Origin of the sequence: Thiohalocapsa sp. ML1 (assembly GCF_001469165.1) — a bacterium.
Classification (GTDB): domain Bacteria; phylum Pseudomonadota; class Gammaproteobacteria; order Chromatiales; family Chromatiaceae; genus Thiohalocapsa.
Map to the genome: position 1 here is coordinate 57,672 of NZ_JABX01000018.1, position 56,698 is coordinate 114,369.

At 68.0% G+C, this 56,698-nt stretch carries 47 protein-coding genes, 1 pseudogene and 1 CRISPR repeat array; of the genes and pseudogenes, 8 read left to right on the forward strand and 40 right to left on the reverse strand.

Annotation, left to right across the window (positions count from 1 at the left end):
• Positions 1-90 precede the first annotated feature (90 nt).
• On the forward strand, positions 91-732 hold the full coding sequence (locus ML01_RS13125) for a tetratricopeptide repeat protein (protein WP_156427704.1): 642 nt from the start codon (positions 91-93) through the stop codon (positions 730-732).
• 131 nt (positions 733-863) lie between these two features.
• On the opposite strand, the gene ML01_RS13130 is transcribed toward ML01_RS13125, so the two are convergent.
• Complete coding sequence (locus ML01_RS13130; RefSeq protein ID WP_058555853.1) at positions 864-1,361, reverse strand: DUF302 domain-containing protein; 498 nt, start codon at positions 1,359-1,361, stop codon at positions 864-866.
• A gap of 332 nt (positions 1,362-1,693) precedes the next feature.
• On the opposite strand from ML01_RS13130, the gene larE reads away from it, so the two are divergent.
• A complete protein-coding gene (larE, locus tag ML01_RS13135; protein ID WP_058555854.1) occupies positions 1,694-2,485 on the forward strand; it encodes an ATP-dependent sacrificial sulfur transferase LarE in 792 nt (263 codons plus the stop codon).
• A 671-nt stretch (positions 2,486-3,156) separates the two neighbouring features.
• On the opposite strand, the gene ML01_RS13140 is transcribed toward larE, so the two are convergent.
• The 7 genes from ML01_RS13140 to ML01_RS29970 all read right to left on the reverse strand — a co-directional run bounded on the left by ML01_RS13140 (position 3,157) and on the right by ML01_RS29970 (position 7,767).
• Positions 3,157-3,438 (reverse strand): cupin domain-containing protein, encoded by a 282-nt coding sequence (locus tag ML01_RS13140; protein WP_058555855.1) that lies wholly within the window; start codon positions 3,436-3,438, stop codon positions 3,157-3,159.
• Between the two features lie 81 nt (positions 3,439-3,519).
• Positions 3,520-4,530 carry a transketolase family protein gene (locus ML01_RS13145; protein WP_058555856.1) on the reverse strand — a complete coding sequence of 337 codons (1,011 nt, stop codon included), beginning with the start codon at positions 4,528-4,530 and terminating at the stop codon, positions 3,520-3,522.
• On the reverse strand, positions 4,527-5,495 hold the full coding sequence (locus tag ML01_RS13150; protein WP_058555857.1) for a transketolase: 969 nt from the start codon (positions 5,493-5,495) through the stop codon (positions 4,527-4,529). The genes ML01_RS13145 and ML01_RS13150 overlap by 4 nt, the downstream gene beginning before the upstream one ends.
• 75 nt (positions 5,496-5,570) lie before the next feature.
• Positions 5,571-6,191 (reverse strand): hypothetical protein, encoded by a 621-nt coding sequence (locus tag ML01_RS13155; RefSeq protein ID WP_058555858.1) that lies wholly within the window; start codon positions 6,189-6,191, stop codon positions 5,571-5,573.
• A 13-nt stretch (positions 6,192-6,204) separates the two neighbouring features.
• Complete coding sequence (locus ML01_RS13160; RefSeq protein WP_058555859.1) at positions 6,205-6,951, reverse strand: YciK family oxidoreductase; 747 nt, start codon at positions 6,949-6,951, stop codon at positions 6,205-6,207.
• A gap of 122 nt (positions 6,952-7,073) precedes the next feature.
• Positions 7,074-7,556 (reverse strand): peptidylprolyl isomerase, encoded by a 483-nt coding sequence (locus tag ML01_RS13165; RefSeq protein WP_058555860.1) that lies wholly within the window; start codon positions 7,554-7,556, stop codon positions 7,074-7,076.
• Positions 7,557-7,626: 70 nt separating this feature from the next.
• The gene (locus ML01_RS29970; protein ID WP_173865171.1) at positions 7,627-7,767 is read right to left on the reverse strand and encodes a hypothetical protein; all 141 of its coding nucleotides are present in this window, start codon (positions 7,765-7,767) and stop codon (positions 7,627-7,629) included.
• A 345-nt stretch (positions 7,768-8,112) separates the two neighbouring features.
• Between ML01_RS29970 and rimO the strand changes: the two genes are divergently transcribed.
• A complete protein-coding gene (rimO, locus tag ML01_RS13170; RefSeq protein ID WP_058555861.1) occupies positions 8,113-9,486 on the forward strand; it encodes a 30S ribosomal protein S12 methylthiotransferase RimO in 1,374 nt (457 codons plus the stop codon).
• 145 nt (positions 9,487-9,631) lie between these two features.
• Here rimO and ML01_RS13175 read toward each other — a convergent pair whose 3' ends face one another.
• The 6 genes from ML01_RS13175 to ML01_RS30600 form a co-directional block, all read right to left on the reverse strand.
• Complete coding sequence (locus tag ML01_RS13175; RefSeq protein WP_254045245.1) at positions 9,632-10,645, reverse strand: alcohol dehydrogenase catalytic domain-containing protein; 1,014 nt, start codon at positions 10,643-10,645, stop codon at positions 9,632-9,634.
• A gap of 17 nt (positions 10,646-10,662) precedes the next feature.
• Complete coding sequence (locus ML01_RS13180) at positions 10,663-11,457, reverse strand: META domain-containing protein (protein WP_058555862.1); 795 nt, start codon at positions 11,455-11,457, stop codon at positions 10,663-10,665.
• Positions 11,458-11,738: 281 nt separating this feature from the next.
• Positions 11,739-12,992: a PEGA domain-containing protein gene (locus ML01_RS31195; protein WP_058555863.1), complete on the reverse strand. Its 1,254-nt coding sequence runs from the start codon at positions 12,990-12,992 to the stop codon at positions 11,739-11,741.
• A 637-nt stretch (positions 12,993-13,629) separates the two neighbouring features.
• A complete protein-coding gene (locus ML01_RS13190; RefSeq protein ID WP_082674244.1) occupies positions 13,630-15,111 on the reverse strand; it encodes an ImmA/IrrE family metallo-endopeptidase in 1,482 nt (493 codons plus the stop codon).
• Between the two features lie 504 nt (positions 15,112-15,615).
• A complete protein-coding gene (locus ML01_RS31360) occupies positions 15,616-15,852 on the reverse strand; it encodes a hypothetical protein (protein ID WP_371258215.1) in 237 nt (78 codons plus the stop codon).
• Positions 15,750-16,268, reverse strand: a complete 519-nt coding sequence (locus ML01_RS30600; protein WP_058555865.1) for a hypothetical protein — start codon at positions 16,266-16,268, stop codon at positions 15,750-15,752. The genes ML01_RS31360 and ML01_RS30600 overlap by 103 nt, the downstream gene beginning before the upstream one ends.
• 673 nt (positions 16,269-16,941) lie before the next feature.
• Between ML01_RS30600 and ML01_RS13200 the strand changes: the two genes are divergently transcribed.
• Positions 16,942-17,490 carry a Uma2 family endonuclease gene (locus ML01_RS13200; protein WP_058555866.1) on the forward strand — a complete coding sequence of 183 codons (549 nt, stop codon included), beginning with the start codon at positions 16,942-16,944 and terminating at the stop codon, positions 17,488-17,490.
• 308 nt (positions 17,491-17,798) lie between these two features.
• Positions 17,799-18,347 (forward strand): Uma2 family endonuclease, encoded by a 549-nt coding sequence (locus tag ML01_RS13205; protein ID WP_058555867.1) that lies wholly within the window; start codon positions 17,799-17,801, stop codon positions 18,345-18,347.
• A 30-nt stretch (positions 18,348-18,377) separates the two neighbouring features.
• Here ML01_RS13205 and ML01_RS13210 read toward each other — a convergent pair whose 3' ends face one another.
• The 4 genes from ML01_RS13210 to ML01_RS13225 all read right to left on the reverse strand — a co-directional run bounded on the left by ML01_RS13210 (position 18,378) and on the right by ML01_RS13225 (position 22,202).
• On the reverse strand, positions 18,378-19,169 hold the full coding sequence (locus ML01_RS13210) for a Uma2 family endonuclease (RefSeq protein ID WP_058555868.1): 792 nt from the start codon (positions 19,167-19,169) through the stop codon (positions 18,378-18,380).
• A gap of 114 nt (positions 19,170-19,283) precedes the next feature.
• On the reverse strand, positions 19,284-20,246 hold the full coding sequence (locus tag ML01_RS13215) for a hypothetical protein (protein ID WP_058555869.1): 963 nt from the start codon (positions 20,244-20,246) through the stop codon (positions 19,284-19,286).
• A gap of 94 nt (positions 20,247-20,340) precedes the next feature.
• On the reverse strand, positions 20,341-21,822 hold the full coding sequence (locus tag ML01_RS13220) for an ImmA/IrrE family metallo-endopeptidase (RefSeq protein ID WP_082674245.1): 1,482 nt from the start codon (positions 21,820-21,822) through the stop codon (positions 20,341-20,343).
• Positions 21,795-22,202, reverse strand: coding sequence for a hypothetical protein (locus ML01_RS13225; protein WP_058555871.1), 408 nt, complete (start codon positions 22,200-22,202; stop codon positions 21,795-21,797). Before ML01_RS13225 ends, ML01_RS13220 begins: the two co-directional genes overlap by 28 nt.
• A 639-nt stretch (positions 22,203-22,841) precedes the next feature.
• Between ML01_RS13225 and ML01_RS31365 the strand changes: the two are divergent.
• Positions 22,842-23,033: pseudogene (locus ML01_RS31365) on the forward strand (dynamin family protein); the annotation flags it as partial.
• 476 nt (positions 23,034-23,509) lie between these two features.
• A CRISPR array of direct repeats spans positions 23,510-30,750; the repeat unit is 36 nt; unit sequence GCTTCAATGAGGCCGCGGCGAATTCGCCGCGGAGAT.
• Between the two features lie 268 nt (positions 30,751-31,018).
• On the opposite strand, the gene cas2 reads toward ML01_RS31365, so the two are convergent.
• The 9 genes from cas2 to ML01_RS13270 form a co-directional block, all read right to left on the reverse strand.
• A complete protein-coding gene (gene cas2, locus ML01_RS13235) occupies positions 31,019-31,312 on the reverse strand; it encodes a CRISPR-associated endonuclease Cas2 (RefSeq protein ID WP_058555873.1) in 294 nt (97 codons plus the stop codon).
• A 36-nt stretch (positions 31,313-31,348) separates the two neighbouring features.
• A complete protein-coding gene (locus ML01_RS13240; protein ID WP_058555874.1) occupies positions 31,349-33,088 on the reverse strand; it encodes a CRISPR-associated endonuclease Cas4/Cas1 in 1,740 nt (579 codons plus the stop codon).
• 171 nt (positions 33,089-33,259) lie between these two features.
• Complete coding sequence (locus ML01_RS13245; RefSeq protein ID WP_058555875.1) at positions 33,260-34,168, reverse strand: hypothetical protein; 909 nt, start codon at positions 34,166-34,168, stop codon at positions 33,260-33,262.
• Entirely contained in the window at positions 34,149-37,160 is a 3,012-nt protein-coding gene (gene cas3u, locus ML01_RS13250) for a type I-U CRISPR-associated helicase/endonuclease Cas3 (protein ID WP_058555876.1), read from the reverse strand. Before cas3u ends, ML01_RS13245 begins: the two co-directional genes overlap by 20 nt.
• Complete coding sequence (csb2, locus tag ML01_RS27285; RefSeq protein WP_082674246.1) at positions 37,157-38,977, reverse strand: type I-U CRISPR-associated protein Csb2; 1,821 nt, start codon at positions 38,975-38,977, stop codon at positions 37,157-37,159. Before csb2 ends, cas3u begins: the two co-directional genes overlap by 4 nt.
• Entirely contained in the window at positions 38,977-40,242 is a 1,266-nt protein-coding gene (cas7u, locus tag ML01_RS13260) for a type I-U CRISPR-associated RAMP protein Csb1/Cas7u (protein WP_058555878.1), read from the reverse strand. The genes csb2 and cas7u overlap by 1 nt, the downstream gene beginning before the upstream one ends.
• A 93-nt stretch (positions 40,243-40,335) precedes the next feature.
• Positions 40,336-40,479, reverse strand: a complete 144-nt coding sequence (locus ML01_RS28745) for a hypothetical protein (RefSeq protein ID WP_156427709.1) — start codon at positions 40,477-40,479, stop codon at positions 40,336-40,338.
• A 513-nt stretch (positions 40,480-40,992) separates the two neighbouring features.
• Positions 40,993-41,208, reverse strand: a complete 216-nt coding sequence (locus tag ML01_RS13265) for a hypothetical protein (RefSeq protein ID WP_058555879.1) — start codon at positions 41,206-41,208, stop codon at positions 40,993-40,995.
• A 38-nt stretch (positions 41,209-41,246) separates the two neighbouring features.
• On the reverse strand, positions 41,247-42,242 hold the full coding sequence (locus ML01_RS13270; RefSeq protein ID WP_162268020.1) for a YafY family protein: 996 nt from the start codon (positions 42,240-42,242) through the stop codon (positions 41,247-41,249).
• 611 nt (positions 42,243-42,853) lie between these two features.
• On the opposite strand from ML01_RS13270, the gene cysC reads away from it, so the two are divergent.
• Positions 42,854-43,519 carry an adenylyl-sulfate kinase gene (gene cysC, locus ML01_RS13275; RefSeq protein ID WP_058555881.1) on the forward strand — a complete coding sequence of 222 codons (666 nt, stop codon included), beginning with the start codon at positions 42,854-42,856 and terminating at the stop codon, positions 43,517-43,519.
• Between the two features lie 31 nt (positions 43,520-43,550).
• Here the strand turns inward: cysC and ML01_RS13280 are convergent, their stop codons facing one another.
• The 10 genes from ML01_RS13280 to ccmA all read right to left on the reverse strand — a co-directional run bounded on the left by ML01_RS13280 (position 43,551) and on the right by ccmA (position 52,999).
• The gene (locus ML01_RS13280) at positions 43,551-44,666 is read right to left on the reverse strand and encodes a hypothetical protein (RefSeq protein WP_058555882.1); all 1,116 of its coding nucleotides are present in this window, start codon (positions 44,664-44,666) and stop codon (positions 43,551-43,553) included.
• Positions 44,667-44,875: 209 nt separating this feature from the next.
• Positions 44,876-46,306 carry a c-type cytochrome biogenesis protein CcmI gene (gene ccmI, locus ML01_RS13285; RefSeq protein ID WP_058555883.1) on the reverse strand — a complete coding sequence of 477 codons (1,431 nt, stop codon included), beginning with the start codon at positions 46,304-46,306 and terminating at the stop codon, positions 44,876-44,878.
• Positions 46,307-46,340: 34 nt separating this feature from the next.
• Complete coding sequence (locus tag ML01_RS13290; RefSeq protein ID WP_058555884.1) at positions 46,341-46,835, reverse strand: cytochrome c-type biogenesis protein; 495 nt, start codon at positions 46,833-46,835, stop codon at positions 46,341-46,343.
• A 661-nt stretch (positions 46,836-47,496) separates the two neighbouring features.
• Positions 47,497-48,036, reverse strand: a complete 540-nt coding sequence (locus ML01_RS13295) for a DsbE family thiol:disulfide interchange protein (protein WP_058555900.1) — start codon at positions 48,034-48,036, stop codon at positions 47,497-47,499.
• A 22-nt stretch (positions 48,037-48,058) separates the two neighbouring features.
• Positions 48,059-50,059 carry a heme lyase CcmF/NrfE family subunit gene (locus ML01_RS13300; protein ID WP_058555885.1) on the reverse strand — a complete coding sequence of 667 codons (2,001 nt, stop codon included), beginning with the start codon at positions 50,057-50,059 and terminating at the stop codon, positions 48,059-48,061.
• A gap of 13 nt (positions 50,060-50,072) precedes the next feature.
• Positions 50,073-50,558, reverse strand: a complete 486-nt coding sequence (gene ccmE, locus ML01_RS13305; protein ID WP_058555886.1) for a cytochrome c maturation protein CcmE — start codon at positions 50,556-50,558, stop codon at positions 50,073-50,075.
• Complete coding sequence (ccmD, locus tag ML01_RS13310) at positions 50,555-50,737, reverse strand: heme exporter protein CcmD (RefSeq protein WP_058555887.1); 183 nt, start codon at positions 50,735-50,737, stop codon at positions 50,555-50,557. Before ccmD ends, ccmE begins: the two co-directional genes overlap by 4 nt.
• Positions 50,737-51,555 carry a cytochrome c biogenesis protein CcsA gene (gene ccsA, locus ML01_RS13315; protein WP_082674247.1) on the reverse strand — a complete coding sequence of 273 codons (819 nt, stop codon included), beginning with the start codon at positions 51,553-51,555 and terminating at the stop codon, positions 50,737-50,739. The genes ccmD and ccsA overlap by 1 nt, the downstream gene beginning before the upstream one ends.
• Before the next feature lie 112 nt (positions 51,556-51,667).
• The gene (ccmB, locus tag ML01_RS13320) at positions 51,668-52,339 is read right to left on the reverse strand and encodes a heme exporter protein CcmB (RefSeq protein ID WP_058555888.1); all 672 of its coding nucleotides are present in this window, start codon (positions 52,337-52,339) and stop codon (positions 51,668-51,670) included.
• Between the two features lie 30 nt (positions 52,340-52,369).
• Positions 52,370-52,999, reverse strand: a complete 630-nt coding sequence (gene ccmA, locus ML01_RS13325) for a cytochrome c biogenesis heme-transporting ATPase CcmA (RefSeq protein ID WP_058555889.1) — start codon at positions 52,997-52,999, stop codon at positions 52,370-52,372.
• Positions 53,000-53,707: 708 nt separating this feature from the next.
• Here ccmA and ML01_RS13330 point away from each other — a divergent pair.
• Positions 53,708-54,337 carry a DUF2726 domain-containing protein gene (locus tag ML01_RS13330; protein WP_058555890.1) on the forward strand — a complete coding sequence of 210 codons (630 nt, stop codon included), beginning with the start codon at positions 53,708-53,710 and terminating at the stop codon, positions 54,335-54,337.
• Between the two features lie 303 nt (positions 54,338-54,640).
• Here the strand turns inward: ML01_RS13330 and ML01_RS13335 are convergent, their stop codons facing one another.
• The 3 genes from ML01_RS13335 to ML01_RS28750 all read right to left on the reverse strand — a co-directional run bounded on the left by ML01_RS13335 (position 54,641) and on the right by ML01_RS28750 (position 56,392).
• A complete protein-coding gene (locus ML01_RS13335; protein WP_058555901.1) occupies positions 54,641-54,961 on the reverse strand; it encodes a non-heme iron oxygenase ferredoxin subunit in 321 nt (106 codons plus the stop codon).
• Between the two features lie 10 nt (positions 54,962-54,971).
• Positions 54,972-56,072, reverse strand: coding sequence for an anthranilate phosphoribosyltransferase (locus ML01_RS13340; RefSeq protein WP_058555891.1), 1,101 nt, complete (start codon positions 56,070-56,072; stop codon positions 54,972-54,974).
• Between the two features lie 80 nt (positions 56,073-56,152).
• Positions 56,153-56,392 (reverse strand): hypothetical protein, encoded by a 240-nt coding sequence (locus ML01_RS28750; protein ID WP_156427710.1) that lies wholly within the window; start codon positions 56,390-56,392, stop codon positions 56,153-56,155.
• Positions 56,393-56,698 lie beyond the last annotated feature (306 nt).

Consider the following 56,698-nt stretch of genomic DNA (forward strand, 5'->3'; position numbering starts at 1 on the left):
TGCCTTTTCACCTGGCAGAGCGTTTTCGCCTTCGGTTGGGTCCCATCCCCGAAGGAGTACTTTCTCTTGCCGGATTACTGCAAGGCCAAAATGAGTGATTTCATCAGAGGCTTTCTTGCTGGCAAGATCGGCAGCACCTCCGAGTGGCGGCGAGAAGCGGCGTCGATGTTGGTGCCCGAGTCGCAGATTCCGCAGTGGAAGAAAAGGGTAGGACCGGATTTTCTTCACGTCCATCATTATTGTTTTGGGCTTTCGTGGCTTAGCAAGGCAGAGGATCCAGAGAATCGCTCCCGCGCCGCGTGGGCGTATAGACAGGCGGTTGGCGAGATTGACTATACCAGGTCGAAATCTCGGCCCGGAGCGCCGCTGTGGGAGGTCATGTCCATCGACTACGCGCGTGCGCTCGCCGGCAATGGACAATGGGGGGAATCCCAGGCTGTGTTCCAAGACCTGCTGGCCGATAATCCGAGCAACTCGGATATTTGGGTGGCATATGCCAAACAGTTGAAAAGAAGACGCAAGCTCAACGATGCCATCGCGCTGTTGGAGCAAGGGTTGGAGAAAGCAAACAAGAAAGGCCCGCTGCTCTATTGGCTGGCCATCTATCAGTTCGACCTTGGTGATCTGACCCGTGCCGCGGAAACCACGGCGCGTGCGGAAGCGGCAGGTATGAAAGTGGATTCCCTCAAACGGCGGCTTGGGCGAACAGCGGTTCCGGCTGCCGCAGACTGAGGCGATGTGCGGGCACCCGCGAGGTGGCCCGCGTAGTCAAAGCTTCCAGCCTTGATGGCGTCAGGCCAGGATGGCCTGACGACGCAGTCGGCGGTGTGGCCGCGGTGACGATGAAGGCCGCGTCGGCGCGCTTACAGATCGCCGCTCGCACCCGCTTCCATGATGGACTCAATGTTGTCGCGCACCAGCTCGGCCTTTTCCAGCAGCTCGGGCGGCAGATTTGCGCTCGGGATGATCTTGCCGAGGTCCAGGGTCACGAGCCAGGCCTTGCCATCGGCGTCTTCGATGAGCGTGATGCGGCACGGCAGATAGGCCGAGAAGTCCGGGTTGAAGATGACCATCTCGTTGGCGATGGCCGCGTCGCAGAACTGGAAGATCTCGATGCGGTTGCTGTCCACGCCCATCGCCTCAAGCTCTTTGTAGAGGGGCAGGTGGGCGACGAGCTTGAAGTTGAGCCCGTTGGCGCGGAGCTTCATGGATTCCACCGCATCGTCCATCGACACGTCTTCGGCAAGCGGCATCTTCAAGACCGTGTCCGAGATGGAAATGCCCTCGGTGGCGCCGGCGGCGAAAGGGACGCCGACAAGCGCGGCCAACAGCACGAGGGTGAGCATAACTTGATGACGCATTGGAATCGGTCTCCTCTGGCAGCCGCGGCGTCGGGTGTGACCCGTCGGAGGCGCGGCTAGCTTCTTGATGTTCTGCGTGCGGCGACCTGGCCTGACGCAGCCTGATGTCTTCGGCGTCGGCGACGAACCGACGCCGAGACATTGTGACGAGTTGTCGCCCCGCTGCCAATCGCCGGCACTGATGCGGCGCAAAGGTATCGGGAAACGGCAGCGTTGTGCGTGGGTGCCGCACGCCCATGCGCCCGTTGTCGGCCTATACTTCTGCCGGGCCATCGCCCGTGGCGACGGCGCTACGCGCCGGTCGCAACAACAGGCCGCGGAGGGGAAGGCGTTTGGATCCCAGATATGAAGCCGTCGTCGAATCGCTGCGCGGTGCGGAGGCAATCTCCGTTGCCTTCTCAGGCGGCGTCGACAGCACGCTGCTGCTCGCCTGCGCGCAGCTCGCCGTGGGCGCGGAGAGGGTGCTCGCGCTCACAGCGGTCACGCCGTACATGGTCCGACAGGAGATCGGCGATGCCCTCGCGCTGGCGGCAGAGCTCGGCGTTCGCCACGAGCTGGTCGAGATGGACATGCCGAGCGCCATTGAGGACAACCCGCACGACCGCTGCTACCACTGTAAGCACCGCATGTACGAGCTGCTGACGGAGCATGCGCGGCTGCTCGGTTATCCGCGCCTCGTCGATGCCAGCAACCTCAATGACGCCGACGGCAGCAGGCCGGCGCTGCGGGCGGTGCGCGAGGTCGGCGTAGGCACGCCCTTCATCGCCCACGGCATCGACAAGGACGCCGTGCGGGCCATCTCTCGCGAGCTGAATCTGTCGACCTGGCAGAAGCCGAGCAACGCCTGCCTGCTGACTCGGCTGCGCCACAACCAGCCCGTGTCCATGCGGGAGCTGCAGCGCATCGAAGAGGCCGAGCGCCACCTTGAGGGCCTTGGCTTCGAGTCCGTGCGGGTGCGAAGCCACGGCAACCTGGCCCGCATTGAGGTCGCGGCCTGTCAGCGCGAGCGCCTGATGGCGCAGGCGGACGCCATCGGCGCCGCGCTGCGCGAGCTTGGCTTCCGCCATATCACCGTGGACCTGTTCGGCTATCACCACGACAGCATGGCGGAGCCTGGTGATTGATCTGGGGAAGTACGGAGTACGGAGTACGGAGTACGGAGTACGGGCACCCGCGCCTGCACTTCCGTTCGGACTCCGTACTCCGCGTCCCACCCGTACTCCGTACTTCGTACTCTCGGCCTCGATCATCGTGCCGGCCACATCGCCTGCCGCACGCAAGCGGTTCGCACAGCGGACACTACTGCGCTGGGATCGCCGGCTTTCCAGCCGGCTCGCCGCCGGCGCGGCTCGATGCCGCGTCGGCGGCGTTCGGGCCGATCAGAGAGCACATGCGCGCTCGTCCGGCCGGCCGCGCAGCATGGGCAACCGCCCCGCTCCCGCGCCGCAGATCGCGCGCCGGGGGCATCGAGCCCCCGGCACGCGAAGCCGGCTGAAAGCCGGCGCTCCCAGTCGGCGCCGGCGCGGTCTCGAGCCCGCTTGTCGGGCATACCTCAGTTTGAGAGTTTGCAGATGAGTCAAGTGTACGACCACACCTGGGGGAAGGGCCGAGGGCCGCGGGCCGAGGGCCGCGGGCCGAGGGAGCCATCCTCGGCCCTCGGCCCTCGGCCCTACAGCCGCCGCGCTCCGTAGCAGCCCCCGCGCGCTGGTCGGAGTGATGATCAAGGCCGTACTCTCCGTACTTCCTACTCCCCGTACTCCGTACTTCCTACTCCGTACTTCCTACTCCGTACTTCCTACTCAAAATCGTAGTGCTTCTCCACGGCCGCCGTGATCTCCCAGGTGCAGGAGAGGCCCGCCGGAAAGGTGATGAGGTCGCCGCGGCCGAATTGCTGCGGCTCGCCGCCGTCGGGCGTCACCGTGAACTTGCCGCGGACGATGTAGCAGGTCTCGGTCTGGTCATAGGTCCATGGGAAGGTCGACGGCTCTTTCTTCCAGACGGGCCAGTGCTCGACGCCGAGCACCTCCAGTTTGGCGGGGGAGGGCTTGCGCTCGCAGAGGATATCGAGATCGGACATGGGTCTTGTCTCCAAGGGTTGAACGGGCGGCTGAGGCTGCGCCCGCTGCTTGCGCGCTCGCGTGCCGGGTCGGCGTCCGCGTCAGAGGTCCTCGGTCTTCTCCGCCGCGCTCAGCGTGCCGAGGCGCACGGCCGCTAGGCCCGCGTCGTCGATGTCCAGCCGCGCGCCGGCGAGATCCTCTGCCGCGCGCACCAAGGCCATGGCGTCGAGCCCGTACTCGCGCAGCAGATACGGCTTGCTCGCGCCGTGGGCGTAGGTGTCCTTGAGCCCGAGCCGCACCAGCCGGCGGCCGACGCCGTGCTCCGCCATCAGCTCCGCCACCGCGGCGCCCAAGCCGCCGATGATGCTGTGGTTCTCCATGCTGACGACGCCGAGCCGCACGTCGGACACCGCCGCCAACACCGCCGGGTCGTCGAAGGGCTTCAGCGTCGAGACGTGCAGGTGCCGGACGCCGAGCCCGCGTGCGCGCAGCGCCGCGGTGGCGCGCATGGCCTCCTCGGTGCAGATGCCGGACGAGATCACGCACAGATCCGCGCCGTCGGCGAGCTGCCGGGCGCGCCCGAGCTGCATCGGCGCATCGGCCGGGAACAACCGCGGCACCTCGCCGCGGAGCTGGCGGATGTACACCGGCCCGTCGATGGCCTGGGCGACGTCGAGCACGGAGGTTGCCTCGGTGGCGTCGCCCGCCTCCAGCACCGTCATGTTGGGCAGGAGCCGCATCAGGCCCACGTCGTCGATGGCCTGGTGCGTGACGCCGCCGGGCGTCGTGATGCCGGGCAGGAAGCCCACGAGGCGCACCGGCAGGTTCGGGTAGGCGATGGACATGGCCACCTGGTCGAAGGGCCGGCGCGTCACGAACACCGCAAAGGTGTGGATGTACGGGAAGAAGCCCTCGCGCGCGAGTCCGGCCGCAAAGCCCATCATGTTCTGCTCGGCCATGCCGAGCGAGAAGAACCGCTCCGGGTAGGCATCGCGAAAGGCGTCCGCCTCGCAGGAGGACGTGAGGTCCGCGGACAGCACCAGCACCTCGGGCCGGTGCTCGGCCCAGCGCACGAAGTGCTCGCGATGCGGGCGGGTGACGATCTCGATCATGCCCGGTCCTCCGCGGCGGCGGCGTCCATGGCCGCGAGCTGCGCCTCGTAGGCGCGGATCTCGGCCTCCGACTTAAAGCGCAGATAGTGCAGCTTCGGCGTGCGCTCGCGCATCAGCTCCATGCCGCGGCAGGGGTCCGTGCGGGCGATGACGGCGAGCGGCCGGTCGCCGCTGCCGAAGCCCTGCGCAGGCGCCGCCAGCGCATCGCTGTCGTGCCCGTCCACCTCGTGCACGTCGGCGCCGAAGGCCCGCAGCCGCGCCGCCAGCGGCTCGATGGTCATCACGTCGGTCATCGCGCCGTCGCACTGCTGCGCATTGGCATCGATGTAGACGCCGAGATTGCCGATGCGATGGTGCGCCAGCGCCGCGACGGCCTCCCAAGTCTGGCCTTCCTGAAACTCGCCGTCGGACATGAACACCCAGACGCGGCCGGTCTCGCCCTTGAGCTTGCGCGCCAGCGCGATGCCGCCGGCCTGGCTCAGCGCCTGCGCGAGGGAGCCCGCCGTCACCTCGTGCCCAGGCGAGTGCTCGGCGCCGATGAGCTCGACGGTGCTGCCGTCCTGGTTGAAGGCATCGAGGCCGTTCGGCCCGAGCCGGCCGAGCGCAATCAGCACCGAATACAGCACCAGCGCGTAGTGCACCGGCGAGAAGATGAAGCGGTCCAGGTCCGGCGCCCGCGGGCCGTTGTAGTCGGCACCGGTAAAGGCGTGCGGGTTGTTCGGCCCCGGCACGCCGGCGAAGGGCCGCGGCACCAGCGGGGCGGTGCTCTCGCCCAAGCGCATCACCCGCAGATACAGCGTTGCCAGCGTCTCCGCCGACGAGCAGGCCTGGCTCAGGTAGCCGCCGTTGTTCTTCAGCGTGTAGGCGAGCACGCGCCGGCGCACGGCGTCGGCCACGCGGGCGACCTCCGCGGCGGCGTCGCGGCCTGGGGCGACGGGCATGGATGTGGCAACGGCTTGGTTCATCAGTCGGTTCCGCGGTGGCGGTTGAAGGTGTCGATGGGGCGGATTGTAGCCGCGCGGCCCCGCCCGCGGCCCGCCTCAGCGGGGCAGGCTGCCGCGGCTGGCCAGGTACAGGAGCGGCCCGACGAGCGGCAACTGCTGCCAAGCGGGCGCCGGCGGCAATCCCCGGCGGCGGCGGTCCGTTGCGGCGGCCAGGTGCAGCGCCGCGCTCAGCGCAACCAGGTCCGCTGACATCACGGCGATGAACTGGGAGCTTGCGAGCTGCGCCGCGAAGGCCTGCGGGCTGCCCGCGACCAGCGCAAAGCCGACCAGGGCCAGCGTAATGGCGAGCAGCGTCCAGCCCGCCACGCGCGAGCCGATGGCCCGCACGAAGTGCCCCGGTGAGGCGTCGAGCGGCGCGCGCGCGTCCCGCAGCACCAGATAGGGCAGTAGCATGATCCCACCGAGAAAATAGCCGCCGATGGCGAATGGCCAGGCGCGCGGGCGGCCCGTGTCGAACAGCACAATCGCCAGGAACGCCGTGGGCAGCACGCCGAGCAGGTTGAAAATCGCGATGGCGATGGGGTCGACGCGACTCGTGTCCGCCAGGGCCAGGGCCGTCAGCTCGCCGAGCAAATCCTGTGGTGGCGGCGGCGACAGCAGCCAGTAGCCGACGAGGCCGAGCCACAGCGCCCCGTACAGGAGCCGGTGGGTGCGCATGCCGACCGGCCCGTCAGTCGGCCTGCGCCGAGAGCGCCTGCCCAGTAGTGCCGGCGCTGTCGCGGCCGAGCAGCCACAGGTAGGTGGGCACCGCGATGTCCGGCGGCGGCACGGTGTTCGGGTCCTCGCCGGGGTAGAGCTGCCGGCGCTGGGCGGTGCGCAGCGCCCCCGGGTCAACGCTGTTGACGCGTACGCGGGTGCCGCCGCGCAGTTCCTCGGCCAGCACCTGCATCAACCCCTCGGTGCCGAACTTGGCCGCGGCAAAGCCCCCCCAGTAGGCGAGCCCGCGGCGCCCGACGCGGTCGGACGTGAACACCACGGACGCGTCATCGGCGGCCCGCAGCAGCGGCAGGCACGCCTGGGTCAGCAGGAAGGGCGACGTGAGATTGATGCGCAGCACGCGCTCCCACTCCTTCGCGTCGTAATCGTCTACGCGGCTCAGGAAGGGCACATAGGTGGCGCAATGCACCAGGCCGTCCAGGCGGCCGAATTCGTCCCCCAAGGTGGTGGCGACGCCGAGAAAGAGCTGCTCGTCCGCGTGCTCCAGATCCAGCGGCAGGCTCGCGGGCTCGGGGCTGCCGTCCGCTTCGATCTCGTCGTAGACCTGCTCCAACTGCGCCTCATGCTGGGCACAGAGCACCACGGTGGCGCCATGCCGGGCGGCGGCGCGGGCCAGCGCGCGGCCGATGCCCTCCACGGCGCCGGTGACGAGAATGATCCGGTCCCGGAGCAGATCCGGGCTGGGCTGGTAGTCCTGCATGGCGGCGTCGTGGGGTCGTGAGCGCGAGCACGCAAGGCTAGCACTTCGGCAACGGCTTGCCCCAGGGAAAAGCGCAATGGCCCGACGCGCCGGGGCGTTCTCGACGCGCTCAGTTGACGCGCTCAGCCGATGCCGAGCACCTGCACCCTGAGCTTGAGCCAGCGCCGCGCCAGGGGGTGGTTGAAGTCGACGCGCACGGTGTCGGCCGCCGCCGCGAGCACCGTGCCCGGCGTTTCCTGCCCGCCCGGCGTGCTGAAGCCGATGACCTGTCCGGGCTCGGGGGCAAAGTCCGCCGGCAGATCGCTCCGCGGCAGCTCGTGCACCAGGCCGGGATCATGCGCGCCGAAGACGGCCTCCCCTTCGGCGAGCAGCCAGGTGTCGGTGCCGACGGTCAGCCCCAGCAACAGCGGCTCCAACCCGGGCGCGAGGGTGCCGTCGCCGATGGTGAAGCTGAGCGGATCGGCGCCGACGGTGGACAGCACCTCGGTGCCGTCGTCCAGGGTCAGGGCCAGGTGCAGCGTCACGCGTGAGCCGTGCTCGATGCGCGCGGGTCCGTCGGGGGCGGCTGCGGCGGGCTGCTGCGGGTCTTCGGGCAGGTCCGGCATGGTCACCCGGCAACGGCCTCCGGCTGGGATGGCGGCATCGCAGGCGCCGTGCCCCGGTTGTGGCAGGTACTCAGACCAGCAACTCTTGCGTGACGAACAGATAGCCGACGGTCACTGCCACCACCGCAACGGCCAGGTACGGCATCAGGATGCAGACGCCGGGCAGGTCATTGCAGACACGACTCAGACGACAAAGCTTGCAGGATTTCATGGCGCCGCTCCTCCGGGTATGGACACAATCCGGTTGCTGATGCCGTGATTGTGCGGCAGCTTATGGAAATTACCTATAACGGCGCTAAGTTTCGCCTGCTGACCTGCGCAAAGCAAGGAATCATTCTGGAGGGGTGAGGGCCGAGGGCCGAGGGCCGAGGGGCGAGGGCCGAGGGGCGAGGGCCGAGGAGGAGGGCCGAGGAGGGCGGCCGAGGATGGGTACGTCCATATGCTCCCCGAGCGCGTTGTTGCAGTTGCTTTCCGCCGCTGCGGCTTCCATCAACAGCACCCGCGTCCGAGTGCCTCCAAGGCAGGCGGCCGATTCCAACGCACAGCAGACATCACCATGTCCAAGCCAACCGAGACCCGCCTCCCGCCGCCCGGCGCCGGCACCGACGCGCCGCAGGTGGGCTTCGTCAGCCTCGGCTGCCCGAAGGCCACCGTCGACTCCGAGCGCATCCTGACCCAGCTCCGGGCCGAGGGCTACGGCATCGCGCCGAGCTACGACGGCGCCGATCTGGTCGTCGTCAACACCTGCGGCTTCATCGACGCCGCGGTGGATGAGTCCCTCGCCGCCATCGGCGAGGCGCTCGATCAGCACGGGCGCGTCATCGTCACCGGCTGCCTTGGCGCGCGCGCCGAGCTGATCCACACGACCCATCCGCGCGTGCTCGCGGTCACCGGCCCGCATGCCTACGATGAGGTCATGGCCGCCGTGCACACGCACCTGCCACGGCCTGTCTCGGACCCCGCGCACCCGTTTACCAGCCTGCTGCCGGAGACCGGCGTCAAGCTGACCCCGGCGCACTATGCCTATGTGAAGATCTCCGAGGGCTGCAACCATCGTTGCAGCTTCTGCATCATCCCGAGCCTGCGCGGGGATCTGGTCAGCCGCCCCATCGGCGCCGTCATGGCCGAGGCCGCGCGACTGGTGGACGGCGGCGTGCGCGAGCTGCTGATCATCTCGCAGGACACGAGCGCCTACGGGCTCGACATCAAGTACCGCACCGACTTCTGGCAGGGGCGCCCGCTGCGCTCCGACATCGAGACCCTGGCCCGCAGCCTGGGCGAGCTGACCGCCTGGGTGCGGCTCCACTACGTTTACCCTTATCCGCACGTGGACCGGCTGGTGCCGCTGATGGCGGACGGGCTCATCCTGCCGTACCTCGACATGCCGCTGCAGCACGGGAGCCCCGGCGTGCTCAAGGCCATGCGCCGCCCCGCGGCGGCCGAGAAGGTGCTGGAGCGGCTCGCCGACTGGCGGCGCATCTGCCCGGAGCTGGTGCTGCGCAGCACCTTCATCGTCGGTTTTCCGGGCGAGACCGAAGACGACTTCGAGTCGCTGTTGGACTTTCTGGAAGAGGCCCAGCTCGACCGCGTCGGCTGCTTCGCCTATTCGCCCGTCGCCGGCGCCGCCGCCAACGACTTGCCCGACCCGGTGCCCGAGCCCGTGAAACAGGAGCGACTGGAGCGCTTCATGGCCGTCCAGGCCGACATCAGCCGCGCCAAGCTCGCCGCTCGCGTCGGCCAGCGCCTGACGGTGCTGGTGGACGAGGTGCTGGACGACCAGATCATCGCCCGCAGCCACGCCGACGCCCCGGAGATCGACGGCAGCGTCCTCATCGACGGCGCCTGGGACCTGTCACCCGGCGACTTCATCGAGGTAGACATCACCGACAGCCTGGAGCACGACCTGATCGGCGAGCCCGTCTGCGATTGACCGCCGGCGCACCCACGGCGCTCCGTGGGAGCGGCTTTAGCCGCGACTCTTCGTGGGAGCGGCTTCAGCCGCGACCGGAACGAGCCATGTCGGAGCTGCCCCGTCGCGGCTAAAGCCGCTCCCACGGCCCTGCATCGATCGCGCTTCAGCCGCGATGAAAATCGCCACAGTCGATCAGCACCTTGAGCACGCCGGGCTCGGCGGCGCGGCGCAGCGCCGCCTCGGCGTCGGCCAGCGCAAAGCGATCGTCAATCAGCGGGGTCGGGTCCACAAGGTCTCCGGCCAGGAGCCGCAGCGCCGGTGCAAACGGCCCGCAGCGCGAGCCGACGACGGTGATCTCGTCCACCACGCAGCGGGCCAGGTCCATGGCCACCTCGCCCGCGTAGGTGCTCTTCAGCACCAGGGTGCCGAGCGGGCGCAGCGCGCGGCGGGCCAGCGCCAGGCCGCCCGGCGCGCCGCTCGCCTCGATGACGATATCAAAGCCCGCCGTCGGCACGTCGCCCTCGCTGCGCCACGGAATATCCGCAGCGGCCAGCAGCGCGCGCTGGGGCTCGCGACGCGCCACCACGGCCAGCTCGCAGCCCGTGAGCCGGAGCACCCGGGCAATGAGTTGCCCGAGCCGCCCGGCCCCCACCACCAGCACGCGCTGATCCGGGCCCACCGGCACCTGCCGAAGGATCTGCAACGCCGCCGCCAGGGGCTCCGTGAACACGGCCGCCTCGTCCGGCACCGCATTCGGCACCCGGTGCAGATTGGCCAGCGGCAGCGTCACGTACTCGGCGAATACGCCGTTGCGCCCGCGCAGCCCGACCACCTCCCGCCGCTCGCAGTGGCTGCTGCGCCCGGCACGGCAGGCCGCGCAGTCGCCGCAGACCACGTTGATCTCGCCCACCACGCGCTCGCCGACGCGCCCCGGCGCAGCGGTTGCCGCCGCAATCTCGCCGACGAACTCGTGCCCCATGACACCGCAGAAGGGCACATAGCCCTTGAGCACGGCGAGATCCGTGCCGCAGACGCCCGCCAGCCGCACGCGCACCAGGGCCTCGCCCGCGGCCGGGGTCGGCACGGGCAGGTCCGTGACCAGCCGCGGCTCATCGTCGAGCCAAAGCCCCTGCATGTGCGGCCCGGGCCCCGACGGCCCGTTCGTGTCAGCGCCCATGGTTGCCGTCGGCGCGCTCACCGTGGCGGACTCGGGGCCGGCAGCGGGGCAGGGCGCTCGCGCGCCGCGCTGTCGGCCACGCTCGGCGTGGGTGCCTGCACGGGCGGCTGCGGCTCCAGCGCGGCAAAGCGTGCGAGCATGCGCCCATCCACATCTCGCAGCAGCAGGGACTCCGCATCCACGCGATAACTGTCCACCCTCCGCAGCGCGCGCAGGTAGTCCTCCGCCTGGCGCGAGGCGTCCGGCGCGTCGGGGCAGCCGAGCTTGGTGCCGGTGAGTGGCCCTTCCAGCCGCAAGAAGCGCGCGTCCCGCACGAAGGCGCCGCGATACTCGTCGCAGGCCTCGCCGCTCAGGCGCACGGCATCCTCGAAGCGCAGCGTGAAGTGCGGCGTCGGCAGCGCGGTCACCACCACGTTGTCGCTGTTGCGATAGGCCAAGAGCCGCCAAAACCTGCGCTGCAACGGCGCCTTTTCCGGCGCCTTCAGCGTCAGCGCCGCACGGCCCTCGGCGTCGAGCAGCGTCATGCCGTCCGCGTCCTCGCGCAGTTGCGCAATGGTGGGCAGCAGCGCCAGCACGGCCTGCTCCTGCGCGCGCAGTGTCGCCGGGCAGTCGCCGAGCGTCGAGGCAATGTGTGGCGAGAACAACAAGCGCTGCTCCTCCAGCCAGTAGTTCCCGCGCAGCGTGTCACAACCGGCGTTGATGCGAAAGCCGCCCTGCTCGAAGGCCACATAGCCGCTGCCGTCGCCGCTGATGGCCGACTTGAGCCCGAGCGGCGTCCGATAGCTGTCGAGCTGCCAGACGCCGTCCTCCAATGCGTGCCGCCTGGCATCGGATGGCGGCGGGTCGGTCGTCGCCGGGAGTGGCTCGTCCCGCGTCGTGCCATCCCGGGAGCGACCCGCCGCCGCGGTCGGCGCCGGCTCCGCAGCCGCCGATGCCCCCGGCTCCCCCGCCGGTGCAGCAGGCCCCGGCAACGTAGCGCGCGCCGGCCACGCCAGACAGGCCGCCGTCAGCAGCAGCGACCAGCCAAGCCTGTGGCCCCGTTCGAGGCGGCGGCCGGTCCCATGGCTGGCGCGGCGCGGCGCCGACCGGGTGTTCACGGCTCGCCCAGCTCCGCCAGTTGCGCCCTCAGCGTGCGGCTTCCGGTCAGCTCGATGCGCTGCCGAAAGGGGCTATGGCCGGGCTTGCGGACCTCCACGTCATACGCCCCCCGCGGCAGCATCACGTCGAGCTTGGTGGAGCCGTAGGGCACGCCGTCGATATAGACCTCGTCATAGTAGACGTTAGAGCGCACGGTGAGCCGGAAGCGCTCGGCGTCGGCGGCCGCCGCCACGGGCGCCGGGGCGGGCTCGGATGGCGCCTCGGCATCCGCCGTGATCGGTTCCGGCTCCGGCTCCGGCTCTGGCTCCCGCTCCGGCGGCTCCGGCGGCGCCGTTGCCGGTGTCGGCGGCAACGCGGCGGCCGACGCCGGCACCGCCGCCGCCACCGCCCCTGCCGACGTCGGCAGCTTGCCCATGCAGGCCGCGTCGCTCAGACCGAGCAGCGCACAGGCATCGGCCAGGGTCGCCTCCGCGCGCAGGCGCGCGTCCAGGGCCACAACGTAGTCCCCCTGGCCACGAAAGCCGCTGTCGGTGACGGCGCTCTCCACCAGCCTCGGCTCCACACCGGCGGTGACGCGGTGCTTCGCCACCGTCTGCGCATCGGTGACGTCGGCGAAGAGCTGCTCCGCATAACGCTGCCGTGCCAGTTGCCGCGCCGCGTCCTCCGCGCGCGCGATGCAACCCGCAATGGTCTCCTCCGGCGCGCAGCTCACGGTATTGCGGACTTCAATCCTGCCAACGCTGCCGATCTCCCGCAGCAGCCGCTGTGCGCGTGCCCGGTCCAGCCCGGAGCGTAACTGCGCCACCGCCTCGGCCGCCGTCGCGGCCTCGGCGCGCAGGTCCGCCACCTGCGCCTGCGCCGCGGCCAGCGCCGCCTCCCCGGCCGCCAGCTCGGCACGCTGGCGCGCCTCCGCCGCCGCCGCGTCCCGATACGCCTTCAGCTCCGCCTCCAGCGGCGTCGAAGGCTCCGCCACCACCGCCTCGAACTGCGCCTTCAGCGCCGCGAGTGCGGCGGCGCGACGCTCCGCCAGCGACCCCTCCGTCGCCACCAGGGCCGCCAGCGCCTCCTTGCGGCCCGCCGCCGCCTGCTCCGCCGCGGCCAGCGCCGCCTGCGCGTCTTTAACCGCCGCCGACTGCGCGTCGATGCGCGCCTCAAGCGTCGATACCTCAGACGCCGTCGCGCCGCCCGCGGCCGTCACCAGCAACAGCACCAGCAGGAGCGCCCAACCGAAATGAAGGAATCGCCACATCGCCGCATCATCCCGCAATTGACCAGACCCAAAGCCGCGCAACGACCACCGGAAATGCCGCAATCAAGCCGGACCCAGCGCGCCTCGGCAGCCCCTCGGGGATGCAACGCGCAAGCGCCAGCCAAAAACACCAGCATCAAGCATAGACCGCGCCCCTGCCGCGAAACCGACAGGCCCCACCGCGCCGACCTATGGACCCGATTCACAGCCCAGCGGACACGCTTCGGAGTTATGCACGAAACTGCCCCCAAAGCGATATCCGGCGTTTCCGTATTCCGCGCGCGGCGCACCGCCGTCGGGTCCGCTTCACGGACCATCCAAATGGTCTCCTCGTAGGAAGCCCACGGCCGCCATCTGCTCACTCATGTTCGGGAAGCGGCGCGGGTGGAGCTTGCTGGAGAGGGTGTCGGACAAGACTGAACCGCGATCCGGGCGCACCGCGCGTCTCCGCCGCCATCGAGAACATCTGCGATTTCGAGAACCCGGGCGACGACGCCCATGCCATTCCAGGCTATTTGTCGAATCGGGCGGTGGCGCAAGGCGGTCGCCGAAGCGCTCGGCGTCTAGCAGGCGCTGCCGCGGCGGAGCGCTGCTCGGGGCGGCGTTCGCGCCACCGGCCGGCGCCGATGGCGATCAGTCAGAACGGCGCCCAGAGGGACTTCAAGTAGGGCTGCAGCGCGTCCTCGTCCGCCTGCGCAAGCCGGCCTGAATTCTTCACCTGCCAGGCCGCGGTCTCGAAGCTGACGCCATAGTGCCGATGGAGGCCTTCGAGCACATGCTCGATGGCCTGCCGCCGGGCATCCGGGGTATGGACGTGGGCCAGCTCGGTCTCGACGGCCCGACCGGCCGCGGCCAGGGGCAGCAGCAGCTCCGCCGCGAAGGCGTTGGCGCGCTGCTCCACCGGTTGCGGCACGCGACCGCCGAGCACCTCCACCGCCGGCAGCGCGTCGTCGGTGTCCACCAGCAGGTGGCAGAGCTCGTGCGCGCAGGTGGTGCGCCGGCCGGTGGGCAGGCGCGCGCGCAGCCCGGTGCGGTTGACCATCACGGTCGGCCGCTGGCCCTGTCCCCAGACGGCGATGGCATCGAGCCGCTCGCTGCCCAGGTCACGATCCGTCAGGTCGATCCCCCACCCCCGCAGCAACGCCTCCGGATCGAGTCGACCGTCGGCTTGGTCGAGGTAGTCCCGCAGCCGCTGCGCCAGGCGGTAGCCTTGCAGGAATGGCGTATCGTCCTGGTGGTCGCGCAGGGCCTCGGCAGCGAGCCCGCGAGGCTCATCCAGCGCCGCCGGATCGGGGCCGCGCGGAATGGCCTCGATGTCCGCCAGGAGTGTCCTCAAGGCGGCGGGCTCCAGCGCGCCGCCGATCATTCGCGCGGCGGCCTTGAGGGGGTAGGGCAGCGGATCGGCGACGGTGAAGGGTCGGGGCCAGACCTGTTCGAGGACCTCGGCGCTGAGGCCGGTGGCGGCCTCCAACCGCGGCAACGCAGCCAAGTCGCCGCGCGCGTGCCAACGACCCCGGGCCAAGGTCGAGCGGGCATCGCCGAGGGTCTCGATGCGCGCCAGGACTGCCTCGGCCAGGGCCTGCAGCGTGTCCATGGTCCGGGCGAAGTCGAGCCGCCATTCGCGCGCGACCGTGGCGACGCGCATCCGCAATCCCTCCCGCAGCAGGAGCAGGCTTGGTGGGAAGGCGCCCTTGAGCGATTCGCCAAGGTCGTGGACGAGCAGGAAGTCATCCAGCAATGCCTCTTCCGCTTCCGCCTGCGGCTGCGTCAAGCCCCGCCGTCGCAGCGCGGCGCGTCCGCGCAGCTCGCCCGGGTGTCGGGGCATGTCGAGCTGCGACGCGAAGGCGATCGGATAGGTCTCTTCTTCCTCCAAGTAGGGCCAGGCGACCGCGAGGAATTCCGCGAAGTCGATCCAGCTCCAACGCAAACCCCGCGGCTGGCCTCCCGCGGCGAACGGGCTGCCCCAAACCAGGGTGTCGTCCACCCAGAGCTGAAGATCGCCCCAAGTGCGCCCCACCGGGCCGGCGCTCCCGTAGTCATCCCGCCACCGCAGAACACAGCGCAGCGCGCCGGGCTCACCGAAGATCAATGGGTCGTTCAAAAACGCATTCTGAGCCATTGTTGCGGCTGGGCCATCGATCTCCCGGGTTGCTCGGCGTATCGGCTTTGCGGATGCCGGGGACGTTCTCTCCTGGACGCGCCCCGATTGCCGCGAGTCTGTCCATCTGCGCGCGTCGGCAGGTTGGTGGGAACGAGGCAGATTTCTTCGGCCCTGGCAAGCGGTTGGCGCAAAGCCGCTATCACTATCGCGACCACACCGTGGCCCCGACGGCGGCCACCTGGGCGGCGCCGTCGAGCACGGGCAGCTCGGTGTCGCCCGGGAAATGAGGCTGCGGAGATCCCTGCGCCGTCAAGCAGGATGGCGGTGACGCGCGTCACGCGTCAATGAGGCCGCGGCGAATACGGCTACCGTGCTCGTAGCGCCTCCTGATGATTTCTGCATAACGACCTGACCGCTGCGCCGGCGCACCTCGAACAACCCGTACCGCGAGAGGATGTCGCATACCGCCTGACCGAATAAGACCGGCAGCCTGGCCAATGGCAACGTGACGCGGCAGTCGCTCTACGACGTCCTCAAAGGCGTGGTATCAGCCCCTGATGCGCGCAACGTGCGCGGGCGCCGACTGGTTCTGAGCGCGGTCCCGGCGAAACGGCGCGGAAGGGGTCGCACAGCAGCACGCGGCCCGCGGTCTCGGCCTACATCTTGGCGGGCAGCACCAGAAACGCCGGCACCGAGCCCGGTGCCGCAGAACAGGTTCGACGCCAGGCCGATGCCGGCCTCAACGTAATCGTGCGCCACCAGGTGCCGGCGGATCTTAGCCGCGACCCCGCCGCGGAACAGACAACGATTCGCGGCTGCGCGCGGGGCGGGCGGCGCCGATTCAGGGCACCGCAGCCGCCAGCGCCAAGCCCGTGCGCGTGCTGACCAGCGCAACGAAGGCTTGACCATTCCGCCGCATCGAGCCCCGCCGCCATGCCGAGCCGTGCCAGGTTCGCCTGCAGGTCCGCGGCGGCGCCGAAGAACACCGTCTGCCCGCGACGACCATCCGCGGTCACCGGCACCGCCAGCACGCCGCCCTCCGGCGTCACATGCAGCTCCGCGATCGCGGGCTCGGTGAAGGCCTCGTCGAGCACGAAGCCCACGACGGCCGCCATCTGCTCACTCATGTTCGGGAAGCGGCGCGGGTGGAGCTTACTGGCGAGGGTGTCGGACATGGGCGAAGGCTAACGCATGGGCATGGATTCGTCGCGCGTCACGTTGCGCGGCCAGCACGCGTCCGCGGACGCCGGCGCAGTCCGACCGTTCCGCCAACCCCGTCGCCACCGCGCGAACCTGATGCAGCCTGAACGAAACCAGTCTTGTCCGCGCCAGCGGGGCAAGGCCGAAGGTTCGCAAAGCGTCAGTAAATCCCGACTTCGTGCTGTATGGGTCGCCGACTATCGTGGTCCGTCCCTGTTTTTCGCGCTGTTTTTCGCGTGGCACTCATGACCCCGGCGGCAACGACATCGGTATCCAGCACCAACACCATATGCCATAGGATATCGGGCGTCGGGGAAAGCACCAGGTGCGCTTGCCCGGGCCATCTCTCGCGGGTGGGGGCCAAGTGGGAGGCGCCAACCACGGTTTCGGCGCGGCGTCCGGGCAGCGGATGCCGTCGCCGGCGCCTCCTCAGCAGGTTTGCTGGAAAGCAACCTTCGCGCCTCCCCGCGGCCGCCGTCCTCGCCGGGGCTTCTGCGTTGGCTGCATCGGCGCCTGGAGATGCGGGTGTGAGCGGCGTGGTGGGGCAGGGCGGCTCGCGCACTGCGGACGCCGTGCGAACGGCTTGAGCCGCCGCCGGCTGCTGTTCCATCATGCCGATTCCCGTTACAACCATTCGCGAGGTGACCCATGGAGGCGGTCGAGCTGCAGACGGTGCATGACCTGTTGATGTCGCCGGAGGAGCGCGTCGAGCTGATCGGCGGGGAGATCGTCCGCCGGCCCATGACGCGGGCGCGTCATTCCCAGGCGCAGAGCCGAATCGACCGCGGCCTCAGCCCGTTCGACGACGGGGCCGGCCCCGGTGGCTGGTGGATACTCCCCGACATCAGCGTCGCCTACGAGCCCCACGAATGCCCGAGCCATGACCTCGCCGGCTGGCGTCGCGAGCGCCTGCCGCGGCTGCCCGACGGCCCCATCGCGCTGCCGCCGGACTGTGTCTGCGAGATCGTCTCGCCGGGGCACGAGAAGAAGGACACCGTGCAGATCCCGCTCCTGCTGCGTCGCCACCACGTGCCCTTCTATTGGCTCATCTGGCCCGAGCGCCGAACCCTCGTCGCCCACGCCCTGGACGCCGACGGCTGGCGCGTCATCGCGACGCTGAAGGATGCAGACCGAGCCCGCGTGCCGCCGTTCGAGGCGGTGGAGCTGGACCTGGGTGTTGTGCTCGGCGACGCGTAGCGGCGGGGCGGCCCCCGCTGGGGGCGTATCTAGGGCGGCTTCGCCTCAGACCGACGAGTCGTGCTCATCGCTATCGCTATCGGGTTGGCTCGGTCGATTTCGATTTGGATTTTGCTAGCGATCCCGTTAGCGATCCCGATAGCAATCTCGATCGCGACGCACTTGGGGGTATCCGAAGTGTGAGCGGCGCAGTGGGGCAGGGCGTCTCGCGCACTGCCGAACCGACGTGGCCACGCCAACGGCTTGAGCCACCGCCGGCCACTGTTCCATCATGCCGATTCCCGCCACAACCCTTCGCGAGGTGATCCATGGAGGCGGTCGAGCTGCAGACGGTGCATGACCTGTTGATGTCGCCGGAGGAGCGCGTCGAGCTGATCGGCGGGGAGATCGTTCGCCGGGCGATGACGCGCGCGCGCCACGCCCAGGCGCAGGGGCAGGTCAGACAGGATCTCGGGCCCTTTGCCGGCGGTTCTGGTCCCGCCGGCTGGTGGATACTTCCCGACATCAGCGTCGCCTACGAGCCCCACGAATGCCCGAGCCATGACCTCGCCGGCTGGCGTCGCGAGCGCCTGCCGCGGCTGCCCGACGGCCCCATCGCGCTGCCGCCGGACTGGGTCTGCGAGATCGTCTCGCCGGGGCACGAGAAGAAGGACACCGTGCAGATCCCGCTCCTGCTGCGTCGCCACCACGTGCCCTTCTATTGGCTCATCTGGCCCGAGCGCCGAACCCTCGTCGCCCACGCCCTGGACGCCGACGGCTGGCGCGTCATCGCGACGCTGAAGGATGCAGACCGAGCCCGCGTGCCGCCGTTCGAGGCGGTGGAGCTGGACCTTGGCGTCGTGCTCGGCGACCGGTAGTGCCGGTTTCGGCCTGATGACCTCAGCCCGTCAGCGCGAGAACAAGTCCGCGATGACGGCGGCCGATGCGGCCGTGCCGACGCCGCGCAGCCATTGTTCCAGCTCCGCGTGATCGCGGCATGCCTCGACGCGCTCGTGCTGCGGCGGGTCCAGCGCGAGCCCTTTGGCCTCGGCGACGCTGATGACCGCCTGGCGCAGGCCGCGCAGGACGCCTTCGTCGATGCCCTCGGCCTCCCCCGCGGCGCGCAGGCTCTCGTACCCGGCACGCTGCAACAGGTTGCGCAGGGTTGCCGCATTGGCGGCATCCTCGTCGTACAGCGCCTGCACCGGAATCGTATTGCGGAGCACGCCCGGCGCTGCCAGCTCGTCGCCCGCGCGCAGCACTTGCAGCGGCTGCCCCGGCGCATGCACCTCCACCTGCCGCGGCATGCCGAGCCGAACCACCCACACCCATTGCGTGCCGGCCGCGAGCAGTTCGGCGATCTTGAGCTGCAGCTCGCGTTCATCCTGGCCCGTGTCGGCGTACTCCACGGCCAGCGGCGGCGCCCCTTGGACCCAGCCGGGCCGGTCCGGTCTGTTGCCGACCGCCACGTCCGGGGCGCGGAGCGTGTCCGCGGATAGCGCATAGCCGGTATCCACGCCGACGGCGTCCACCGCCGGGTCGGTGCCAAGCACTTGCGCGCCGGCCCGGTTGGCACGGGAACCGCGGCCACCGGTCGGCTCGCGGAGGATCGGATGCCCGCGCGAGAGCTCATAGGCATCGCCCGAGCGCAGTTGCTCCGTCCGGAAGGGACCGGGCTGGCGCTTGATGGTCTTGTCCATGTCGCCTCCGTCGCCGGGACCACTGCATCAAGCGGTTGAACAGGCGAAGAAAGCAAAGCAGACAGCACCGCGCGAGCCGGCGCCGAAGGCCGCCGCGCGCGCGGATGCCCGCCCTCAGCGCGCCGGCGCGCGCCCGCCGAAGAGCTCGGCGTAGACCCGCTCCATGGCCCGCACGCCGTCGATCTTCACATGCCACAGGTCCCGATCGACGGTTGGGCAGAACATGTCCACGGTCTCGTCGGTGTGGTCGGAAAAATGCTCCTGGCTGCCGTGCTGGATCATGTCGATGCCGATGCGGCTGCGCACCAGGGCCTCGAAGCGCCGCCAGTCCTCGCCGTGCACGTGGCCCTCGCCGTCGAAGGCGCCGGCGCGGGGCACGCGCGAGCCCGGTCGATCCTTGTGGACCAGGGCGTAGAGGTCGTAGTCGCCGTGGATGTAGGAGCAGCCCTTAGGCAGGGTGCTCAAGGCATGGCGGTCGATGTTGTGCTCCGGCAGCAATTGAAAGCCGAGCGCGCCGGGCTGCTCCAGCGTTCCGGTGCGGATGGATTCGGCCGCGAGCCGGGCGCCCGCCGTTCGGCTTGACGGGAACACTTGCGTGCCCTCGCCGCGGCGCATGACACAGCCGAAATAGCCGGACTGGGTGTCATCCTGGACGGCGAAACCGCGCGGCGGCCCCCCGGCCCAGTACTTGTCCCAGGTGGCGATGGCCGCGGCATGCGTCTCGGCGCTGCCGCCGAAGGCCGAGGCCCCCACCCGGCGCGGGTCCACGACGAGCCCGGCGCAGTCGCTGCGGATCATCCGGCCGCCCGCATCGGGCAGCCGCGCATCGGTCTTCGCCGTCTTGGGCTTGCAGGCGAGCGGCTTGGGGACGAATCCCTGCCAGCCGACATACTTGATCGACTCCGGATTGGTGCGCCGCAGCAGGATAAAGAGCCCCAGGCGATGGCTCGCCTCGCGCAGCACGTCCACATGATCGTAGTGGACATAGTCCATCAGCTCCTTGAGCGGCACGGGCGTGGTCAGGCGGTGCAGTGTGGCGAGGCGCTCGGGGTCGTCGATCAGGTTGGGGTCGTGCATGTGTTGTCGCTTCGGTTGCTGCTTGGTCGATGCGCGGGGCGTCAGGGGGCCGCGCTTTGTTTCCGGGGCCGCCAGAGGGTTGGAACCGAGGGCCTTACGGCCAAGCCCCCGCTTGCACCATTTCCTCGAGCCGTTTCTGTTCCAGGCGGCTCAGCGAGGCAAAGGCGTCGGATCGCCGGACCTGCCAACCGGCGATGTCGCGACTGACCTGAAAGCGGGCTCGTAATGTGGCCACGGCCTTGTCGAGGCTCTGCTCATCTCGCACCGCAGCAGCGGCGGTCTTGCGCGGCAGCAGGAGCTCCGCAGCAAAGGCGCGGGCGCGCTTCTCCGGGTACTCCGGGCTGGCTCCGCCGAGTACGTCCGCCACCGGGAGTGCACGCTGCCGGTCAACGAGCAAGTGGCAGATCTCGTGTGCGAGAGTTGCCCGAAGCCGGGTTTGGGGATAGGGCCGGCCGTCCCCCGGCGATTGATCGCACACTGGCCGGTGCAGGACCGTCGGTCCGTGGCGCGGCCCCCAGGCCGCGATGGCCTCCAGAGCGCCGTCGCCGAGATCCACGGCGCCGACCACTACTCCCCAGTCGGTGAGCAGTTGCAGCGGGTCCACGGGTTCGTGCGGCGCCAGCCCTAGCGCGCTCCGGAGCCAGTTGGCGATCCAATAGCCCTGAGCGAACGGCGGGCCTCGCTCATCGAATGCTGCCCGCAGCCGCGCGGACAGACCATCCAACACGGGGCAGCGCGAAGGCGGGGTCTCGCGGATAAGGTCAAGCACCGCACACTGCGTCGTGATATCGAGATGACCGATGCTCATGCGCGCGGCAGCGAACAGCTCCGTGTCCGCGTCCGGCTGCTCGGGGTCGAGCTCCCACCAGCTCGCGTCATTAGCGGCACTATCCGCGGCGAGTTGTTCCAAGGCCCCGGCGTCAAGCCCGCTGCGCAGTTGAACGACGTGCGTCAGCAGACTCGCCCGACGCCGCTGCCAGAGATCGCATGCGAATAGCGCCCGCGGCGCCGGATGCTCGGCAAGCACCGCCGCGAGTTGATCACCCAGTTCGGTCAGCGTCGCGATGACTTCGTCAGCCGGTCGCAAAACATCCCGCTGCAAGGTGGGGCACGACAACACAAACTGTTGGCCCATGCGCATGATGATCAGCGATGGCACGAACAGGCCCTTCAGGCCCATCGCCATGTCGTGCCGGAGCAGAAAGCGGTAGACCTCTTCATCCTCACGATCAATGTCCGCTTCTGCGAGACTCTCCTGCTGCCATCGCCGCTCGACCTCGGCTCGCAGATCGCGTGGAAAGAGCGGCTTGACCGGCACCGGCCATGTCTCTTCCAGCAGCAGCCAAGGCCAGCTCATTGCCAGAAACTCCAGCACATCAACCCAGGTCCAGCGCAATGGGACGTTACCGCCGGCGCCGTCGTCTGCGCACCAGACAGCTTCCCCGCAGACCCGCAGCACGCCGTCGCCCCAAGCCGAACCGGCCACATCCGCCGGTGGATAGGGCACCAGCGAAAGCTCGAATTGCAGCCCGTCAGGCGCGCCGACGGTCAACGTCCGCCGTACTGTTTCAGCCATTGCTTGAGCTCATTGGCTTCGTTGCGTTCAAGTGCCTTGGCTTCGAGTTTGCGGAGAATCGCCCTCGGCAGCGGGGTGCGCCCGGGCAGGTCGCCGCGCCAGGGATAACCATGGTAGGAGGTTCCAGGAATCGTCGGCACCGCCTCATAGATGGCCCCTTGGTACACGGCGTAAATCCGCGATGGCCAGTCGTGATCGCCCATCTCGGCGAAAGGTACGCCTTCGTTCAATAGCTGCTCTGCCAGTTCCTGATTGATCGAGCTGGCGCATTTGCCGCAGGCACCGCGCTCGGCCGGGACAAAACCCGCGTAGTCATGCTGCCACCGGTGCTTGGTCCGTCCCTCGCCGCGTTCGTAGCGCCATCGTCGTGCTTCGGTCATAAGGGGTGGTCTTTTCCGTAGACAAGGGGCAGGCGCAAGAGGTCGGTTGCGGGCCAAGCGTCACGATCGGTGGGATTATAGGCTATGGCGCGCGTTGGTTTACTCGCGGTGGCGCCTGATTGGCTGGCAGACCCGAAGCGCGCCGGCCTCGGCCGTGCCGGCGGGGCACTTACGACCAAGGACACGAGCGCTCGCAGATCGCCGGGCAGGCCGGCGACCAACTGGGAACCCAGCCGAGACGTGCCTAGGCGCCCGCGCCCGGCTGCGGACAGCGACCTGGATCGGGGAGTAGGCGCATGTGGCGAACTATAATGTGTGCCGATCCGATTCGTCCACAAAAGGTTTCCCGTCCGTACCAAGTTTGCAGGAGGGATTACTCCGGTTCGACTAAGCGCCGTGCAGCGACCGCGCGCCGGCGCACGGACACACCGGCATCGACCCGACGCGCGAGCCCCGGCACTGGCGGCATCACAGCAAGGGTAGACAACAACGGGAATGCGCACGGCCATGGACACTTGCATCCGGACACCTACCCTACCTGAACAGTTCAGCCGAGACCTCGGCGAACTGATCGACGAGTTGACCGCCACCGGCGAGCACCTGCAACGGCTGCACTTCGGGCGCCCGAACGATGGTCTGATGGCGGACTGGCGGCAGACCATCACGTGGCTGCGGGAGCTCTCGGAGCACGGTCTCAAGCTGGCCGTGCTCGGCAGCTTCTCCAGCGGAAAGTCTACGTTGATCAACACATTGCTGGGCGTGGACTGCCTCGCGGTCGGCGTGCAGGCGACCACGGCTACAGTCACGCGCATCCGCCTCTCCCCGGATGGCCAGAACAGCGCGCAGGTGCAGTACAAGTCCGCGCGGGCCTTGCTCGCGGAAATCCAGCAGCAGGTGGACGCGGACCGGGTGACGCTCGGCAACGCCTCGGGGCAGGCCGCCGCCGCGCTGGTTGAGGCGCCTTCCCTGCCGGACATCGACTGGTCGTCGCTGGATGACGACGCCGGTGCATCCGCCTGGCTGCGCGACCACTACCTGCCTGCGCTGCGCGCCTATCTGGCCGCGACTGACCGACTCGGCACCGACCTGCCCGCGGCGGAGAGGCCCGGCTGGCAGATGGGCCGTGCCTTTCTGCGGCTGGTCAGCGTCCTGGATCGCGCCCTGATCGACCAACTCGGGGGCAGCGAGCCGGTAGAACCCGACGCACTGACGGTCTTCGTCGCCGACGAGACCCGCGCCGTCTGCATCGACGAGGTGCGGCTTGCGCTCGATTCAGCCTTCCTGAACGGCGATCTGGAGATCCTGGATACTCAATGAGGCCGCGGCGAATTCGCCGCGGAGATGCTGCTGGCGCCGTCCTTGGGCGTCACCGCCAGACTCATGCTTCAATGAGGCCGCGGCGAATTCGCCGCGGAGATAGATCGGCGCGGCCTATGTGCCGCCGTCGCTGCCGGTGCTTCAATGAGGCCGCGGCGAATTCGCCGCGGAGATCGCTGGCGCAGGGCCTGTGCCGGCGCATCGCGAAGGTGCTTCAATGAGGCCGCGGCGAATTCGCCGCGGAGATGCATCGCTCGGCAGCTCCAAGTACACACGCGGCTCCGGCTTCAATGAGGCCGCGGCGAATTCGCCGCGGAGATGGTACCGGCCATGTGCTGCGGCTAGGCTGCGATGGCGCTTCAATGAGGCCGCGGCGAATTCGCCGCGGAGATACTGGGGAATCCGAACCGCGTCACCGCTACCGCGAAGCTTCAATGAGGCCGCGGCGAATTCGCCGCGGAGATCGCATCGAGCGGACGCTCGCGGCGGGCGCCGAGCCGCTTCAATGAGGCCGCGGCGAATTCGCCGCGGAGATCGCCGGCGGCTGGTAGTACTCCGCGCCCGAGTACCGGCTTCAATGAGGCCGCGGCGAATTCGCCGCGGAGATTCGGAGTATCTATCGATGCGCATAACCAACAGACTGCTTCAATGAGGCCGCGGCGAATTCGCCGCGGAGATCCGCAGCGTGGTAGCCGCGGGCAAAGCGGAACGGCTAGCTTCAATGAGGCCGCGGCGAATTCGCCGCGGAGATCCCCCAAGGGCGATGATGGGCGCGCAAGCGGAAGCGTTGCTTCAATGAGGCCGCGGCGAATTCGCCGCGGAGATGCAATGGGGCAGCGTCCACACTTCGCCCTTGGGGGGGGCTTCAATGAGGCCGCGGCGAATTCGCCGCGGAGATGTCGGGATCGACGCTCAATCGCTACTCGCCGCAGCCATCGCTTCAATGAGGCCGCGGCGAATTCGCCGCGGAGATGGCGACGCCGACGCCGACCACGCCCACAACGCCACCGAGCTTCAATGAGGCCGCGGCGAATTCGCCGCGGAGATGGTCTGCGCGGTGCACCTGGCGGCGCTGTGATGCGTCGCTTCAATGAGGCCGCGGCGAATTCGCCGCGGAGATGGGTCGGCGGCTCAACTTTGGGGAACGCGACATGACGCTTCAATGAGGCCGCGGCGAATTCGCCGCGGAGATCTTGAAGAGCGAATAGCCGGTCTGCGGCGTCTTCCTGCTTCAATGAGGCCGCGGCGAATTCGCCGCGGAGATTGTACCACGAGGGCCTAGGCGGCGGCTGGGCGACGGGGCTTCAATGAGGCCGCGGCGAATTCGCCGCGGAGATTCCGGTCGCTCCATCTCCGCGCCAGACGGCACGTAGACATGCTTCAATGAGGCCGCGGCGAATTCGCCGCGGAGATCACGCCTGCCCATCCTCCACGCCAGAGTCAGGCAGGTAGCTTCAATGAGGCCGCGGCGAATTCGCCGCGGAGATACGCGACGGGCACGGGCCGCGTCGAGACTTTGATGAAGCTTCAATGAGGCCGCGGCGAATTCGCCGCGGAGATTGGGTTGCGAACTGCTGCGCCAGAAACCCGCATACTAGCTTCAATGAGGCCGCGGCGAATTCGCCGCGGAGATAGCGGCGGCCGGCAACGCCTTGGACTCCGTTCGGTTCGCTTCAATGAGGCCGCGGCGAATTCGCCGCGGAGATGCGGAAACGCGGTTCAGCCACAGCTCGCCGCCGCCGCTTCAATGAGGCCGCGGCGAATTCGCCGCGGAGATGCGCACCTCGTAGACATCCGCCTCCCCGGTCTCGCGCTTCAATGAGGCCGCGGCGAATTCGCCGCGGAGATCTTGTACAACAGCAGCTACCCGCCGAAAGACGCTGCGCTTCAATGAGGCCGCGGCGAATTCGCCGCGGAGATGCCCTCAAGCTCCTCGTACATAGTGGACCAGCCAAGGCTTCAATGAGGCCGCGGCGAATTCGCCGCGGAGATCAGCGTCGCCTCCGCCTGGCCTGCGTGCTGCTCGCACGCTTCAATGAGGCCGCGGCGAATTCGCCGCGGAGATAGGGCAACTCCAACTTCGGCAGCATCAAGAAGAGCTTGCTTCAATGAGGCCGCGGCGAATTCGCCGCGGAGATCCGGGCCGGCGGCGGCGCGATGATCTCACTCGCCAGCTTCAATGAGGCCGCGGCGAATTCGCCGCGGAGATGCCGAGCACAGACACAGCATGCCGCGCAGCGAGCGCGGCTTCAATGAGGCCGCGGCGAATTCGCCGCGGAGATTGCCCGGAGCGATTCTCCGCCGCGGCGCTGAAGGAGCTTCAATGAGGCCGCGGCGAATTCGCCGCGGAGATGGAGCGACTGATTGTTGGCCCGGGGCGGAGGCACAACAGGCTTCAATGAGGCCGCGGCGAATTCGCCGCGGAGATGGCGCTCGGGCAGGGGGCGGACGCCGCCGGCCTGGATGCTTCAATGAGGCCGCGGCGAATTCGCCGCGGAGATCGCGGAAGACGACGCTGCCGAGCCCGGTCAGCGCCGCGCTTCAATGAGGCCGCGGCGAATTCGCCGCGGAGATTGCAGCGGGGCGGCGGGCCGGGGGGCGGGGTGCCGCTTCAATGAGGCCGCGGCGAATTCGCCGCGGAGATGCTGCCGGTGAGCTGGCAGAGCCTCGACCGGCAGACGCTTCAATGAGGCCGCGGCGAATTCGCCGCGGAGATCCGGCTTCGCCAGGCAGCCCCACTACCTGGCCGCCCCACGCTTCAATGAGGCCGCGGCGAATTCGCCGCGGAGATGCAGCGGCTTCTCGACATGCGCGCACAGCTCAAGGCGGCTTCAATGAGGCCGCGGCGAATTCGCCGCGGAGATGCTGGTGATCTGTCCCAGCGGCGTGACCGCGTCGCGCTTCAATGAGGCCGCGGCGAATTCGCCGCGGAGATCGCGAGGCCCAATCGCCCCACTGCTGGGTCACGATCGCGCTTCAATGAGGCCGCGGCGAATTCGCCGCGGAGATACAGCTCCGCGACCCGACCCCGTCGGGATCGACGCTCGCTTCAATGAGGCCGCGGCGAATTCGCCGCGGAGATGGCGCGGGCGCGCTGCGGCCCGCGATGGCCGAGGGCGTTGCTTCAATGAGGCCGCGGCGAATTCGCCGCGGAGATTCGAGCAGCTCGCGGCGCGACTGCTCGCGGCCCGCGGCGCTTCAATGAGGCCGCGGCGAATTCGCCGCGGAGATCCCATGATCTTCACGCCCGGGTTGCGCCGCGAATAGCGCTTCAATGAGGCCGCGGCGAATTCGCCGCGGAGATCAACTGGTGGTCGATATGTCATGTGAGCCCTATGCCGCTTCAATGAGGCCGCGGCGAATTCGCCGCGGAGATGGAGGTTGGTTTCTCGGCGCATGGTGGCGTGCCTCTCGCTTCAATGAGGCCGCGGCGAATTCGCCGCGGAGATGCAAGTGAAACCGGCGGATTATGGTTGCCAGCGAGGGCTTCAATGAGGCCGCGGCGAATTCGCCGCGGAGATGGAAGATCGCCTACAACCTGTTCCTGAGCAGATATCTGCTTCAATGAGGCCGCGGCGAATTCGCCGCGGAGATGGCTGGGCACTCGGTGCCGGCGGGGATCACCGCCAGCCGCTTCAATGAGGCCGCGGCGAATTCGCCGCGGAGATCATTGAGCGTCTCCGCGAGGCGCGAGCCGAAGTCCTCGCTTCAATGAGGCCGCGGCGAATTCGCCGCGGAGATAAACAGCTCCGCGGACCGATCCGGTCGGGATCGACGCTCGCTTCAATGAGGCCGCGGCGAATTCGCCGCGGAGATCGGCGACGGCTTGCTGCTCCAGCGGCGACATAGCGGCGCTTCAATGAGGCCGCGGCGAATTCGCCGCGGAGATCGAGCCGCAGTGGTTGCATGCGAACTCGGCTTCCCGGCTTCAATGAGGCCGCGGCGAATTCGCCGCGGAGATCCCGAGACGGGGCTGACCTACTCCACCTATCTCGGGCTTCAATGAGGCCGCGGCGAATTCGCCGCGGAGATCGCTCTGACCTCGACGCCGGTACCCGCGGACGGCACCTGGGCTTCAATGAGGCCGCGGCGAATTCGCCGCGGAGATTGCGGCGGCGTCGGACAGCGAGCCGACATGGGCCGCCGCTTCAATGAGGCCGCGGCGAATTCGCCGCGGAGATGGTAAAAGTTTTTGCCCAGCAGGCTCGATCCCGCGGCTTCAATGAGGCCGCGGCGAATTCGCCGCGGAGATGTTGAGGATGCGGGCCTGCCGCGCCGGCAGGTCCGCGCTTCAATGAGGCCGCGGCGAATTCGCCGCGGAGATTTCCACGTGGAACAGCGCGAAGTTGGCACGCTGCGTGGCTTCAATGAGGCCGCGGCGAATTCGCCGCGGAGATCGTCGAAGTGGCAGGCGGCATGGAGGACACCGCCGAGCTTCAATGAGGCCGCGGCGAATTCGCCGCGGAGATGCACGCGCAGATCGCCCACCCGCAGCCGCCCGAGCAGCTTCAATGAGGCCGCGGCGAATTCGCCGCGGAGATGCGCCGAGATCCTCGCGCGGCTGTCCGACAGCTACACGCTTCAATGAGGCCGCGGCGAATTCGCCGCGGAGATAAGGCCTTCATCGGCTCGATGTCCAGCTTGGACAGGCTTCAATGAGGCCGCGGCGAATTCGCCGCGGAGATATATCGTCCCGCGCTACGCCAGCCTGTTCGCGCCGCCGCTTCAATGAGGCCGCGGCGAATTCGCCGCGGAGATGGCGAGCTGTGGCTGAACCGCGTTTCCGCGGCACGCAGCTTCAATGAGGCCGCGGCGAATTCGCCGCGGAGATCACGGGCCTGTCGCCGACTGCCGGCAGCATTACTTTCGCTTCAATGAGGCCGCGGCGAATTCGCCGCGGAGATCACGACACGGCGCCCAACGCCTCGTGATACAGCGTGAAGCTTCAATGAGGCCGCGGCGAATTCGCCGCGGAGATACATTAGACGCGGTGCGGCACTTGCGCGCGCGCCCGAGCTTCAATGAGGCCGCGGCGAATTCGCCGCGGAGATGCCTCGACGACATCGACCGGCTGTCCGTCTCCGGCCTGCTTCAATGAGGCCGCGGCGAATTCGCCGCGGAGATCGGCGAAGGCGGGGTCTTCGGAGATCTCGATATTTTCGCTTCAATGAGGCCGCGGCGAATTCGCCGCGGAGATGCGGACTGCTCGACCTCCTCGACCGCGCCGCCCATCGAGCTTCAATGAGGCCGCGGCGAATTCGCCGCGGAGATTGCACGCGCTGGCGCTGGAAGCGGAGCCCGCTCTCGCTTCAATGAGGCCGCGGCGAATTCGCCGCGGAGATATCTCGGCATCGCATTCTGCGCGATTGCGAATACGAGCTTCAATGAGGCCGCGGCGAATTCGCCGCGGAGATATCCTGCGCCGTGCCACCTTCGCCGCGCACGACGCCGCTTCAATGAGGCCGCGGCGAATTCGCCGCGGAGATATGTCGTTCGCGATTTTGGACGGTGATTTTTTCATTTGGCTTCAATGAGGCCGCGGCGAATTCGCCGCGGAGATACCCAGAGTACCTTGAGGATATGAAAAATAACTCTTGCTTCAATGAGGCCGCGGCGAATTCGCCGCGGAGATGTATGCCCAGCGCATCCAAGAGGGCCGCACCCACCTGCTTCAATGAGGCCGCGGCGAATTCGCCGCGGAGATGGCATCGCTAGCGTTTTCGTGCCACCCGATCTCAAGCGCCGCTTCAATGAGGCCGCGGCGAATTCGCCGCGGAGATCGGGCGGCGCAGCGTGCACGTATGGACCGCCACATCGCTTCAATGAGGCCGCGGCGAATTCGCCGCGGAGATTGGGTGGATGGTGTGTCGTCGCCGGGGCTGGACTTGCTTCAATGAGGCCGCGGCGAATTCGCCGCGGAGATGCAATAAGTGGGTGTGGCTGTGGGACAGCGGCGCCTGCTTCAATGAGGCCGCGGCGAATTCGCCGCGGAGATGCCGCGAGCGCGGCCGTGTCCGACTCCGCAGTGAGAGCTTCAATGAGGCCGCGGCGAATTCGCCGCGGAGATAAGTCCGAGCGCGCCGGCAGCCGCCACCCGACCGTCGCTTCAATGAGGCCGCGGCGAATTCGCCGCGGAGATGGCGGCGATGCGCCCGCGGAACGGGCTTGAGCTCTCGCTTCAATGAGGCCGCGGCGAATTCGCCGCGGAGATAGGCGCGCCAGTCGTCGTCGTCGATGTCCACGCCGGCGCTTCAATGAGGCCGCGGCGAATTCGCCGCGGAGATGGTGCAGGCCGGGACCGGCCCGAAGGCGCTCCAGACGCTTCAATGAGGCCGCGGCGAATTCGCCGCGGAGATCGCCGAGCTGGCCGACGCCGACGCCGGCATCATCGAGCTTCAATGAGGCCGCGGCGAATTCGCCGCGGAGATACTATGCGCCAGGCGCAACGGTGTCCCGCCAGGTGCGCTTCAATGAGGCCGCGGCGAATTCGCCGCGGAGATCCGCCGGTCGTCGAACTGGATGGCGCGCGTCGGCGTGCTTCAATGAGGCCGCGGCGAATTCGCCGCGGAGATGTCGGCGAGCTTGCCGCGCCAAAAGGCGAGCTGCTCGCCGCTTCAATGAGGCCGCGGCGAATTCGCCGCGGAGATGCAGATGGCCGCGGGCGTGGGCGATTACTGCGGCCTGCTTCAATGAGGCCGCGGCGAATTCGCCGCGGAGATTGTTCCTGCTGCAAAACGTCAACGCCATCCAAACCCAAGCTTCAATGAGGCCGCGGCGAATTCGCCGCGGAGATGACTCGAAATGCTCGCGCACGATCTTTCTGGTTGTCAGCTTCAATGAGGCCGCGGCGAATTCGCCGCGGAGATGGCGCCGCGGCGCAGGCCGCCTTTGGCCGTCGGGCGGCTTCAATGAGGCCGCGGCGAATTCGCCGCGGAGATCAGGGTCCCACGTTTGCGCAAAAGCATCGGCGCGGTAGCTTCAATGAGGCCGCGGCGAATTCGCCGCGGAGATGCGCAGCCGCGCCAACGATCACGCTGCGGAAGTCGATGCTTCAATGAGGCCGCGGCGAATTCGCCGCGGAGATCCGCGGCGGTGCCGACGATGCGCCCGCCGCGCCAACGGCTTCAATGAGGCCGCGGCGAATTCGCCGCGGAGATATCTGCCCGCCGGCTTCTCCGCGCCGCTCAATGTGGGCGCTTCAATGAGGCCGCGGCGAATTCGCCGCGGAGATCGCTCGCGCGGGAGCCCTGATGGGGTGCGCTTCCGGGAGCAGTTTGCGAGCGGTGGGGGGCTAGGTCAAGTTTTCTGTGCACGGCTTGAACTTGGCTTGAGGACAAGCCGGCAAGTTGCTCATTGTTAAAGATCTGTCCGTGGCGAGCGCTGGCCGGGTTTTGGGCGGCACTGGAGCGCTCGCGGGCAGGCGGCGGAGTGCCTCGTGTGCTCGGGCTCGCTGGGATCAGGCGAAGCGCGGACGCGCGTTGGTGTCGTTCTGCGCCGGTTCAGACAATGATCGGCGCTTGCTCCACGGGCGTAAAGTCCGCTTTGCCCAGGCTGACCACGTGCGGGGTGATGTGGTCGGCGTCGCCGAAGTCTAGGAGCAAGATGTGATCCTCGCCGTGGTGGATGACGCCGTCAAGCAGGCTGATCAGTTCCGCATGCTGCTGCCGGGTGAGGCGACACTGAAAGACGGAGAGCTGCACCCACTCGCCGTAGCCTTTCATGAGCTTGAACACGCGCCGCCAGCGGCGCTGGTCGGAAATGTCGTAGGTCACGATGTACAGGCGCTGGTCCATCGTCGGGTCTCGGCAGCGGCTTCGGGGCAGGGCACGTCAGCGTGGGGTGAACTGCGGGAAGTGGTCCAACTCGCCTTGCAGGTGGCGCGCAAAGAGGCGGGCCTGGACTTCGAGCAGGCGGCGGTAGCTGAGCCGATAGCCGAGCAGGGGGTGCGTGACCTCCTGGCTCAGGCGGCGCTCGAAGGTGGCGATGAAGCGCTTGCGTCCGTCCGAGCCTAGCGCGACGCTGCCGGCGGCGCGGATAAAGTCCGTGGGGCGGACCTCGCCGTTGTTGATCGCCTGGATGACGGCGGAGTCGGCGAGTAGCGGGCGGTACGGTTCCATCATGTCCAGCGCAAGGGCCGGGCGCCCGTAGCGCGGCTGATGATAGAAGCCGAGGTAGACGTCGAAGCCGACCGCGGTCAGCGTGTTTGTCCAGACGCGGGTCAACAAGGCGTAGGCGAACGACAGCAAGGCATTGACGGGGTCGGTCGGTGGGCGGCGATTGCGCTTGTTGAAGTCGAAGCTCGGGGTCGGGTCGTCGCTCGGCGGATTGAGGAGGTTCGGCAGCTCGCGGAAGTAGCGGGCCGCCGCGCTGCCCTCGACGCCGAGGAGCGACTCGAGGTCCGGGGCCTTCTGCGCCCGGCGGATGTCGCCGTTGATGTCTTCGAGCAGCGCGGCCGGTGCGCCCTCCGCGCCCTTCCAGTTGCGGCGGAGCATGGTGCGGGCGTTCTTGATTTTGGCCTCGACCAGGGTCTTGGCGATGCGCAGGCACAAGGCCGGGTCGTCGGCGCCGCGGAACTGGGCGCGGCGCAGCTCAATATTCTTGTGCCCGGTGCCGACCGTGTGCCCCATGAGCCAGCCGCCGTGGCTGTGCCAACTGATGGGAATGTTGCGCCGCATCAACTCCTGCATCGCAGGCGTCGTGACGTAGACGTTGCCGAAGATGGCGAGCTGCGACACGTCGATGAGTCGCGCCTCCTGCACCTTCTTGTCGTCGATGGAGACCTCCAGCCGCTCGCCGGACTTGCTCACCTTGGCGTGGAAGGCCTGCACATAGAGCGGCAGCCGGGTGTCCATGCCGACGGCCAGCGGCCTCGGGGCGATGTCGGCGCCGCGGAAAAACGCGGTCTCGTCCGGCAGGCAGATGGCGTTCAGCGAGCAGCGCGGGCACTTGGGGCTGTCTTCCAGGGGCGGCGGGATGCGCCCGCCCGCGGCCGTGAAGCGCAGGCCGTCGATGGTCTGCCGTGTGAGCGCGAGCAGCTCGTCGTCGAACATCACGCGCACGCGTTCGCGGCTGCCGGCGTAGTACAGGACACCTTCGGTACAGGTGTAGCCGTGCTCGGCCAGGATCAGGCCCTGCACGCAGAGCTGCACGCGCTCCGGGTCATAGGCGCCGCGCGACACGTGCGGACGCTTGCCGCGCTTGTAGTCCACGGGCGTGACGGTGGTGCCGCTGCCCTCGATGAGGTCCATGCGCGCGATCAGCCCCAGCCGCGGGGAAGCCAGCTCGACGGAGCGGGCGTGGATCTTTTCATCCGGCTCGTCGTCCTTGCCCTTGGCCTGTTCCACCGGCGGCAGCTTGCCGCCCGGCTGGTCGACACGCCGATGCACCCAGCGGCCCTCGACGGTGTCCGCCGAGTCGTCCCACTCGCCTTGCACCCACTCAAGGTAGGCCAGCCGCGGACAGTAACAAAACTCGTTGATCATCCGCGCCGGCAGCAGCGGCACGTCGCCGGAAACCTCCGGGAAGGGGAGTGCGAGATCCTGCTGGCCTTCTGTCGTGTAGTTGCCCATGGTGTCCTCCTGCCGATGTGTTCCTGGCCGTTGCCGGGAGCGGACTGCTGTGCCCGTGTGCTTTATCGAACACCGATACACGAGATCCGAGTATAGTCAGCGTTTTGCGTTGTGTGGCGGCGGATGGTGGTTGTTGGGTCGGGGATTTGCTTTAGCGCAAGTACGCGGACATTACCAAACGCCGTTTGACGGTGCGAATGACAGCTTTCCTTTCGCGCCGGATACGCGGTCAGCGCTGAAGGCGGCGAAGACACCTCGTTGTCGGTGGACGTGGGGGCGTCCAACTCCCTCCCATAAAAGCGACCGTACAGTCGGCAGGGTTGCAGGCACATTCCAGAGCGACCAGAAGAACGTGACTCTCTGTCGATGCCGCGTCGAAGCAACAGTGACTGCCTGCTTGCGCGGCGTGACCGGTAACAAAGAGAAAGCTGGAATGGCAAGCGCCTGCGCGCCAAGCTCGGTCCTGAAGTCATCCGTCGTCGTTGGATTCGAGAAGCGGAGCGCATAGAGCCGCTCGTCCGACGGATCGAGGCGAAGAGTAGGTTTTCGCGTGCCAAGCTGGAGTTGCTTACGCTTCTCGTCCGGTACGCTGTAGGCCCTCCGCCAAGTTTCAAGCAACGCAAGCCGCACATGCTCATCCTCGACGAGTTTAAGAATATCGCGCATGGATTGAATCAGGTTCTGATGGCTTGCTCCGTTGGCCGCGCACAGCGTAGACTCGAACGTTTCGTCGCCAACGATACATGCCAAACCAGCAAGAAAGTCCAGCTTGTCCGGGTCGCTCTGGCGCGCAATGCGCTCGTAGTTCGACTGCGTGAAGTCGCTAGGCTTCCCCAAGCCTGCAAGCGACTGTTCAAGGTATGGCAGGAGCTTCCGCAACCTAGTCAGAAGCACTGGAGCGAGTTGGTCTTTCGCCACCGGGGAGCAAATCACTGCCGTCCCATCCTGCTTAAAAGCCAGTCTGGGAACGTTGAGCTTCTCCATACGCGCGTGGTCGTCCAGCAGCCACAGAGTGCCTAATGCGGAAAGAAACCCCCAGAGGTGTTGACCATCGATGCCTTCAAGTGTCAGCGTCTGCATTCTGTTCCTCCTCGCTCGCCCGGTGATCGGCCAGGCGAAGGATCGCCTCCAGCCAACACAGTTCCTGCCAACCGTACTTCGCGACCAGCCCCCAAAAACGGTCCGCAAGCGGCGAGTCGAGGCGGTGAAGTCCGTTGCAGGACGTTGTTGCGGCAAAGTCGATCTCGCCGAAAGTGTTGCTCGTGTGCCCGGCAAGCATCACATCGACAGGACTCTCATCGATGAGAGCCGGCGCAAAAGGGCGGCAGTAGCCGTGATGGCTCGCGACCAGATGTAGGACCAGATCGAGATCGGGCTCGTTTGTCGCGCCTACCTCCTTCAGTTTCCCCTCCACGGCCTCCAGCCGTCCATGGACCATCGCGAGCGACTGTACCTCATGGCGCGCTCCTCGTGGATAGCCGCTCTTCCGCTGCGCCAGTCGGTGCGCCGCGCGCGCGCCGGGCGGCATCGGTGATTTGGCCCAAGGCGTCTCATCCTTGAAAAGGTCAATCTCGCTCCCGCCCCGCAGCATGAGCTGAAAGCGCCGGTCGGCCTTGCCAATGTCGTGAAGCCATGCAGCGAGCGCGATGTGCTCGGCGAGGGATGTGCCGAGCCCGCAGCGTATCGCGTACTCCCGCGCGAATGTCTCGACGTCGGCGCTGTGCTCGGCAAGCGAGACCTTACGCCCCGCATGAAAGGAGTCGTCGCCGTCGGTTGTCAGCTCGATGCCGTTTTCCAGCGTGTCTTCGGGCCGGACGACACGTCGGAGCTCTGCGAGCCGCACGCGCTTCGCCTCGATCACCGTCCAGGGATCGTCCCCTGGTACGACGAGGGAACTACCTCGCTTGGAGAGCTTCTCTGCCCAGAGGCGCTGCCACGCTGGCCAGTCGGGATTCGAGGCGAGGATGCCGAGCGTGGTTCGCGCCTCGTCGGTATCGTCGAGCGGGAGCGCGAGGCCGAGCTTGTCGATAACGGCGTGATGTAAGCGAAGCACAGGCCGCGCGCGCGCGAAGAACTCCGCCTGCTCAGCGCGGTCTTGAACCGGCTCGGTACAGGCAGAATCGAAGCAAGCGCGTTGGATACCACCGTAGGATGCCGGCACGACGATGGTGTCACCCGGCTTTAGTGCGGGCTCCGACTCGGACTGCGCCCAGACGATCTCGCTCTCTTCGCCTCTCCAGCGGAGCGCGCGTCGCCCTGGTGTTCTCGGCACGTCGCGGTCGTCGGGCGTCGCCCCCTCGGTATCACCGAGATCGTGCATGGCCTGACTCCCGAGCCACGCCCGCGCCGTCACGAAGGGCAGCGACATCGCTTCAAGGCTCGAAGGTCGAACCGACGCAACGATGGCGGTCGCGGCCTCAATGTCGCCGCTCTGAAGGACCATTTCGGAGAGATCCGCCCGCCATACAACCTGGACGTCGGGTGGTCCGCTGCTTGGGCCGTGCAGCCAAAGGCTCACGTCGGGAATCTGGCTGGGCGCGGGTGAGGTTTGCGCCCACAAGTCGAGGTACGCGGGCAACAGCGTCGGTGCATCCGGTTTGGGTGCGAGCAGCTTTTTCAGTTCCTCGCCGCTCGGGAGGTCGAGCGCGAGAATACCGAAATCGAGTTGGGCTCTTCTGGCCAGTCGCTCTTCGGCCTGCTGCTTCGCTTCTCCGCTGAGTTTCTTGGCCTCGTTTTTGAGCTTGGTCAGCTCGGCCTTCAGCCTCTTTTGCCGCTCGTTCTGCCGGGCTTTTAGCCACTTGATGGTTTCAAGGAGCTTTTCGCCGTAGATAGGATCGTCCTTCACGGATTTGTCGTAGACGATCATGCCCTCGCTGTCCTTGTATTCCCCAAGGCGGTCCACCCGGCCAAAGCGTTGTCGAAGGCTGTCTAGGCTTGCGGCCTCCGTAACGAGGGCGTCGAAGTCAAAGTCCGCGCCCGCCTCTATGCACTGGGTGCCAACAATGATGCGTCGCGGGCTATCGTCGCTCCGGTTGCGCCCCGTCTGCACTGCTGGACGCAGCTCACGCAGCACGTCGTCCCGGTCGAGGGGTCGCATGCGGCCCGTAAGCAGGGTTACCATCACATCGCTTCCCAGAGACTCGGTGAGCTCCCGTGCGATCGCGCTCGCGCTAGCAACACGGTTGACGACCACGGCAACCGTGCGATGCCGTTGGAGCAGGTCCTTCGCCTGATCGGCGCACGCCTTCTCCAGCGCGGTCCGATCATCCACCTCTATAAGCTGCGTGGGCTTGCTCGCGTGCAGGCGCGGGCCGAGGGGCGAATCGGGCTTCTTCTCGCCGTCGAGCAGGCTGAACCGTATCTTTGGTTCAGCACCAGGCGTCGCCGACAAGAACGCGTGTGCAAAGCGGCTCTTCACGCCGCTACCCGAGAAGCGCGTCCGCAGGTGCACAAGCTGATCGAGCGTCTGCCTGAATGGCTCGGAGAGATGGACTTCATCAAGGAGGAGCAGCGTGTCGTTCGCCAGCAGGCCCGCATGCACGGGCTTCATGCCCTGGCTTACACCGTAGCCCTGCATCAACATTCGCGAGCCCACCTGGTCGACGGTTGAGGCGACGACGAGCGGCTGATCGGGCGTGCGCGCCCAGCCGTCGTCCTTCGGCATGCCTCCGCGGAGGGTGAATACGCCGATGGGCTCCTCCCCCTTGCGCGTCAGGGAGCGCAGCCGCCCGGCGACCTCTAGCACGATCGGATCCGTGCTCGTCACCAAGGCGCGCAACAAGGATCGCCCGCGTTCGGCCACCTGATCGACAACGATGCGGCGGTCCACGACCATCACAACACGGCGAGGACACCAACGCTCTGAGTCCTCGTTGGTCACGTCGAGCGCCAGCGCGAAGAGCGCGATGTCAATGCATGTCGTCTTGCCCACCCCGGTTGGAAGGTCGAGCACCTTCGGCCATGTCTTGTCTCGGACGACCTGCTCAAGCAGCCGCTGTTGCCATTCGAAGGGCCGGGTGCCGCTATGCACGGCTGCGTGAAAGGCACCGAAGTCGGATGTGGAAAGCGTCATCGGTCCTCCACGGGTAGGCACAGACCAAGGCCGAAAAAGCGCCCCGCACCGAGCAAGAGCGGGCCTCTCACGGGCGCCTCGAAGCGGATGTCGGCGTGCACACGAACACGCGGGGTTCGACCTGGGCGGCCAGGCCATGGCAGGAAATCACGCACGTGCTGCGTCCCCGGAAGCAGCGGCGCCAGGGACACCTCGACCGAAGACGGGCGAACCCCGACGACGCGAAGGCATGCCTCGCGGATGCTCTCTTGTGCTTCCAGCGCGGCCTTATGCGCGGTGCGGTCCAAGTTGCTGCGCAGGTTGCCCGGGTTTTTATCGAGGGCGATCGGCGTCGCGGTGATGAACCGCTTGGAGGCACGGCACCACCGTGTTGGATCAAGGGCAGCCTTTGCTGACACATCCACGCGCCGAACAATAAAGGACGGCAGCGTTCCACCTGCCAGCGTCAGGTTCCTTCGCTGGTCCGAACGTTCTTGCTCCCACTTCGCGACGAGCCGAAGGAGCAGTTCGCGCTCCTTCTCGCCGAGGTTACGCGGCAGCACCAATGCGATACCCATGATCGCTCCGTCGGCGTGTTCGTTTCCGACGTTAGGCAGCGCGACGAAGGCGACATGCGGCTGTTCCGCCGGACCGTTCGCGGCGTGACCCGAGAGCACGGTCGGAAGGTCCTGACTGCCGTGGATCTCAATCAGCGCGCCACGCAGCGCACGCGCGAGATCGGTCGCGCGAGTAGCGACCGGGCGTGATCCGCCGACGCGTTCGAACATGACCCAGTCGGTCGAGAACAGGCTCTCCGCCGGGGGAGGATGCGTGGCGGCGTTGGACGGCGCGCGATAGCGTTGCGGACGTGCGGGGAGTACGCGGCTTTGGACGCCCTTATGGTGCACGAAGGCTCCTTCGAGCCGCTTGAGCTGGCCGGGACCGACCACACGCAGGACGATGTGTCCCTCGTCGCTTGGAACAAGCGTTAGGGCGACATCGCGCTCGATGACGCTGCATCGCACGAGCGAAGACGAGTGGCCCAGTCTGGTTACACGCGCGCAGAGTTGTTCGAGCGCGGCCCGATGCGCAGAAGGATCGGCCGTGGGCCAGACGAACGCGAAGGTCGGCGTCTCAGGGAGCACGACAGGGAAGGTGCGTACTTGTCGCGTTCGGCCCTGTTGCCGCTTCATGCGGCCTTTGTCATCCTTGCCGCCGTAGCCGACGAATGGCGCGGGCATGAGTGCAGTCGCCGTTTCGAGCGCCGTGGCCGATGGTGACAGATCGACAACCTGTGGCGCAGCAATCGAGGTGGCGAGTCGCCGCTCAGCTTTGTCTAGGGTCCTTTTCGCACCTGCAAGAGCCACCTTTAGAGCCGCCAGATCCTGCTTCGGCTCGGCCAATGCCTGCTTCTTGTCGGGTGCCGTCGTCCGCTGGCGTTTGAGCTCGTCTTCTATTGCCTGGAGCCGCTCTTGGGCATCTACAACGGCCCGTTCGGCAGAAACGAAGCTGTCTCGCGCAATTTGCGCATTATGCTCGGCTTCACGAATCTCAGTGTCCAAGCAAAGTGTTACGTCGTTAACTGGTACATATACATCCTGTACCTGTCGCCTACCTATCCGCGATTCTGTATCGACCCACAGCGCTGGCGCTCCCTGCTGCTCGATCCATATGAGCGCCTCTGTCTCGGACCGCTTCGCGTCCTTGTGGTCGTGGAGTGCTGCAACCAGTGCCGAGAAAAAGCGTGCGGGATGTGGTGGCCATTCGGCCCGTCCGCGATCATTGTGGGCGGTCGCCGCATAGCGCCCCGTTAGGAGCTCGACCTCGATGGCGAGCATCACTCGTCTCCTACGTCGGCCTCTGCTGCCGCAAGCTCGCGACTCTTTCTCACGAGGTCGGCGAGCTTCGGCGAAGGTGTGAGCACTGCGAGGGGTTCGCCGGCAGGCTTATCGAACTTAAGCCCATCGGGTAGCGCCTCAACCGTATCGTTGTACAGCGCGATGGCACCCTCAAGGTCCAATTCTACGGGCTTCGTCATGCCATCGGGACCAACACTCTCCAACCGCAGGCAAAGACTCTGCTTCTTCCCATCAATCTCCGCTATGCGTGGGACGAGCAGGCAACGCGAGCGGAGATCATGCCCGCGGCCTTGGGCGGCAAATATGGCTAGCAACCCGAGCGCAGCAAGAACCATGCGGGCTTCCTTTGCTCCAGTGGGGAATTCTAGACGGCGCAGCGAGGCGAGCGAGAGCACCACCGTGTGCTTCGCCTCGTCGATGGTGACACCGCCGGAGACCTCGTCGATGCTGGGCGCGATGTTGCCGAGGACAATCGCCGACGGCTTCCCTGCCTTCTCTTTCTTACCGACCTTGACAGGCTGATCGCCCTCCGTCAGTGCTTGCTCTGGGTCCAACGTCCACATCTCATCGCGGCTAGCCGCCTTGTAAATATCCTGGTCTGTCTTGCCGGTTGTAACGGGATCGATACGGCTTGCGGTCTTGCGGCCAATGGCAGCGTTGATGCCGACGATCTCTGAGACTAGCGTGCGCTGGAACTTGGCGCCAAGGCCGCCTTTCGGCCCTGTGCTGTCCCACAGGCCGAAAACCAGCCCCGTCGGGCAAACCTTGAACAACGCCGTCGCGTTCCTGGTACTGGCGTCCGTGAAGGACTTGCCGATTTCCGAGAGCCGGAAGAGCTGACCGTCCAGCAGGCTGTCTCGCAGCAGTGCATCGGATATGCGGTGAGGTGCAGTGAGTGAGGTAATCCGGCCCACCTCCGGCGCGACCGAGCGGAAGTCGATGCTGACGACCGGGAGGGCAATCTTCTTATCGAGCCAGAGTGCCTGAAGCGCCTCTTCCATCCGGTTCGCTTGGCTCTGCACCGAGTCGATGAGCACGCACTTCACGTCGTGCCCGTTGATACGGCGCGTTTCGAACGCGTACTTCGCACCGGCTTCTGGCTTCTTGTTCTTTTCGTCCAGAGCATGGGTCGGCGGAAAGATCTTGTCTCCCGGCCCGCCGGCGGGCTCCAGCGTCGCCGTCCCGCGGATGGCAACGGCGTCACCGGCTACTAGGTTATGGAGTTGATCGACGCTCAGTGACATTGGCTCTCTCCTGTTGAGTAAACGTTGTTCCGCCAGCAGTCGCACACGCGCGCATCAGACCAGGCACCGCGGCGAGTCGGCGTCGTTGCGGAATCATTCGGTGCCAGATCCACTGCCGAAGCCCGTCTGGATGCGGGCAGCGCGGTTCAGGCAGTCGCTCTCGGACGCGAGCGTCCGTTGCCAGTCTCTTGGCTCGTGTCCGCCTGACAGCGTCCGGAAGCTGTCGTCGTATTGCATGGTTCCGATTCCTGGGTCGCGGGTCTCTGGCCGCATCGCCGGGGATTATCCGTGTTTACCCTGTCAGAACATGACAGGAAACCCCCGATCGTCGGATAGCGTGGAGATCGCTCCGTACACATATGGGGTTAGCGCGCGGCATAGACGCCCTACGCCTCCCCGCAACTACTCCAACGGCGTGGTGTTCAGCGCGGGCGGGGCGGTGACTTGGCAGTCGGGGCCGCTTTTGCTCTGGTGCCGGGGCTGTGCCTCGGCATGGCTCGCCGCGGCTCTGCCTCTCGCCGCGTCGTGCGCTGGCGGCGGAGCCGTGGCGGCGGGTGCCGAGGCGGCGCGTCGACGCCAGTCGGGATGCCTTTGTGCTGGGCGCTTTGCTCGCATCGCACCGGGGCGCAGAGCGCCCGGAGACGCGCGACACCGCTGGAGCGGTGTCGCGAGAGGACTCCGTTGGATCGATGCGCGCGCGCGGCGCGGGGAGCGCGCGCAGGGCGGGCGCAAGGTCGCCGTGCTGCGCCGTCACGGCTCGTCCTTCGGCGCCCGGATCGACAGCCCAAGCGGCGCCAGCAGCCGCTCCAGCTCGTCTTTGAGCATCTGCTCGTCTACGGGTTGGCCGGCGAAGGCCATGCTGCGGGCGACCTTGCGCGGGATGAGGCGGAGGCTGATGCGCAGGCGTTGTTCGGGGGGCAGCTCGCGCCAGCGGCGAATATTGGCTTGCCAGGGTTGTTCCGGCATGGGGTTGCTCCGCGGGGGTGTTGGGTGGCGAATGCGGGTTAGCGGCTGTCCGTCTCGGCATAGACGCCCAGCGCCCCCCGCAGCCGCTCCAGCGCGGCGGCGCGCAGCTCGGGTGGGGCGATGACTTCGCAGTCGGGGCCGTATTTGAGGATCTCCATCAGCAGCTCGTCGGGGCGGGCGTAGGGGAGGCTGAGCTGGCAGCGGCCGTCGGGGAGCCAACTGGCTTGCTGGTGGTGGTGCCATTGTTCTTCGGCGACCCAGCGGGCGCGCTCGGGGGTGAAGCGCAGGATGGCGGTGGCGGTGGGTGGGCCGGTGAAGCTGCCGTAGGCGCTGTCGAGGCGGGCGTCGAGGTCGGCTTGGGGGAGGTCTTCGGCGGGGTCGGGAAGAAGCTCGGCGGTTTGGATGCGCTCGATGGCGAAGCGGCGCAGGTCCTTGGCGTGGTGGCACCAGTTGTCGATGAACCATCTGCCGTTGAGCCAGGTGAGGCGCTGCGGGGAGATGTCGCGGGGCGGCTCGTCGGCGGCGGTCGGCCGGCCGCGGGGCAGGTAGCGGACGCGCACGCGGCGGCGCTCGAAGAGGGCGCGGGTGATGAGCGCGAAGGTGTCGCCGGGGCAGGGGCGCATGCCGGGGGCTTGCAGGCGGACGCGTTGGGTGATGTCGGCGGGGGCTATGCCGCGCTGGGCGAGCAGGCGCTCGATGCCGGCGTGGATGGCGGCGGTTTCGGCGGCGAGCGGGCTGGGCCCGAGCTGCGACAGAAGCTCTCTGGCGGCGAGCAGGGCGTGCAGCTCTGCGGTGGTGAACCAGAGGCCGGGGAGCTCGTTGGTGCCCTCGGGCGCGGCGTTGGCGAGGTACCAGCCGCCGCGGCGGCGGTCGAAGCCGAGCGGTGCGCCGAAGTCGTCGCGAAAGCTGTGCAGCATGCGCCGGGCGGTGGATTCGGAGCATTGCATCTGCTCCGTGAGCTGCCGCAGCGTGATGGGGGTGCGACGGTTCTGGAGGATGCGCTTGAGCTCGGTGATGCGGTGCAGTTTGTCCATGGCCATGGGTCCGTGGTCAGCGGTGCCGTAATTATGCAGTAATCGTGTACATGGGGGCCAGCACCAGGGCGCGACGGGGTGGTGCGGTAGCGGTCGCGGCTGAAGCCGCTCCCACGGGGGAGGCGCGGCGCGGTGCTGTGGGAGCGGCTTTAGCCGCGATGGGGCGGTGCGGTAGTCGTCGCGGCTGAAGCCGCTCCCACGCGGAGGCCCGGCGCGGTGCTGTGGGAGCGGCTTTAGCCGCGATGGGGTGGTGCGGTAGTCGTCGCGGCTGAAGCCGCTCCCACGGGGAGGCGCGGCGGGGCGCTGTGGGAGCGGCTTTAGCCGCGATGGGGTGGTGCGGTAGTCGTCGCGGCTGAAGCCGCTCCCACGGGGAGGCGCGGCGCGGTGCTGTGGGAGCGGCTTTAGCCGCGATGGGGTGGTGCGGTAGCGGTCGCGGCTGAAGCCGCTCCCACGGGGGAGGCGCGGCGCGGCGCTGTGGGAGCGGCTTCCGATTGGCGCGGGGGCGCGTGCTCGGTAGACTGCGCGTTTTGCCTTCCGCGCTGTCCCGGCGCCGCCGGGCGCTTTTTCACCTTTGCTGTCCGCAGCAGTTGCCGCATCGAGACCGAAATCCAATGACTGACAATAACGTGACCTGGCATGAGCACCAGGTGACTCGGGAGGCGCGTGAGCGCCTGAACGGCCACAAGGGCTGTGTGATCTGGTTTACGGGGCTGTCCGGCTCCGGCAAGAGCACGGTGGCCAACACGCTGGATCATCTGTTGTGGGGCTACGGCTTCCACAGCACGGTGCTTGACGGCGACAACGTGCGGCATGGGCTGAACGCCGGCCCCGGGGTGCTCAAGGACATGCACGGCGAGGTGTTTGCCGAGCGCTTCGGCCTGGGCTTTACGGCGGTGGACCGGGAGGAGAACATCCGGCGCATCGGTGCCGTGGCGGGGCTGTTCTGCCAGGCGGGGTTGATCGCGCTGACGGCGTTCATCAGCCCCTATCGCCTGGACCGGGACCGGGTGCGCCAGACGCTGGGCGATGGCGAGTTCATCGAGGTGTTCATGGATACGTCGCTCGCGATCTGCGAGGAGCGCGACCCGAAGGGGCTCTACAAGAAGGCCCGCGCCGGTGAGATCAAGCACTTCACGGGCATCGATGATCCGTACGAGGCCCCGGAGGCGCCGGAGCTAGTGCTGCAAGGCGGCACGGAGACGCCGGAGCAGTTGGCGCACCGGGTGATCGATTATCTGATTGAGCGCGAGATCATTCCGCGGCCGGCGGGGCGCTGAGCCTGCGGGAGCCGGGAGCGGCGGGTGGCCTTTAGGGGCGCCTGCCGCGCTCGACGCTGACCGGGAAGCGCGTGCGCGGCGGTGGCCGCTGTGGTTGCTGCTGCCAGGGCGCGGTGAGCTGGTCCGCAAGCCAGACGCCGAGCGGTCCGAGCAGCGCGATCCAGGCCCAGCCGGGCAGTGGCAGCCCGAACAGCGCCGGGCCGCCGAGCAGCGGCAGCTCGGTGATCCAGGCCGGCCCGAGCCACACGTTGCAGCCCTGCACGACGAGCCCCAACAGCACGGCCGCAAGGGCCGGCAGCAGCACGCGGCTCCAGTCACCGTCGATGATGCCCGCAAAGGGCGTCGGCCGTCGCCTGAGGTGCTGCACCGCCACGGCGAGGAGGAGCGGTGCGCTCAGCGTGAGCGGATAGATCCAGTCCGGCCACAGCGCTGCGCCGGCGAGGCCGAGCAGCGCGACGCCGGCCAAGATCCAGCCTTCCTGGGGTGCCGGCCCGATGTCGTCGCGCAGCTCCGCGCGATTGACGGCGCTAAGCAGCGCCGGGAAGGACGCGAGCCATTGCCGAACGCTCAATAGCGCCGGTAGCAGCACGGCGTAGGCCAGCGAGCAGCCGAGCACGAAGGGCACCGCCTCGGTGGCGTGCGGGTAGCGCCAGAGCTCCAGGAACAGATTGAGCCAGTAGAACAGCCAGCCGGCGGCCAGGCTGGCGGCGAAGAGGCTCGCGAAATAGCCGGGGCGCTGGCTCAGGAGGGAGCTGCCGGTGCGCCGCTGGGTGTCGGCGTTGGCGAGGATGGCGAGCGCGAGCAGCACGAGCCCGATGGTGGCGTTGACGGCCGCGGCATCAGCGGTGATGACGGCGAGCAACAGCGCCAGTGGGCCAAACCACGCGAAGCGCGGCAGCCGGCCTGGCGGCGACTTCGGCAACCGGCCGGCGCGCGGCCGCCGTGGCCAGGCGGTGAAGGCCACCGCGGCGAGCAGCAGCAGCACCAGGCCGTCCAGCACCCAGGTGTAGAGCGGGCTCGGCTGGAGCGGGTCCCAGGCGCGCTCGCGCAGCGGCAACTGCAGCAGCTCACTCAGCGGGATGCCGCCGAGCATGGCGCCCGCGAGCGGCAGGAGCAGGGTGATGGCGGCGACGGCCAGCAGCGGCATGGGAAGATTGAAGATTGAAGTTTGAAGGGTGAAGTTTGAAGAGAAGTTTGAAGGGTGAAGTTTGAAGTTTGAAGTTTGAAGTTTGAAGTTTGAAGAGAAGTTTGAAGTTTGAAGTTTGAAACGCGTCCGTGGTCTCTCTTTTTCACCCTTCACCCTTCACACTTCACCCTTAACTCTTCACCCTTCACCCTTCACCCTTCAAACTTTCGTCAGGGCCGGATGCGGTCGATGGTGACGCTGACGGTGCCGGCGGCGGTGCCGGAGATCGGGCCGGTCTGGCCTTCCAGGTCGCCGGGCTGCGGCATGGCCTGGCCGCTGGGCGAGACGCGTGCTCCGACCACCACTTGCGGGAAGGCCGACAGGCTCATCTCGGGCATCATAGCCATGCTGTCGTCGAGATGCACGGTGGCGGGCAGGTCGGCGACGGTGAGCCGCTGTACGGCGAGCGGCATCGGCGGGCCGGCCGCGGCGCGGGCGAAGACGAACACCGATGTCTGGGGCGGCAGGCGTCCGGTGAGCCCCGGCGCGAGCGCGACGGTGACGTCGATGCCGGCGGATGCAGCGGCCGGTTGCTCGGGCGGCGTCGCGGGCGCACTGACGGCGGGCGGGGCAGGTGCGGGCTCGGCTGTTGGCGCCGGTGCTGCCGCGGGCGCGGTGTCGTTGGCACGCGCACGGTCTGCGGGCGCGGGCTCTGCTGCCTCCGCCGGCGCCTTGGCCGCGCCGGCGTTCGCGTTGGCGGCGAGGCGCATCTCCAGGGGCACGCCGGCGCGCTGCTCGGCCTGATCGATGAGCTGCTTGAGCTCGGCGGCGTCTTCGCTGGCCGGGTCCACCTGCGCCAGCACGCGCTTCCAGGCCGTGGCGGCGGCCTGGTACTGCCCGCGCTCGAAGGCGACCATGCCGGCGAGCCAGCGCGCCGTGGCGTTCTCGGGGTCCGCCGCAAGGGCCGCGCTGATCAGCTCGGCGGGCTTGCCCTCCAGGCTGCTCTGTTGATTGGCGGCGATGCTCTCGGCGTAGGCGAGGGTGACGGCGACGTCGTCCGGCAGCAGCTCGTGCGCGCGCGCGAAGGCTTGCTCGGCGTCTTCGGTGCGGCGCATGGCGAAGTAGGTCCGCCCGAGCATGGTCCAGCCCTCGCCGTCGTCGGGGCGCTCCGCGAGGCGTTCTTCGAGGCGCTGCACCAGTATGTCGAGCGACGGCATGCCGGCCGCTCCGGCGTGCTGCTGGCCGCCGCCGGCCCCGGCAAGCTCCAGTTGCGGGATCAGGTGGCTGGCGCCGAGGCCCCAGTACAGCAGCATGGCCATCGCCGGTATGGCGAACACGAGCGCGGCGGCGGTGAGCAGCGGCCCCGGCAGCTTCACATCGGCGCCGGGCTTGGGGTCGTTGGGGCCGAGGCTTGCGGTGTCGCGCAGCAGCTCGCGTTCGAGGTCGCGGCGTGCGGACTCGTATTGGGTGCGCTCCAGCTTGCCGGCGGCGAGGTCGGCATCGAGCTCCGCGAGCTGTTGCTTGAACAGATCAAGGTTGACGCGGTCCTGGTCGATGTCGGCGTCGGTGGCCGCAGCTCTGCGGCTGCCGAGCAGCGGCGCGGCCACGAAGAGCACCGCCAGGAGCATGAGCCCGGCGGCGAGGATCCAGAAAATGGTCATGGTGTCCGTGTGGTGGTCTTGTCAGGTGGTCTTGTCAGGTGGGCTGGCGGGGCTCGGCGGTGTCGGGCGCCGCCGAGTCGTCGAGCAGGGCTTGCAGGCGGGCGCGCTCCTCGGGGGAGATGTCACCTTCGGGCGCCGGCTTGCGGCTCAACACCGACCGCAGCATGAAGAACGCGGCGATGCCGATGATGATGAAGGGGCCGAACCAGAGCAGATAGGTGGACGGCTTGAGGGGCGGATCGTAAAGCACGAAGTCGCCGTAGCGGTCCACCAGAAAGTCCAGGATCTCGTCCTTGGATTGGCCCGCGCGCATCATGCGGTAGACCTCGTTGCGCAGGTCCTGCGCCAGCTCGGCCTGGGAGCCCGCCAGGGATTCGTTCTGGCACACCAGGCAGCGAAGCTTGCCAATGAGGTCGCGGAACTCGGTCTCCTGCGCCGGGCTGTCGAACTGGAACTCTTCCAGGGTGTAGGCCTGGGCGGCGGCGGCGGCGAAGATGATCAGCGCGGCGGCGAGGATGGTCTTGATCATGGGGTAAGAAGTACGGAGTACGGAAGAGGTACGGAGTACGGAGTACGGAAGAGGTACGGAGTACGGAGTACGGAAGAAGTACGGAGTACGGAGTACGGAAGAAGTACGGAGTACGGAGTACGGAAGAAGTACGGAGTACGGAGTACGGAGTACGGAAGAGGTACGGAGTACGGAGTACGGAGTACGTTGGTGCCTGCGATTGCGCTATCTCCCGCGCTTGATAGTGCGGAGTCCGGAGTTAAGGAGTACGGAGTACGGGATAAGAAGTATGGAGTACGGTGTACGTTGGTGGCTGCGATTGCGCTATCTCCCGCGCTTAAGAAGTGCCCGGATTCAAGAAGTCGGAGTACGGAGCGCGTTGGCACCTCTTCTTGCATGCGCCGCGGCGGAGAGAGCGTCGCGGCCCATGTGGGGCGTCTCGAGCGGTACCCCCGTACTCCGTACTCCGAACTCCGTACTTCCTACTGAGCGCGGGAGCCAGTCGCAGGGGCGGCGGTTCGAGCTCCGCAGCCCATGTGGGCGCCTCAGCCGGTACCCCCGCACTTCGCACTACGCACTGCGCACTTTCTTCGTCTGCACTACGCACTTTCTTCGTCGCACTACGCACATTGTTCCCATCCCCGGATTTCAAACTTCACACTTCACACTTCAAACTTTCTTCTCATCCTTCTGCTTGCAGCTTGGCCACCAACGGCTGAAGCTTCTTTTCCCAGACGGTCCTGTCGATGGGCCCGATGTGCTTGTAGCGGATGATGCCCTGGTGGTCCACGACGAAGGTCTCGGGCGCGCCGTAGACGCCCCAGTGGATGCCGACACTGTTGTCCGGGTCGTAGCCGTTCAGGTCGTAGGGGTTGCCGGTCATGGCCAACACCTCCAGTGCATCGGCGGCCTCGTCCTTCCAGTTGAGGCCGACGATCTGGAAGTCCGGCAGCTCCGAGAGCACCATCAGCGCCTGGTGCTCGGCCCGGCAGGACACGCACCAGGAGGCCCAGACGTTGACCAGCGAGATGGTGCCCCTAAGGTCGGCATCCGACACGGTGCGGCTCGGGTCGCCGAGCGCCGGCAGGCTGAACGCCGGCACTGGCTTGCCGATGAGCGGGGAGGGGACTTCGCGCGGATCATTGCCGAGGCCCCACACCAACAGCAGGACGAGCGCGCCGAAGACGATGAGCGGCGTCAGATAGCGCGCGGACTTGGGCATGGCCATGGCAGCTTGCCCCCGCTCAGGCCGCGGCCGCGGCGCTGTCCGCCGCGGGCTTGCGCGCGCCGGCACGGGCCAGGCGATAGCGCGGATCGGACACGGCGAGCGAGCCACCCAGGGCCATCAGGATGGCGCCAAGCCAGATCCAGCGCACGAACGGCTTGTAGTAGAGCCGGAGCGCCCAGTCGCCGTCGGTGCCCACGGGCTCGCCCAAGGAGACGTAGATGTCGCGGAAGAATCCGGCATCGATGGCCGCCTCGGTCATCGGCATGCCGCCGCCGAGATAGGCGCGCTTCTCGGGGAACAGGTGGGCGACCTCGCGCTTGCCGCGGTAGACGTGGAACTCGCCGCGCTGGGCGATGTAGTTCGGCCCCGGCACCTGGTCTGCGCCCATGAACTCGAAGCGGTAGCCGGCGATCTCGTGGGAGTCCCCGGGGCCCATGCGCACGTCCACCTCCATGTTGTAGCTGGACACCATGGTGACGCCGACCACGAACACCGCAACACCCACGTGCGCGGTGACCATGCCGTAGAAGCTCCGGCCGCTGCCGCGCAGGTCTGCCATCAGCGCCTGTCGGACGTTGGTGAGGCCGCCCTTGTGCTTGAGCCGTTCGCGCACGATGGCGATGTGCGAGAGCGTGACCCAGGCCGCGAGCGCGAGACCCACCGGCACCCACAGGCCGCCGTCGTCGAACATCGGCGTCGCGGCCAGCGCCAGCACCGCGATGCTCAAGCCCAGTGCCCACCACAGGCTTCGGAGCACGCGCAGGGGCTCATCGTGTTTCCAGCGCAGCGCCGGCCCCAGGCCCAGCACCACGGCGAGGAAGGGCGCCAGCGCCAGGAACATCTTGTTGAACCACGGGAAGCCGACGGAGATCTTGCCCCAGTTGAAGGCCTCGTAGACCAGCGGCGCTAGGGTGCCGAACAGCACCAGCACGGTAAAGGCGACGAACAGCAGGTTGTTGCCGAGCAGGGCCGATTCGCGCGACAGCAGGTCGAACCGCCCGCCGTCCGACACCTCCGGCGCGCGCCAGGCATAGAGCGCCAGCGAGCCGCCGACGACGATGCACAGGAAGATCAGGATGAACAGCCCGCGCGCCGGGTCGGTCGCGAAGGCGTGCACCGAGGTCAGCACACCGGAGCGCACCAGGAAGGTACCGAGCAGGCTGAGCGAGAAGGCGCAAATGGCGAGCAGCACGGTCCAGCTCTTGAACGCGGCGCGCTTCTCCGTGACCGCGAGCGAATGGATCAGCGCGGTGCCCACCAGCCAGGGCATCAGCGAGGCGTTCTCGACCGGGTCCCAGAACCACCAGCCGCCCCAGCCGAGCTCGTAGTAGGCCCACCAGGAGCCGAGCATGATGCCGATGGTGAGGAACGCCCAGGCGACCGTGGTCCAGGGCCGCGACCAGCGCGCCCAGGCGGCGTCGAGCCGCCCGCCGATGAGCGCCGCGACGGCGAAGGAGAAGGCCACCGAGAAGCCGACATAGCCCATGTAGAGCATGGGCGGATGGATGGCGAGGCCGAAGTCCTGCAGCAGCGGGTTCAGGTCTTGGCCCTCGGGCGGCACCGGGAACAGCCGCTCGAAGGGGTTGGACGTGAGCAGCATGAACAGCAGAAAGCCGATGGTGATCATGCCCTGCACGGAAATGACCCGCGCGATCATGGCGAGCGGCAGGTTCTGGCTGAACGCTGCCACCGCCGCGCCCCAGGCCGCCATGAACAGCACCCACAGGAGCAGCGAGCCCTCGTGGCCGCCCCAGACGGCGGAGACCTTGTAGATGTCGGGCAGCAGCGTATTGGAGTGCTGGGCCACGTACAGCACCGAGAAGTCGCTGGTCAGGAACGCCTGCACCAGGGCCGCGAAGGCGATGGTGAGCAGCGTGAGCTGGCCGTAGGCGAGCGGCCGGGCCATGGTCATCCAGGCGCGGTTGCCGGACAACGAGCCCGCCAGCGGAAAGGCCGACTGCACGAGGGCGAGCAGCAGCGCCAGAATCAGTGCGAAGTGTCCGAGCTCCGGGATCATGTGGTCGTCACCTTCACTGGGTTACGGTCATGGTGGCGGGCTTGGCCGACGGGGCGGCGGTTTCCACGACGCCGTCGGCGTGCGCGGTGTGCAGCGTGTCCTGGACCTCTGGCGGCATGTAGGACTCGTCGTGCTTGGCGAGTACGTCCTCTGCATAGAAAACGCCGTCGGTGCCGATGCGGCCCCTGGCGACGACGCCCTGACCCTCGCCGAAGAGGTCCGGCAGGATGCCCGTGTAGCTCACGGGGACGATCTTGGCGTTGTCGGTGACATCGAAGCGCACCGTGAGCCCGTCGCCCTCGCGCCGCAGGGTGTCGGTGACGACGAGGCCGCCGACGCGGAACACGGCGTCCGCGGGGTGCTCGCCGGCGTGCACCTGGCTCGGGCTGAAGAAGTAGGCGATGTTGCTCTGCAACGCGCTGAGCGCCATCGACGCGGCCACGCCGACGCCGAGCACGGCGATGCCGACGAACACCAAGCGTTTCTGTCTTGCTTTCATTTTGGCTCTCCCGGTGGCTGGTTCTGCTTGCGCAGTCGGACCAATCGACCCACGCGTTGCAAAATGGTTCGGTGATGGCGCCGCAGCACGAGCACCTCGGCGAGCAGCAGACCGAAGGTCATGCCGAAGGCGCTCCAGACATAGAAGGCGAAGCCGCCCTGGCCCAGAAAGTCCTGCATCAGACTGCCCCCCGCCCGGCGCCGGCCGGCACGCCGCTGCTGGTGCCGCTGCCGCCGCCGGTGTCGGCGCGCGCTTCAAGCAGCATGTCGCGCACCCAGGCGCTGTCGGCCTCGCGGGTCAGAATGATGTCCCGCAGGCGCATGAAGGCCGTGGCGAAGGAGTACGACCAGAACCCGAGGGTGATGAGCAGCATTGGGATCAGGATGGACGCATGGATGCTGCCGGGGTCGGAGCGCTGGTGCAGGGCGGCGCAGTTGTTCGGGTCAGGGCAGTTGATGGACCAGTAGATGATCGGCAGCATCACGACGCCGACGATGGCGAGGAGCGCGGCGGCGCGATCTGCACGACGGCTGTCGTCGATGGCCGAGTGCAGCGCCATGTAGCCGATATACAAAAAGAACAGGATCAGCTCGGAGGTCAGCCGCGGGTCCCAGTCCCAGTAGGTGCCCCAGCTCGGCCGGCCCCAGAGCGCGCCGGTCCAGAGCGCGAGGAAGGTGAAGATCGCGCCGGTGGGCGCCACCGCGTTGGCCATCATGAAGGACAGCCGCGTGTTGAACACGAGCCCGATGGCCGACCAGCCCGCGAGCACCAGATACAGCCACATCGACATCCAGGCCGTGGGCACGTGGACGAAGATGATCCGGTAGTACTCCTTCTGCGGATTGCTGCCGCCGAGCTGGTCGGCGGTATGAAAGAAGCCGACGTAGAGCCCGATCAGCACCAGCACCGCGGCAACGGCGGCGAACTTGGGCACGAGCTGGCCCGCTAGGGGATAGAAGCTGGCCGGGGAGGCGTATTTGAACCAGTTGATCTTCATGGCGTTCTGAGCGCGGCAGTGTAGCACCGAGGGGGCCGGGGTCGCAGCGGCGCGAATGTGCGCGGCATCGGCAAAGACCGCGCGATGCTTCGGGAAATGCGATGGGAAAGGCTCACTCCATGGAAATCCGCAGCGCCGCCGCGGACGCGGGCGGCGCGAGGATCAGGGCGGCCACCAGGAAGGCCCCAAGCAAGGAGAAATAGGGCTGTGTGTCGGCGATTTCCACGACGCTGACCGACACCGCACCGGCCCCGTACACCAGTACCGGGATGTACAGCGGCAGGATCAACAACGACAACAAGATGCCGCCGCCGCGCAGCCCGAGCGTCAGCGCCGCGCCGATGGCCCCGAGCAGGCTCAGCACCGGCGTGCCCAGCGCGAGCGCCGCCATCATGACCAGGATGGCGATGGGCTCCAGCGAATACTGCATCGCCATCAGCGGCGCGATGACCACCAGCGGCAGCCCGGTCAGCAACCAGTGCGCGACCACCTTGGCCAGCACCAGCAGCGACAGCGGCTGCCCCGCGAGCAGGAGCTGCTCCAGCGTGCCGTCGTCGTAGTCGGCGGCGAAGAGCCGCTCCAGGGCCAGCATGGAGGCCAACAGCGCCGCGACCCAGACCACGCCCGGCCCCAGCAGGCGCAGCAGCTCGCGCTCGCTGCCGACGCCGAGCGGAAACAGGCTCACCACGATGACGAAGAAGAACAGCGTCGTCAGCACATCGGTGCGGCGGCGCAGCGCGAGCGTGATGTCGCGAGTCAGGATGCACCAAAAGACCTTCAGCATGGCGGTGGCGGGGAACGCTTGGCGGCAGGGTTACTGCGGCGCCGCCGGACCCAGGTCCAGGCGGCGGATCTCGCCTTGGGTCAGCGCCACTTCCTGGTGGGTGGTGAGCACGACGGCGCCGCCGCTCGCCACTTGCCCGGCAATGAGTGCTTCCAGCAGGGCGACGGCGTCGGTGTCCAGCGCCGTGAAAGGCTCGTCCAGAATCCACAGCGGCGCCTTGCTCAAGATCAAGCGCGCGAGTGCCACGCGCTTTTTTTGCCCCTGGGAGAGCATGCGCGTCGGCAGGTCCTCGAAGCCCGCGAGCCCGATCTGCGCCAGCGCCGCGATGATGACGGCATCCGTCACCGGGTCCTGATCCAGCGTCGCCGCGACGCGCAGGTTCTCAAGGCCCGTGAGATCCGCCTTGATGCCGTTGAGGTGGCCGAAGTAGAGCAGCTCCCGGTTGAAGTCGTCGCCGAGCTCCGTGACGGGCTCGCCGCGCCAGCGGATGACGCCGGCATCGGGCTGCAGCAGCCCGCACAGCGCCCGCAGCAGCGTCGTCTTGCCGCTGCCGTTGCGCCCGCGCACGTGCAGCAGCGTGTGCGCCGGCAGCTCGAAGCCGAGGCCGCTGAACAGCAGGCGGTCGCCGCGGCGGCAGGACAGGTCCAGGACCTCGAGCATGGGGCTGGGACTTTCCGTGGGCGGTGGGGGGCGGGGCGCGGCGGCAGCGACCCGGCGGCAAAGGGACGCGACGATACAGCCTCACCGCCGCGGTCACAAGCGCACCGGATTTGCCGGTTTCCGGATGCGCCTGTTTTGACCGGCCGACTCGTAGATCGGCGGATGCTTGCAGATGAGTCTAGTTTCAAGACCACGCGGCGCTTGCGGGCAAAAGGGCCGAGGGCCGAGGGCCGAGGGCCAAGGGCCGAGGGCCAAGGGCCAAGGGCCGAGGGAGCCCGCCTCGGCCCTTGGCCCTTGGCCCTTGGTTCACTTGCACCGGCGACCGGATTGCGCAAGAAAGCGCTCCGTGCGCGGGTTGGTTTGAGGCTCTGCGGCGCTAGGGACGCCGGTTTCAACCGGCCCGCTCCTGGGCGCGCCGGTTTCAACCGGCTTGGCGTGGGTACGCCGGTCTGAATCGGCTCTTTGGGGTGGTGACCTCAGTCTACCGAATGCGGGGCGCTGTCCAAGGCGATGTTGTGAATGCCGGTTGGAAGGGCGAGTGTCGGCCATTCCCGGAGGCCGACTGAGGTCGGCATACCCAGGGGGGCGAAGTCGACCTACCGCTTGGGGGCTTTGCCAAGTCCCGCAGCGGGTTAGAATGCCGAGTTTGGTCTTGGTTCGCGTGGGTCCGCTCGGCTGCGGGCGCCGCAGCTTAAGGAGAGCACCGCCTTGGAGCCCTTTTACATCATGGTCTTCGCCGCCGGTTTGGTGGCGGCAAGCATTTTGTTCCGATTCGTGAGCCTGCTCGGCGGGCCGCGGCGGGTGCTCGCCTATCAGCGCCGCGACGGCTTCCTGAACTTGCAGGAGTGGCTATGTCTCGCCGCCATCGAAGAAGCGGTGGGGCGGGACTTCCGCGTTTTTGTGCGGGTGGCGGCGGGCCACGTGCTGTGCGGGGATGCGGCGCTGCGGCGGCGGACCCGGCGGGCCGCAGAGCGGGCGCTGGCCGGGCGGAGCTTCGACTTTTTGGTCTGCTCGACGGCGGATGGGCATCCGCTATGCGGCGTGCTCGCCGATGCCCCTGAGCCCCGCCGGCGACGGCGGCGCGAGAAGGCGTTTCTGGCCGAGGCCTGCGCCGATGCCGGACTGCCGCTGGTGCAGTTGGAGCTGAAGGACGGCTACGAGCTGTCCGCGATCCGCCGGGATCTGCTCGCCGCCATCGCGAGCGCCGACGTGCGCGTGACGCCGACGTCGGAGTCAGACGCCATCGCCGACGACGAGGAGTCCTTGCTCGCCGAGCTCGCCGCCGCCATGCAGGAGCCGGACGGCGTCAACGGCCGCCGCGTCGCCGGGCGACGCTGAGCGCCGTCCCCGTGGGAGCGGCTTTAGCCGCGACGCCGCGAGAGCGGCTCCAGCACGCACCGTGGGAGCGGCTTTAGCCGCGACGCCACAAGAGCGGCGCCAGCACGCCCCGTGGGAGCGGCTTTAGCCGCGACGCCACAAGAGCGGCTCCAGCACGCCCCGTGGGAGCGGCTTTGGCCGCGACGCTACAAGAGCAATGCCGTGGGAGCGGCTTTAGCCGCGACGCTCCGGCCGGTCGCGGCTAAAGCCGCTCCCACAGGGGCTTTGGCCGGTCGCGGCTGAAGCCGCTCCCACGCTGTCTCCTCAGGGGCTGGTGGACGGGTCCAGCAGCAGTCGCCCGTCGCGCACCTCCAGCCTGAAGGTAGCGATGGGCTCGTCGGCGGGCGGCTCCTGCGGCGCGCCCGTCTCCAGGCTGAACCAGGAGCCGTGCAGGGAGCACTTGATGTAGGCGCCGTCCAGGCAGCCGTAGGACAGCGGATAGTCCTCGTGCGTGCAGTTGTCCGCCACCGCGTAGTAGCGGTCCTCGACGCGGGCGATGATGTAGCTCTTGCCCGCCACCTTGGCGGTGACGAACTTGCCGGGGGCGATGTCGGCGGCGGCGCCGACGTCCACGAGATCAGTCATGTCCGCCACCTCAGCGCAGCCGCCGCGCGGCGGCGCCGGAGTCCAGCGCGGCGCGCATGCGGTCGGCGCCGGCCTGCAGGGTCTGCTCGCGGCCCAGGTGCCAGAGGATCAAGGCGCCGGCGAACACCAGGCTGTCGTAGGTCGGCCCGCGGCTCCCCTCCAGTGCGGCCATGCCGGCCTGCGCTGCGGCTTTGGCCGTTGCCGGAACGTCCACGGCCACGGCGATCTCGTCGCCGGGGCGGCTGGTGGTTGGCAGGTCATCGGGCAGTGGCACGGCGCGCACGTTCTGCTCGATGCCGAGGGCGGTCGGGTCGATGTCGAAGGACTGCTCCTCACCCAAGTGCTGGTAGTTGAAGCAGACGCCCGCCTGGCGCAGCGACGGCACCACGCCGCCCTCCACGCCGCGCACCAAGAGCGCCGACTCGAAGCCGGCATGGCGCGCGAGCAGGGCATAGATGCGCGGATAGGGCTTGTGCACGTAGCCGGTGACAAGATGCGTCTTCTTGCGGCCATGGATGGGCCGCGCCAGCACCTCGACGGTCGTGATGACCTGGCGCTTGACGATGGTGCCGCGCAGACCCACCAAATCGTGCAGCTTCGGCGCGAAGGCGCGCTGGTCCAGGTAGCTCCAGCCGATGGCCGGATCAGCAATGCGCGCCGCGGCCTCCGTCGGCGACAAGTCCACCGGCAGGCCGGCGGCGGCGAGCACGTGGCGATGCGTGACGCCGAACTTGGGCCCCACGGCATCGACCCCGTGGCTCACGGCCGGCACGCCGCACTCGGCGAGCACGGGCGCGAGGAACGGCGAGGCCGGCAGGCAGCGGTTGTAGCCGTCGTAGGGGTCGGCGATGTCCACGACCTCATCGACATCGGCGACGACGTGCTGGGTCGCGTCGCGCACCGCGTCCAGCACACCGCGTTGCTCGTCGTCGGTCTCCCGCTTCATGCGCAGTGCAATCAGGAAGATGCCGGCCTGCACCGGGTCCACCTCGACGTCGAGGATGGCCTGCATGCCGAGGCGCGCCTCCTCCAGCGCGATGTCCTTGGAGAGCTCGGGGCCGGTGGCAATGCGCTGGATGATGGAGCGCATGGTGCGTTGGATGTCGTTCATCGCGTCTGAATGCCTGCTGGTTGGAGGTTGGCGCTGGTGCGCTCAATGCCTCGCGCAAGTCGGGGTCATTGGGCGGCGCTTCAAGCCGCCCGTGGGAGCGGCTCCGGGATCGCCGGCTTTCCAGCCGGCTCGCCGCCGGCGCGGCTCACTGGGACCGCCGGCTTTCCAGCCGGCTCGGCGCCGACGCGACTGACCGGGACCGCCGGCTTTCCAGCCGGCTCGCCGCCGACGCAGACCGGGATCGCCGGCTTTCCAGCCGGCTCGGCGCCGGCGCGGCTCGATGCCGCGTCGGCGGCGTCTGAGCCGATAAGAGGGCACATGCGCAGTCGTCCGCCCGGCGGCGCGGCATGGACAACCGCCCGGGGCCCGCGCCGCAGATCGCGCGCCGGGGGCATCGAGCCCCCGGCACGCGAAGCCGGCTGAAAGCCGGCGGTCCCAGTCCGAGCCGGCTCGGCGCTGGCGCTGGCCGGGACCGCCGGCTTTCCAGCCGGCTCGGCGCTGGCGCTGACCGGGATCGCCGGCTTTCCAGCCGGCTCGGCGCCGACGCGGCTCGATGCCGCGTCGGCGGCGTCTGGGCCGATAAGAGGGCACATGCGCAGTCGTCCTCCCGGCGGCGCGGCATGGAC

What these genes read in the sequence shown, in the direction of transcription:
- ML01_RS13145 (WP_058555856.1), bottom strand. Translation starts at nt 4,530, where the DNA reads ATGATCGAGATCGTCACCCGCCCGCATCGCGAGCACTTCGTGCGCTGG.
- ML01_RS13270 (WP_162268020.1), bottom strand. Translation starts at nt 42,242, where the DNA reads ATGGACAAACTGCACCGCATCACCGAGCTCAAGCGCATCCTCCAGAAC.
- cysC (WP_058555881.1), top strand. Translation starts at nt 42,854, where the DNA reads ATGACTGACAATAACGTGACCTGGCATGAGCACCAGGTGACTCGGGAG.
- ccsA (WP_082674247.1), bottom strand. Translation starts at nt 51,555, where the DNA reads ATGAAGATCAACTGGTTCAAATACGCCTCCCCGGCCAGCTTCTATCCC.
- ML01_RS13140 (WP_058555855.1), bottom strand. Translation starts at nt 3,438, where the DNA reads ATGTCCGATCTCGATATCCTCTGCGAGCGCAAGCCCTCCCCCGCCAAA.
- ccmB (WP_058555888.1), bottom strand. Translation starts at nt 52,339, where the DNA reads ATGCTGAAGGTCTTTTGGTGCATCCTGACTCGCGACATCACGCTCGCG.
- ML01_RS13300 (WP_058555885.1), bottom strand. Translation starts at nt 50,059, where the DNA reads ATGATCCCGGAGCTCGGACACTTCGCACTGATTCTGGCGCTGCTGCTC.
- ML01_RS13240 (WP_058555874.1), bottom strand. Translation starts at nt 33,088, where the DNA reads ATGGGCAACTACACGACAGAAGGCCAGCAGGATCTCGCACTCCCCTTC.
- cas2 (WP_058555873.1), bottom strand. Translation starts at nt 31,312, where the DNA reads ATGGACCAGCGCCTGTACATCGTGACCTACGACATTTCCGACCAGCGC.
- ML01_RS13125 (WP_156427704.1), top strand. Translation starts at nt 91, where the DNA reads ATGAGTGATTTCATCAGAGGCTTTCTTGCTGGCAAGATCGGCAGCACC.
- ML01_RS13215 (WP_058555869.1), bottom strand. Translation starts at nt 20,246, where the DNA reads ATGCACGACCCCAACCTGATCGACGACCCCGAGCGCCTCGCCACACTG.
- ML01_RS13200 (WP_058555866.1), top strand. Translation starts at nt 16,942, where the DNA reads ATGGAGGCGGTCGAGCTGCAGACGGTGCATGACCTGTTGATGTCGCCG.
- ML01_RS13130 (WP_058555853.1), bottom strand. Translation starts at nt 1,361, where the DNA reads ATGCGTCATCAAGTTATGCTCACCCTCGTGCTGTTGGCCGCGCTTGTC.
- ML01_RS13245 (WP_058555875.1), bottom strand. Translation starts at nt 34,168, where the DNA reads ATGCAGACGCTGACACTTGAAGGCATCGATGGTCAACACCTCTGGGGG.
- ML01_RS13335 (WP_058555901.1), bottom strand. Translation starts at nt 54,961, where the DNA reads ATGACTGATCTCGTGGACGTCGGCGCCGCCGCCGACATCGCCCCCGGC.
- ML01_RS13190 (WP_082674244.1), bottom strand. Translation starts at nt 15,111, where the DNA reads ATGGCTCAGAATGCGTTTTTGAACGACCCATTGATCTTCGGTGAGCCC.
- ccmD (WP_058555887.1), bottom strand. Translation starts at nt 50,737, where the DNA reads ATGCAGGACTTTCTGGGCCAGGGCGGCTTCGCCTTCTATGTCTGGAGC.
- ML01_RS13280 (WP_058555882.1), bottom strand. Translation starts at nt 44,666, where the DNA reads ATGCCGCTGCTGGCCGTCGCCGCCATCACCCTGCTCCTGCCGCTCGCG.
- ML01_RS13340 (WP_058555891.1), bottom strand. Translation starts at nt 56,072, where the DNA reads ATGAACGACATCCAACGCACCATGCGCTCCATCATCCAGCGCATTGCC.
- ML01_RS13160 (WP_058555859.1), bottom strand. Translation starts at nt 6,951, where the DNA reads ATGCAGGACTACCAGCCCAGCCCGGATCTGCTCCGGGACCGGATCATT.
- cas7u (WP_058555878.1), bottom strand. Translation starts at nt 40,242, where the DNA reads ATGTCACTGAGCGTCGATCAACTCCATAACCTAGTAGCCGGTGACGCC.
- rimO (WP_058555861.1), top strand. Translation starts at nt 8,113, where the DNA reads ATGTCCAAGCCAACCGAGACCCGCCTCCCGCCGCCCGGCGCCGGCACC.
- ML01_RS13290 (WP_058555884.1), bottom strand. Translation starts at nt 46,835, where the DNA reads ATGATCAAGACCATCCTCGCCGCCGCGCTGATCATCTTCGCCGCCGCC.
- ML01_RS13220 (WP_082674245.1), bottom strand. Translation starts at nt 21,822, where the DNA reads ATGGCTGAAACAGTACGGCGGACGTTGACCGTCGGCGCGCCTGACGGG.
- ccmI (WP_058555883.1), bottom strand. Translation starts at nt 46,306, where the DNA reads ATGACCATTTTCTGGATCCTCGCCGCCGGGCTCATGCTCCTGGCGGTG.
- ML01_RS13265 (WP_058555879.1), bottom strand. Translation starts at nt 41,208, where the DNA reads ATGCCGGAACAACCCTGGCAAGCCAATATTCGCCGCTGGCGCGAGCTG.
- ML01_RS13155 (WP_058555858.1), bottom strand. Translation starts at nt 6,191, where the DNA reads ATGCGCACCCACCGGCTCCTGTACGGGGCGCTGTGGCTCGGCCTCGTC.
- ML01_RS28750 (WP_156427710.1), bottom strand. Translation starts at nt 56,392, where the DNA reads ATGTGCCCTCTTATCGGCTCAGACGCCGCCGACGCGGCATCGAGCCGC.
- ML01_RS13225 (WP_058555871.1), bottom strand. Translation starts at nt 22,202, where the DNA reads ATGACCGAAGCACGACGATGGCGCTACGAACGCGGCGAGGGACGGACC.
- ML01_RS13165 (WP_058555860.1), bottom strand. Translation starts at nt 7,556, where the DNA reads ATGCCGGACCTGCCCGAAGACCCGCAGCAGCCCGCCGCAGCCGCCCCC.
- ML01_RS13175 (WP_254045245.1), bottom strand. Translation starts at nt 10,645, where the DNA reads ATGGGCGCTGACACGAACGGGCCGTCGGGGCCCGGGCCGCACATGCAG.
- ML01_RS13210 (WP_058555868.1), bottom strand. Translation starts at nt 19,169, where the DNA reads ATGGACAAGACCATCAAGCGCCAGCCCGGTCCCTTCCGGACGGAGCAA.
- ML01_RS28745 (WP_156427709.1), bottom strand. Translation starts at nt 40,479, where the DNA reads ATGCAATACGACGACAGCTTCCGGACGCTGTCAGGCGGACACGAGCCA.
- cas3u (WP_058555876.1), bottom strand. Translation starts at nt 37,160, where the DNA reads ATGACGCTTTCCACATCCGACTTCGGTGCCTTTCACGCAGCCGTGCAT.
- ML01_RS31195 (WP_058555863.1), bottom strand. Translation starts at nt 12,992, where the DNA reads ATGTGGCGATTCCTTCATTTCGGTTGGGCGCTCCTGCTGGTGCTGTTG.
- ML01_RS13205 (WP_058555867.1), top strand. Translation starts at nt 17,799, where the DNA reads ATGGAGGCGGTCGAGCTGCAGACGGTGCATGACCTGTTGATGTCGCCG.
- ML01_RS30600 (WP_058555865.1), bottom strand. Translation starts at nt 16,268, where the DNA reads ATGTCCGACACCCTCGCCAGTAAGCTCCACCCGCGCCGCTTCCCGAAC.
- csb2 (WP_082674246.1), bottom strand. Translation starts at nt 38,977, where the DNA reads ATGCTCGCCATCGAGGTCGAGCTCCTAACGGGGCGCTATGCGGCGACC.
- ML01_RS29970 (WP_173865171.1), bottom strand. Translation starts at nt 7,767, where the DNA reads ATGAAATCCTGCAAGCTTTGTCGTCTGAGTCGTGTCTGCAATGACCTG.
- ccmE (WP_058555886.1), bottom strand. Translation starts at nt 50,558, where the DNA reads ATGAAAGCAAGACAGAAACGCTTGGTGTTCGTCGGCATCGCCGTGCTC.
- ML01_RS13150 (WP_058555857.1), bottom strand. Translation starts at nt 5,495, where the DNA reads ATGAACCAAGCCGTTGCCACATCCATGCCCGTCGCCCCAGGCCGCGAC.
- ML01_RS13295 (WP_058555900.1), bottom strand. Translation starts at nt 48,036, where the DNA reads ATGCCCAAGTCCGCGCGCTATCTGACGCCGCTCATCGTCTTCGGCGCG.
- ccmA (WP_058555889.1), bottom strand. Translation starts at nt 52,999, where the DNA reads ATGCTCGAGGTCCTGGACCTGTCCTGCCGCCGCGGCGACCGCCTGCTG.